This window comes from Paenibacillus sp. UNC451MF, assembly GCF_000686845.1.
Lineage (GTDB): Bacteria > Bacillota > Bacilli > Paenibacillales > NBRC-103111 > Paenibacillus_S.
Genome location: NZ_JMLS01000003.1, coordinates 288,358 through 346,028, shown reverse-complemented (window position 1 = coordinate 346,028; position 57,671 = coordinate 288,358). Strand labels below are relative to the sequence as shown.

At 44.5% G+C, this 57,671-nt stretch carries 38 protein-coding genes and 1 other annotated feature (2 of these 39 only partly in view); of the genes, 8 read left to right on the top strand and 30 right to left on the bottom strand.

The window, feature by feature from the left end:
* From BP97_RS0106985 to BP97_RS0106960, 5 genes are all read right to left on the bottom strand, one after another.
* Positions 1–47, bottom strand: the beginning of a protein-coding gene (locus tag BP97_RS0106985; RefSeq protein WP_028548452.1) for an RNA polymerase sigma-70 factor. Its footprint begins 835 nt before the window's first position; only the first 47 of its 882 coding nucleotides appear in the window; the start codon lies at positions 45–47; its stop codon lies off the left edge, out of view.
* A gap of 36 nt (positions 48–83) precedes the next feature.
* Positions 84–1,382 (bottom strand): phytoene desaturase family protein, encoded by a 1,299-nt coding sequence (locus BP97_RS0106980; RefSeq protein ID WP_028548451.1) that lies wholly within the window; start codon positions 1,380–1,382, stop codon positions 84–86.
* Between the two features lie 103 nt (positions 1,383–1,485).
* On the bottom strand, positions 1,486–1,998 hold the full coding sequence (locus tag BP97_RS0106975; protein WP_028548450.1) for a GNAT family N-acetyltransferase: 513 nt from the start codon (positions 1,996–1,998) through the stop codon (positions 1,486–1,488).
* Positions 1,999–2,611: 613 nt separating this feature from the next.
* The gene (locus BP97_RS0106965; protein WP_028548448.1) at positions 2,612–3,370 is read right to left on the bottom strand and encodes an SDR family oxidoreductase; all 759 of its coding nucleotides are present in this window, start codon (positions 3,368–3,370) and stop codon (positions 2,612–2,614) included.
* On the bottom strand, positions 3,367–3,969 hold the full coding sequence (locus BP97_RS0106960; protein WP_028548447.1) for a CcdC protein domain-containing protein: 603 nt from the start codon (positions 3,967–3,969) through the stop codon (positions 3,367–3,369). Before BP97_RS0106960 ends, BP97_RS0106965 begins: the two co-directional genes overlap by 4 nt.
* A gap of 200 nt (positions 3,970–4,169) precedes the next feature.
* On the opposite strand from BP97_RS0106960, the gene BP97_RS35545 reads away from it, so the two are divergent.
* Entirely contained in the window at positions 4,170–5,339 is a 1,170-nt protein-coding gene (locus BP97_RS35545; protein ID WP_051620424.1) for a sensor histidine kinase, read from the top strand.
* 2 nt (positions 5,340–5,341) lie between these two features.
* Positions 5,342–6,013, top strand: a complete 672-nt coding sequence (locus BP97_RS39560; RefSeq protein ID WP_081823967.1) for a response regulator — start codon at positions 5,342–5,344, stop codon at positions 6,011–6,013.
* Here BP97_RS39560 and BP97_RS0106950 read toward each other — a convergent pair.
* The 5 genes from BP97_RS0106950 to BP97_RS0106930 form a co-directional block, all read right to left on the bottom strand.
* Entirely contained in the window at positions 5,901–11,309 is a 5,409-nt protein-coding gene (locus tag BP97_RS0106950; protein ID WP_028548446.1) for an OmpL47-type beta-barrel domain-containing protein, read from the bottom strand. The two genes, BP97_RS39560 and BP97_RS0106950, sit on opposite strands and share 113 nt — an antisense overlap.
* A gap of 33 nt (positions 11,310–11,342) precedes the next feature.
* Entirely contained in the window at positions 11,343–12,362 is a 1,020-nt protein-coding gene (locus BP97_RS0106945) for an FAD-dependent oxidoreductase (RefSeq protein ID WP_028548445.1), read from the bottom strand.
* Positions 12,359–15,457: an FAD-dependent oxidoreductase gene (locus BP97_RS0106940; protein ID WP_028548444.1), complete on the bottom strand. Its 3,099-nt coding sequence runs from the start codon at positions 15,455–15,457 to the stop codon at positions 12,359–12,361. Before BP97_RS0106940 ends, BP97_RS0106945 begins: the two co-directional genes overlap by 4 nt.
* Positions 15,454–16,707, bottom strand: coding sequence for a response regulator transcription factor (locus BP97_RS0106935; protein ID WP_028548443.1), 1,254 nt, complete (start codon positions 16,705–16,707; stop codon positions 15,454–15,456). The genes BP97_RS0106940 and BP97_RS0106935 overlap by 4 nt, the downstream gene beginning before the upstream one ends.
* A gap of 243 nt (positions 16,708–16,950) precedes the next feature.
* Positions 16,951–18,381: a serine hydrolase domain-containing protein gene (locus tag BP97_RS0106930; protein ID WP_036745595.1), complete on the bottom strand. Its 1,431-nt coding sequence runs from the start codon at positions 18,379–18,381 to the stop codon at positions 16,951–16,953.
* Between the two features lie 313 nt (positions 18,382–18,694).
* Here BP97_RS0106930 and BP97_RS35540 point away from each other — a divergent pair, with 313 nt between their 5' ends.
* Together BP97_RS35540 and BP97_RS0106920 are read left to right on the top strand one after the other, a co-directional pair.
* Positions 18,695–20,470, top strand: a complete 1,776-nt coding sequence (locus BP97_RS35540) for an ABC transporter ATP-binding protein (protein WP_051620423.1) — start codon at positions 18,695–18,697, stop codon at positions 20,468–20,470.
* Between the two features lie 15 nt (positions 20,471–20,485).
* Positions 20,486–22,204 (top strand): ABC transporter ATP-binding protein, encoded by a 1,719-nt coding sequence (locus BP97_RS0106920; protein WP_028548441.1) that lies wholly within the window; start codon positions 20,486–20,488, stop codon positions 22,202–22,204.
* Positions 22,205–22,317: 113 nt separating this feature from the next.
* On the opposite strand, the gene BP97_RS40120 is transcribed toward BP97_RS0106920, so the two are convergent.
* On the bottom strand, positions 22,318–22,485 hold the full coding sequence (locus BP97_RS40120; protein WP_156043157.1) for a hypothetical protein: 168 nt from the start codon (positions 22,483–22,485) through the stop codon (positions 22,318–22,320).
* 96 nt (positions 22,486–22,581) lie between these two features.
* Here BP97_RS40120 and BP97_RS40115 point away from each other — a divergent pair, with 96 nt between their 5' ends.
* Positions 22,582–22,749 (top strand): hypothetical protein, encoded by a 168-nt coding sequence (locus tag BP97_RS40115; RefSeq protein ID WP_156043156.1) that lies wholly within the window; start codon positions 22,582–22,584, stop codon positions 22,747–22,749.
* Positions 22,750–22,809: 60 nt separating this feature from the next.
* Here BP97_RS40115 and BP97_RS0106905 read toward each other — a convergent pair whose 3' ends face one another.
* Positions 22,810–24,762, bottom strand: coding sequence for a heavy metal translocating P-type ATPase (locus tag BP97_RS0106905; protein WP_028548440.1), 1,953 nt, complete (start codon positions 24,760–24,762; stop codon positions 22,810–22,812).
* A gap of 316 nt (positions 24,763–25,078) precedes the next feature.
* Between BP97_RS0106905 and BP97_RS0106900 the strand changes: the two genes are divergently transcribed.
* The 3 genes from BP97_RS0106900 to BP97_RS0106890 are packed head-to-tail and all read left to right on the top strand — an operon-like array spanning position 25,079 to position 28,793.
* Complete coding sequence (locus BP97_RS0106900; RefSeq protein ID WP_028548439.1) at positions 25,079–26,173, top strand: GerAB/ArcD/ProY family transporter; 1,095 nt, start codon at positions 25,079–25,081, stop codon at positions 26,171–26,173.
* Positions 26,170–27,648: a spore germination protein gene (locus BP97_RS0106895; RefSeq protein ID WP_028548438.1), complete on the top strand. Its 1,479-nt coding sequence runs from the start codon at positions 26,170–26,172 to the stop codon at positions 27,646–27,648. The genes BP97_RS0106900 and BP97_RS0106895 overlap by 4 nt, the downstream gene beginning before the upstream one ends.
* The gene (locus tag BP97_RS0106890) at positions 27,645–28,793 is read left to right on the top strand and encodes a Ger(x)C family spore germination protein (RefSeq protein WP_028548437.1); all 1,149 of its coding nucleotides are present in this window, start codon (positions 27,645–27,647) and stop codon (positions 28,791–28,793) included. The genes BP97_RS0106895 and BP97_RS0106890 overlap by 4 nt, the downstream gene beginning before the upstream one ends.
* 96 nt (positions 28,794–28,889) lie before the next feature.
* On the opposite strand, the gene BP97_RS0106885 is transcribed toward BP97_RS0106890, so the two are convergent.
* The 18 genes from BP97_RS0106885 to BP97_RS35530 all read right to left on the bottom strand — a co-directional run.
* Positions 28,890–30,332 (bottom strand): S1C family serine protease, encoded by a 1,443-nt coding sequence (locus BP97_RS0106885; protein WP_028548436.1) that lies wholly within the window; start codon positions 30,330–30,332, stop codon positions 28,890–28,892.
* Positions 30,333–30,675: 343 nt separating this feature from the next.
* Positions 30,676–32,235 carry a lysine--tRNA ligase gene (gene lysS, locus BP97_RS0106880; RefSeq protein WP_028548435.1) on the bottom strand — a complete coding sequence of 520 codons (1,560 nt, stop codon included), beginning with the start codon at positions 32,233–32,235 and terminating at the stop codon, positions 30,676–30,678.
* Between the two features lie 61 nt (positions 32,236–32,296).
* Positions 32,297–32,558: a binding site (T-box leader), on the bottom strand.
* A 221-nt stretch (positions 32,559–32,779) separates the two neighbouring features.
* Positions 32,780–33,526 carry a Cof-type HAD-IIB family hydrolase gene (locus BP97_RS0106870; RefSeq protein ID WP_028548434.1) on the bottom strand — a complete coding sequence of 249 codons (747 nt, stop codon included), beginning with the start codon at positions 33,524–33,526 and terminating at the stop codon, positions 32,780–32,782.
* Positions 33,527–33,568: 42 nt separating this feature from the next.
* A complete protein-coding gene (locus BP97_RS0106865) occupies positions 33,569–34,747 on the bottom strand; it encodes an ROK family transcriptional regulator (protein WP_028548433.1) in 1,179 nt (392 codons plus the stop codon).
* Positions 34,725–35,357, bottom strand: coding sequence for a YdcF family protein (locus BP97_RS35535; RefSeq protein ID WP_051620422.1), 633 nt, complete (start codon positions 35,355–35,357; stop codon positions 34,725–34,727). The genes BP97_RS0106865 and BP97_RS35535 overlap by 23 nt, the downstream gene beginning before the upstream one ends.
* A 106-nt stretch (positions 35,358–35,463) precedes the next feature.
* Positions 35,464–38,664: a phosphodiester glycosidase family protein gene (locus tag BP97_RS0106855; protein WP_028548432.1), complete on the bottom strand. Its 3,201-nt coding sequence runs from the start codon at positions 38,662–38,664 to the stop codon at positions 35,464–35,466.
* A 106-nt stretch (positions 38,665–38,770) separates the two neighbouring features.
* Positions 38,771–40,117, bottom strand: coding sequence for an ABC transporter substrate-binding protein (locus tag BP97_RS0106850; RefSeq protein WP_028548431.1), 1,347 nt, complete (start codon positions 40,115–40,117; stop codon positions 38,771–38,773).
* A 60-nt stretch (positions 40,118–40,177) separates the two neighbouring features.
* Positions 40,178–42,676: a phosphodiester glycosidase family protein gene (locus BP97_RS0106845; RefSeq protein ID WP_028548430.1), complete on the bottom strand. Its 2,499-nt coding sequence runs from the start codon at positions 42,674–42,676 to the stop codon at positions 40,178–40,180.
* Between the two features lie 108 nt (positions 42,677–42,784).
* Positions 42,785–43,891, bottom strand: coding sequence for an SGNH/GDSL hydrolase family protein (locus BP97_RS0106840; RefSeq protein ID WP_028548429.1), 1,107 nt, complete (start codon positions 43,889–43,891; stop codon positions 42,785–42,787).
* A 306-nt stretch (positions 43,892–44,197) separates the two neighbouring features.
* Positions 44,198–45,310 carry an oligogalacturonate lyase family protein gene (locus tag BP97_RS0106835; RefSeq protein WP_028548428.1) on the bottom strand — a complete coding sequence of 371 codons (1,113 nt, stop codon included), beginning with the start codon at positions 45,308–45,310 and terminating at the stop codon, positions 44,198–44,200.
* 33 nt (positions 45,311–45,343) lie between these two features.
* The gene (locus BP97_RS0106830) at positions 45,344–47,098 is read right to left on the bottom strand and encodes a hypothetical protein (protein ID WP_028548427.1); all 1,755 of its coding nucleotides are present in this window, start codon (positions 47,096–47,098) and stop codon (positions 45,344–45,346) included.
* A 105-nt stretch (positions 47,099–47,203) separates the two neighbouring features.
* Entirely contained in the window at positions 47,204–48,763 is a 1,560-nt protein-coding gene (locus BP97_RS0106825) for an extracellular solute-binding protein (RefSeq protein WP_036745593.1), read from the bottom strand.
* 26 nt (positions 48,764–48,789) lie between these two features.
* Positions 48,790–49,686, bottom strand: coding sequence for a carbohydrate ABC transporter permease (locus tag BP97_RS0106820; RefSeq protein WP_036745592.1), 897 nt, complete (start codon positions 49,684–49,686; stop codon positions 48,790–48,792).
* An 11-nt stretch (positions 49,687–49,697) separates the two neighbouring features.
* The gene (locus BP97_RS0106815) at positions 49,698–50,669 is read right to left on the bottom strand and encodes an ABC transporter permease (RefSeq protein WP_081823965.1); all 972 of its coding nucleotides are present in this window, start codon (positions 50,667–50,669) and stop codon (positions 49,698–49,700) included.
* A gap of 156 nt (positions 50,670–50,825) precedes the next feature.
* Positions 50,826–53,114 carry a helix-turn-helix domain-containing protein gene (locus BP97_RS0106805; RefSeq protein ID WP_197035418.1) on the bottom strand — a complete coding sequence of 763 codons (2,289 nt, stop codon included), beginning with the start codon at positions 53,112–53,114 and terminating at the stop codon, positions 50,826–50,828.
* 258 nt (positions 53,115–53,372) lie between these two features.
* A complete protein-coding gene (locus tag BP97_RS0106800) occupies positions 53,373–54,686 on the bottom strand; it encodes an ABC transporter substrate-binding protein (RefSeq protein ID WP_028548421.1) in 1,314 nt (437 codons plus the stop codon).
* A 341-nt stretch (positions 54,687–55,027) separates the two neighbouring features.
* Positions 55,028–57,331 (bottom strand): chondroitinase-B domain-containing protein, encoded by a 2,304-nt coding sequence (locus tag BP97_RS0106795; RefSeq protein ID WP_028548420.1) that lies wholly within the window; start codon positions 57,329–57,331, stop codon positions 55,028–55,030.
* Between the two features lie 69 nt (positions 57,332–57,400).
* Positions 57,401–57,671: the 3' end of a glycoside hydrolase family 97 protein gene (locus BP97_RS35530; RefSeq protein ID WP_051620421.1), read on the bottom strand. The gene runs 1,559 nt beyond the window's last position; only the last 271 of its 1,830 coding nucleotides appear in the window; the start codon falls outside the window, past its right edge — the gene reads right to left on this strand; its stop codon occupies positions 57,401–57,403.

The following is a 57,671-nucleotide window of genomic DNA, read 5'->3' as shown; positions in this document are numbered from 1 at the left end:
ATGTTGTAGGAAGCGTACATGTCTTCCGTGATCAAAGTCTTATCCATGAATATCCTCCTTGATCGACTTATGCTGCATTCTTATTACACGTTGATTACATCTCTAGTTTCCTCAGCTTCTTGGATTAGCATGGAAGCGGCACGTCCCGCACTTGCTGCTACCGCGTCAAGGAGCATTTCACCATGGCTCGCCCAGTCACCAGCAACATAAAGTCCACGAATCTCCGGTACAGCCGGTCCCGGCTTGTGATCTCTTCTTGACTTATGCGGGTAGTCATGCACAACAGTAATGCTCGGTAAAAACTGTTTAGCTGTAACTTCCTGCTGCCAGCCAGGATGAAGTAAATTCATCATGTCCGTGAGTAATTGCTCGTCAGCTTTGGGGTCATGTTCACCGACCGCATTGTATTTTATCATATGCACAATAATCGTTCCATTATCGCTGAGTTTAGCCGCGCGCGAATGATTTGAGAAAAAGATCGGCTGATCGATCCCCATGACGAAATCCCTTCCTACTACAGGTAATCGCTTCAGGGCCAAATCAAGACATGCGGCCGTGATAGGACGAGAGTCCTCCTTCCAGTGGCGCAGGATGGTCTGCTCTGCACCTGGAACCAATCGGAAATTATCGCTCGGCGAGAGCGTGCTAATAACGCGCTCCACTTCCAGCAGCTCCCCGCTTCCCAGATGTACTCCCTGTACGGCACCTCCTGAATGCTTAATTGCACTTACACTTGCGCCCATCTGTATCGTAACGCCACAGTTTGTGGCTATCTTCTGCAGCTGATCGACGATGCTTTGCCAACCACCATCTAAATAAAGCACACCGCTTTTTATCGACAAATGCACCTGATGCAGGACGGTTGCGGCTGTCTGGTAATCGAGGTCACGGCTATAGGTCGAAGTACGGCACAACGTATAGAATAGATGACGTACCATGGGATCAACTATTTCTTGTTCAGCCCATTCTCGAAGACTGACGTCAGCAAGCTCCGCGGCATTGATCTTACCAAGACGCATTAGCAAACGACCCAGCTCCATTTTACCCGAAAAGGAGAACAACTTGGAGGTTAAAAGCTTCAGCGGATCCGATGGGAGCGGTATAAGCTCGTTCTTCCAAATAATCGACCCCGAAGTTGAGGGGATGCCTCCTTCTAACTCGACGCCGAAACGCTGTAGAGCTGCATAAGCAGCCCCACCTCGATAAATCGCATGTCCACCCAGGTTGAGGAGAGCTCCATTCTTTCTAACGGAGATCCCTCGTCCACCCACATTCGATGATTTTTCCAAAAGGATAACCTTCTTGCCTGCTTTCGCTACTTCAATAGCCGCAAGAAGTCCTGATATGCCTCCACCAATCACCGCTGCATCATAATTCCTCATTATAAACAACCTCCTCTTTCGCAAGATACCTATAAGACGAAAAGAGGTTTTCAGCTGTGACAGAAAAGTAGCCAAAAATGAAAACCCGCGCTAAGCGCGGTTTCTAAGGGAATAAAGTATGTATATCTTTCCAACCATACACAAGCTCTTTTAATTTCTTGCCAGCAAATTCTATCTCTAACGTGTCAATTTTCTTACCGCCAAGCCTATCATAAAATAATCGGGAACTATTATTTTCCAACACAATAACAATCATTGATTTCATTCCGAGTTTCTTCAATTCATTTACTACTGATTTTACAAGTAACGTCCCAATCCCTAATCCTTGATATTCTTGTAAAATATAAATCGAGTTTAATTCCCCATCGAATTCCTTATACTTTCCACTTCTTTCTGCTCCCCCGTCCGAAAAACCGACAATCTTTCCTGCATCATTCTCTGCAACAAATACATTTCCTTTAGGGATGACTCCGTTCCATAATTGCTCTCTTTTTTCATAAGATAGCTTTTGTATATAGTCGTCCGGGATTATATTGGTGTAGGTGGTTCTCCAACTATCGACATGCACTTTTGCGATCCCTGGTACATCAGACAACACGGCCTTTCTAATTTTCACAGTAGCACCGGCCTCTCATTACTATTCATTGTCGACTCCTTAGAGACTAAAGGATTTACCATAGAATCCTTGTTGAGTACAATTTTTAAAAATTAGTTTGTTCGTAAACAAACCTTTTTCCATCACCGTACATTTAATCGTTTCGATATTTTGCTCACTGTACATATCCAAAGTGTGGTCAATAAGAATGGTTACATTTTGCTCAGCATTCGTTGTTACATCATAAGTAACTGGCCCACTATCGATAGATGGTGTTGAAATGGTTAGTTGAGTAGGATTATTTAATTTATATCCATTCCAGAGGCACGCCCTCCCAATCCAATTAAAGGTGTTAGCCTTTTCACTACCACAGTTACTTTCCGCGTGAAGATATTTGTTATAAATAAGAAACAAGCAAGATACAAGGATGATTATAACAATCATAAGAGAAACTGTTTTTTTATATGAATGCTATAAGCACCTCCTATTTTTTAGTCGTATTCTTTTTAATTTAACAATTGTTATACTGACAAATCAACCATGTAAAAACTTTAATAAGACAAAAAAACTCCTCGATAAAGAAGGAGTTTAATGGCGTTAATATTTAGTTATATTACATATTTCTTTGATCTGATTAATACGCCATCCAGCCCGCATCCGCTGCAACTACCGTTCCATTGACAAAGCTGGAATCATCTGATGCCAAGAACAAAGCGACCTTAGCGATTTCTTCGGGATCACCTGAACGAGGGTTTAAATTCATTCCGGCCATCGCTCTTTCCATGCCAAAGGGATTAGGCGAATTAATGGTAGTACCAATATTAGTATTCACGCCCCCAGGAGCAATCGCGTTGCAGCGGATACCAAGGGTTGCATATTGAAACCCGACATTTTTCGTGAATCCGACTACAGCATGTTTAGAAGCGGTATAAGCAGCACCCGCTCTGGAGCCTTGCAGCCCACCCGCGGAAGCGATGTTTACTATGACACCCTTTTTTTTCTCCATAAAAATAGGAAGCACCTTCCGTGTAGTTCTCATTGGACCTGTTGTATTAATAGCAAAGATTCGCTCCCACAGTTCATCCGTCAACTCTGCAGCAGGAACAAAATTATCCATGATACCAGCATTGTTAACCAATATATCCAGTATACCGAATTGCTTTACAGTCGTATCCACTAATTGCTGGACATCCTCTTCTTTTGCCACGTTAGCTGCGATAGCAATTCCGGTGCCCCCTTTTGATTCAATCTCTGTTACAACCGTTTGTGCGGCTTCAACACGAAGATCGGAGACAACTACTTTTGCTCCTTCGGCTGCAAAAAGTTCTGCAATGGCCTTTCCCATACCTGAAGCTGCCCCAGTTATTATGGCTACTTTTCCGGAAAGTCTCATAAACAACCTCCATCGTTTTTTAAAGTATTTTCATCCCTATATATTTTTATCCTGGAGCTTCCTGTTCTAATCACATTTTGTGACCTTACAAACTTTTGCTTGCGCAGCAAAATAAGATTGTAAGTAACATAATAGGCGAACATAATTAGCATTAATCCGGAAGTCCAGCCAGAACCTGTACTCAACATGCTACTAGCCAAGTGGTTTCCTGGTGTTGCCGTCCCTAAAGGATCTGTCGAAAAAATCCCAACTATTCGGTAGATTAAACGACCGATGAAAATAACCGTAACAAGGCCCCCTATCCATAGGTTCGGGCGGTAAAACCAATGACCATTGCGCTTCTCAAGTTGAGTTAGTAGAGCTCCAAAATAGGCAAGGATAATGCCTGCGAGAATTCCAATAATATCTGAAATCACACTGCTTATCTGGAATGTTCCTTCCAGAAGAAAGATCAGACCAATGAGAGTAAAAATAACCGTAACTACCTGCATCCTGCCTGGATTCAACTGCTGCCAGCTTAAATTTCGACGAATTCTCATAAAGATTCGGTACATAATGAAGATACCCACAATAACCGTGATTAATAATTGCATTTGCATAAAGTGCCTCCTTGAATTGTTTCGGCTTCATGCATAATGGTACCTTCATCGCGTAAACGGAACGACTAGCTGGAGATAGAACTTCATCTCCCCGTTTCTCTATCTACAGATAGAAATTGAGTCAATATTAGCGATACAGATTGAAATTTTCCAGCCAACAAGGCAAAATGAAGTGGCCTGCATGGTAAAGGGGGATCTCTATGAATTACCAATTCTACGGAAGACCTGTCGCTGGTTCCGCGTTGCTGTTTTTTCTAATGGAAATTAATCGTTTGTTTCATGGTCCCCCTCTTAAGATAGGACTCAATGTTATCCTTTGGTTGACCTATTCGGTTGTCTTATTCATTCCGAAGTCTCGCTGGACAAGATCTCGGATCGTTATTGCCATAAGCATTATTTTGCTGGAAGCTGCATTTGGCGTGATCTGGTTTCAAGAACTAAATCTCGTTTATATCATTGCCATCATTCTATTTGTCGCAGCGATCCGGTTGACCTTTGCCAAAACACAAGCTCCTGAAATTTTGGTCATATTTTTAACCGCGGCGCTCTATGCACGTTTCGGAAATGGCGATATTTTTAATATTATTTCTTTCGTCGTCTTTGCTGCTTTTCTTTATTTTCTTATTCGCAGTCGGAGACAAAGAAATGAAATGTATAAACTGAACAAGAAGCATTTGGTGGAGCTTCAGTATGCCTATGACCAGCTTCATCAAGCATCGGCTACCGCTATGCAGTATGCCGTCTTGGAAGAAAGAACCCGGATTGCTAGAGACATCCACGATGCCGTCGGGCACAGCCTCACATCGTTAATCGTTCAAATACAAGCTCTGCGTTATATGGTGAAAGAAGACCCTGAACGGGCCGGTCGATCATTGGATGGAATGCTTGCGGTAGCCCGTCAGGGACTACAGGATATCCGAACTTCCGTCCACGCTCTCGCTGATAATCGTTCCACTCCGGGAATTACAGCTTTGAAATCGCTGCTAGCACGTATGGAGGCTTCTGCCTCTATTCCATATACATTTCATACGGAATTGAATGATGGAGAAGTGAGTGCGGAAGCATACGAGACATTATTCAGAGTATTGCAGGAAGCTATTACGAACGTAATTCGACATTCTCAAGCTACACAAGTTGAGGTTAGCCTTATTAAGCAGTCAGATAAGCTCGTATTGTCTATTCGAGATAACGGCATTTTGGCTTCAAACAGCCATTTTAAAGAAGGCTACGGTTTACGAGTTATGAAGACACGAATTGAGGAGCAAGGAGGAAGCCTTAACTTTGCGATTGTTGAACCGAGCGGCTTTGAAATTATTGCAACCATTCCACAAAAAGAGTACAGCCAAGATAATAATGAACAGGAGGACTGAATATGCTGCTTAATGAAAAAATCAAAGTGCTGCTTGCTGACGATCAGACTATGATTCGGCAGGGATTCAGCTATATTATTGGTTTGCAAGCCGATATGCAGCTTGTTGGAGAAGCTTCGAACGGTCAAGAAGCGGTCGATTTGACCGCCGAGCTTCGGCCAGATGTCATACTAATGGATATACAAATGCCAGTCATGTCTGGGATTGAGGCCATGCAAGAGATTATGAGACGCTGGCCTGAGACGAAGACCGTCATACTGACTACTTTTGACGATCAAGAGTATATTTATCAAGGCATTCGTGCTGGAGCGGTTGGATACTTACTTAAAGATGCAGAGGTAGAGCAAATGCTGGACGCTATCCGCTCCGCCTTCCGCGGCGAAGCGATATACAAGACCGGGCTTGCAGCCAACGCACTTCTAAGGGTGGCCAATACCGGCTTTACGATCGCAGAAATCGGGAACAAGCCTCCCCTATTGGATTCTTTAACTGAACGCGAGCAGCAGATATTGCAAGAGATGGCCTATGGGCTTCGCAATGATCAAATTGCGCAAAAGCTATTCATAACCGAAGGCACAGTGAAGTCTCACGTGCATCGTATTTTGCAGAAATTCGGCTGTGAAGATCGCACACAAGTGGTAGTCGCTGCACTTCGTAATGGTATGGTGAATTGATATGAAATCCTGAGCAGGCTAAAAACAAAAATCCGCGAATATCGCGGATTATCAATCTCCTCCCCATTTCCACATTACCAGCTTGATCTTGTGAGCGGTACTTAAAATGATCAAGTTGCTCTTGAGCAACTATTATAGGTCCTACATAGCTCAGCCATGTGCTGCCTCCGTCAAGACTATACTCTGTGACTGACATACCGGACAAGTTGTCATAGACACTCAAGCTAACGGTCACAGGGTATACTTGCCAGCCATTATCTGGAGATGGCGAATACGTCACTGTGGTCACTGGAGCAGTCTTGTCGATATTTACAGCAACCGTATGAGCCGATTCCAAATTACCTGCTGCATCAACGCTCCAATAATCAATGTTGTGGGTCCCTTCTGTGTTTATTGATACTGATTGACCGCTTTGTCGTTCACCGCCATTTACAGTGAAATATGTGGCTAAGACCGACGATTCCTGGTCAACTGCGTTCAGAGTGACTACAATGTCGTGTTTGGTCCAACCTTGCGGTGCGTTATCGGTAGTAATAGGAGGTATCTGGTCCATATTGGTCACAACAACCGTCCATGTTTGTTTTCTCCCGTTCTCTGCTTGCACGACAACCTGAACGGGTGATGAGAAATCCATTATCACAGCTGGTGATAGAGTATGTGCGCCTTCTGAGAGATCTATATCGACTTCCAGATGACTTACATCTGTTCCATTGTAAACAGCAGCTGTCACTGTGTGAGCTTGCGGGTCAATGAGTGCATTGCCATTCTGCCCCATTGCATGGAACCCAATAATATCTGCCCGAGTAGAATAAGGACGAAGCTGCTTCAACGAAGAGGTCTTGACCGTGTTGTTCTTCGCGAACACATCCATATAAAACTCCGTCGGAGCGTCCGGTGACTCCACTTTAATGCTAAATTCATAAGGGTACACGTTTCGGTCCACCTGCTGCCATTCACCGTCACCTATACGATAGTGGAGCCTGACCTTTTCTGTTGCATCCGGCATATCGGTTACGAGCGTATACGCATGATAAAAGGACGGATCCACCTGAATCACAAAACCTAGACCGAAATCTCCTGTAGTTACTGGATGGGTAACCGTCTGAGCGATAGGTCGATTAATGCCGGCAGTAGAGTCGATATCTGCAAAGGCCGGCTTTCGCATCTCTGCATGCTCCATGATGATTCCTATAATCCCTTTTGCTGGTATCGTAAGGGTAAGCTTCCCGGAAGATATGATAACCTGAGTTCTGTTGCCGTTAGCATCGACTAACGCAGCGGAACCCTCCAAAGATGCTCCACCTAGCTCCTGCCCGAAGGTAACCGTTGTTGTAATATTGGTAGAATCTTCATTCATGAGAGCTACACCCAGCATTCCGTCCTTACGTGCAGCCAGCCAATCGATCTGGATATCACCTGTATTTACCAAATCCTTCTTTAACCATGGCCACATATTATTTTCGCCAAAGAAACTACCTGGTGCGCTACCAAATTGACGGTTGTTGAAATAGGAATATCCCTGCTGACGAAGAAACGGAAACTGGATCTGACCGTTAGACCAATTCCATGCCTGTGCGAACAGAAAGTCTGTCAAAACACCATAATATACTGGAATATGATGGTAATAGATGTTCGTCAAATCTGGCCCTGTGTACGGATAATTTACTTCCTTCTGATGGACCATATATTGGTTCTGATAGTATCCAGGATAATTAGCCCCTCTTCCTAGAATTGCATTACGGGCTGCCATTTCAAATGTTTCATCCCCGGTCAGCTTAGCTAGTCGCATTAAATCCGGAGCCCAGTTGGACATCGTAATATATCCGGATTCTGTGCCCATGAAGGAGCTGGCCTGCTCGATTCCAAGCCCTACAGGCGAAGGAACCCATGCTGGAGTTGAAGCGTCTTGTAGACCAGCAAGTCCTTGAGGGAAACCAAGGCGGTCAACACTTTCTCCCTTCCACCAGAAGTGTGCATTCGGCATGAAGCTCTTTGACCGAATCTCGTCAGCATCGATGGTCATTTCACCTTGAACAATCGGGTTTACCTTTAATGTCGTAAGCAGTCTACGCGCCGTTTCTTTTGCACCTTCTAGGTACCTTACTTCCCCACTGATCTCATACAAGTCCAGAAGCCCATTCAAGCTAGGATAATAGTTAACGTTAATGAAACTGTTAAAATTGTTTAAGGTTCGGGGAGGTGCTTTAGTAAATACATTCATATACGCGTCTGCTGCAATCATGGCCTGCTCAAGGTAAGTGTGGTCTCCCGTAAAACGATACATCCACAAATCTTCTGACCATGTCGTGGCGTTGCCGGATGATAATCTCTTACCTTGATCCACTCCTACCTCACGCAGTGCAGGAGTGAGTCCCCTTGCCATTTCGTTCAAGCCTCCGAACACACTTGTTCCAAAACCCTCGACCGGCGTCCCAATAGGCAGAGGATTTGGAAATGACAAATTCGAGATAGCTACAGAATTACCTTTCGAAGTAAAATGCATGCTCTCTCGGGTGAGCAGATTTTCCAAAGTGGGCACAACTCGAGATTCGTAGATATCGTTGTCCTCCGTCAATAAATACGACTGCATGACAGCCATCGGACTGCTCTGTGTGGCCACATTTTGCGCTTCCATATTATAGTGCGCCTTCATATTCTCGTCCCAGCCGCCGTAATTATCGTCCATCATCAAATCCTGAACATTCAGAATCGTGTCCGTTAATGAGGCGGCTACATTCTTGCGGTAATCCTTCAATCCCATAATCGTTTGTGTCACATGCCGATACGTGTCAAACCAGTCTTCGAGCCTAACAATCGGCCGATATTTAAAGGTATACGTATCATTTAGCGCCAACTGTGAACCGGGTAGCCCCGGTAGTGGTGCAAACAAGGAGGGCTGGACACCACGGTTTCTCCCCATAATGCCAAGACCAAAGTTCGAATTATTCTCATAAGCCCATCGATCAGAAATTGAGTCTGGATCGACAGCCATAGCATAGGTCACCTTCATACCACCCGCTACTTCCGGTTTATTGGAAAGAGTCATAGAGCTATAGGCACTTGAAGACGTTTGTTCCGGAACGAGAACAGGCTCATCTGGCATTCGCTTACCCATATAACGGAATGGATTCAGCAGGAAATCAACTCGGTCCAGTGATTGTTCGCTTCCGTTGAACATCCCTATGCTGAAGATACCTGCTTGCTTTGCATGAAGACGCAGTGTGACTACTGGCTCCTCAGCACCTGACGGAAGGCTCCATTCCGCTTCCAGCCTGGCAAGGTTATTCTCAGCTATTAGTAATGCCGTATGGGCCCCGCTCATCGTAACGGAAGCAGGAATCATCCAGTTAGGCATCCCGCTTTCAAATGGATTCACCGTGACCGTCCTGACGTCTTGACCATCAACCTCGACTGTCGTATCAAAAATCGGTGTTTGCTGACTCATTCCTATAGGATGGCTGCTATTCCCATAGAGCAGCAAATAACCGAACTCATCCGTTCTTGCCTCAACTTGAACGAAGCTTTCGCCATTCTTGATATAGGTCTGCTTCTGAATCACATTACCATGTGTAGTGGACACTTCATAGAACTTTACTCTTACATGCTCGTTTTCCAGTGTAAATTCCCTCAAAGGAGCGTTATGGGTCCTGGCCCAATCGGGATAAACTAATCGGTCCTTGTATGTATTGCTCGGGTTAGCAATATTTAATATTTCACTGTAAGAATTCGGAGGTACAAAGTTGATATCATTCGATAGAATAATGCCATCGGTCCGTGCAAAGTAGCCTGAGGTATCCAACAACTGCAGAACATTCTCTCCCGCTTGCAGTATGATGGTTCCTCCGTCCTCCCATGCCCAACTGTTGACGCCATGTGTACCAAAGGTTTTCTGAAGTTGAGTTCCGTTGATGTTAACGTTAAAGAAGCGGGTTCCCTGACGCGATGTGAAGTCACGGCTATGAACCCATACCTTATATGTTCCGGCCGAGGATGCTTGAAACCTGGCAACAGCCGGTTGTGCTAAGGATGGATCGAATACCGAGTTGTCCCCTGACTCCAGTCCTTTCAGATTGAGTGAACCGAATGATTCGTTATAGCCCTCTAAGATCCATGATCCGAATTGTTCAAAGCTTGCCGGACGAAGGAATATGACATCTGATGATGAAGAGCCCTCGGATATAGGACGGGATAAAGCCAAATTTCCTTTTAAGACCTCATAATCATTTGTCGGCGTGAAACCGATATCAGCAGAGATTAATATGGCGGCAATTTTAGCATTGGATGCATGTGTATCATTCAGCTTTAATGTTACTTGACCAGCCGGGACATCGATTGTACCTGCATCTTCCCATGCCCAACCGGATTTACCATGAACGCCTAGCGTTTCAAGAGAAGTAAATTCGCCTATGTCCAGCTCGAACCCGCCTGTACTTATTTCATCATCCTCCGTGTATGCCCACACCCTATAGATGCCGGCAGAATCAATATCAATGCTGGCTTCAGCTGGCTGCGTGGAAGATGGATTACCATTGGTCAATCCTTGCAAATATGTTCCTCGTATCGCTGCCCCTGAACCTTGCTGCGTCCAAGTTCCCCTTTTTGCGGCGAACTGCTCGGGTACAACAAAATAACTCGCGAAATAGCCTGGAATATTAACAATATCCGGCATATTAGCATAGGAAGACAAGGGTACTTTTTCCATGGGGGTGCTTAAACTTAGCTTCAATGCTGAATACCCCGAATCCGGAATGAACAAGGGATTAGTTGTTAGCAATATGGCATCTACACGAGGGTAGTAGGCAGAAATGTCCTGTAACGTAATAGTCGTTTGTCCTGCACCCAGCTTTACCCTTCCTCCCAACTCCCACTTCCACCCATTATATTCATGGGCCCCGAACGTATAAGGGAGCATTTTCCCGTTTAAGCCGATAGAAAATTTTCTTTGTCCAGCCGATGCAGTAAAGTCACGGGTATGGGCCCATACATAATAGATATCGGATGCCGATATATCAATAATTGCACTAGCTGGGCTTGTCGCTTTCACATTTCTGTCGCTCCGGCCAACCAATGTGGTATCGCGTAATGATCCGCCAGATGGCGATTGAATACTCCAGGAACCGGCATTTGCTTGGAATTGTTCCGGAACGATAAAATAGTTGTGATGATCTCCCGCTTCATTTGGAATTTCAGGCATATTCGTGTAAACCGTACCCTCTGCCCGAACTACAAGAGCTGGGGGAAACAATGATATAAGTAAGCTCCAAATCACTATCCATATCAACTTTTTATTGCTCAATCCTCACTCACCTCCTGAATCATGTAAACATGCTTATCTGCAAAAGGCGTCTTCGCTTTGCTTCCGATTTTTTTGATGTAGTGATGCCTCCATTGCTCCTTCAACGAGAAATTTTAGCGCAGTCCCTCCTTTATCCCATAATGACGCTTGATCAATTGCACTTATGCCTGATTCAGTCCAACAGCCTATCCCTACAATAGAACCATCCTTCGTACTGAGCCAGCCTCCCGGCCTTTGTTTTATTACACCGTTTTCTTGCTCTGATAAGATAAAAGAAGGGGTTTCCCAATTTTTTTCGCTGACGTGAAGCAGCGGACCAATCCCTACACTTGATCGGTTTTTTACCTCCGACAGAAGTATCTCCAGCACTCCAAGGAAATGAATTTCTCCCCTGTTTTCTGCAACACTGGAGCGAGCAGCCACTTCTATGGATATTTCTTTTTCCCAATAGGAAGGACCAATTCGGATATCAAAATGAGTTTCATCGAAAGTGAAGCTGTATTCCTGTGGCTGATTCCAATTGCCATCACTCAATGCGGTGAGTGTCCAAAAAGAATAAACAGAAGAAGCATCAACAGGCTTTTTGTTCATCAAGCTTCTTACTATTACAGCTTCTTCAGTGCAATCAACGACAGCTCTGCATTTTATGCTCATAAGTCCTTCACGAGTCACAAGCCGCACACCAGCTACAATCATCTCATCTTCTTCTATATCCCATAATAGCTCTATGGGAATAACCTCGAAGAGCACATCAATATTTCGTTCTTGAACAAACACGTCTGCGAGTAGTTGAGTCAGAACCGGCTCAAGCCTTGCGCCATTAAGCCCCCCATAGGCGGACATAAGCTCAACCCATGCTCGATATAGCGGGTAACTTGACGACAATCCCAATGAGTCTTGTATCGGATGACGGGATAACCCGACTTCGTGGACAAGTGAGCTGCTATTTGTCAGTATCGCCACTTTGTACCCCTGTTCAGCTAATGCACATGCGTGGAACATTGCAGCTATTCCGCCTCCCAAAACGGCAGCATCGTATCCGTCTTGTCTCATTGAGCAACGCCTCCTTCCAGCTCCCTAATAGAGAGTAACCGCTCCATTTCATCGAGCCCTTTTGCTGCAGCCAACTTCACAAATGTTCTTGAATCATTCAAATAAGTTTTACACATATCGATACCACTCCCGTCACCGGTCTTTGCCAGGATTAGGGCAACCCAAATAACCATATTCCATCGGATAGATAAAACCGAATTCTCTCCCTTGGACATATAGCCGTTTCCTACCTCAGGGCAACTTAACCACTGCTTCAGACGTTCTCTCAGATCAACCCTTTCTCCGTGATTCAATTCTCTGCAAATCTCGAATAAATATTGAAGAAGCATGGAATTAATTCCTGCGGTATGATCTTCTTCCAATAAGGTTAAAATTTCACTGTAAGCTTCCCGGCAATGAAGCAGCCGAAGCACAATTACCGCTGACACCCACTTCGGAAGCGCCTTAACATGCTGGGGGCGATTGTTCTCTCTTGCTCTTATCATATTGAGCAAAAACGGAATTGCAGCCTTGGAGCCCAGCAATCCGAGGGCGAGAGCTGCCGACCGTTTAATAGCATATATTCGCTTCGATCCTCTCATAATATCGAGCAGAGGCATTTCCGCAGCTTGCCCGAGGAGCCTCATCCACCAGATAGCTCTCCCTTCCTCTTCTGTACCCAAATAAGCAGCCAATTGTATGGCTAGAGCGGTTCTCTCCTCACCTACAAGGCTTTGAATATAAGTAGGAGTAAGCTGCTTAGAGCTTAGTATTCCTTCTTGGAACATCAAATTGGTAGTCGTTGATCTCGTTAAGTCCTCCTCTTTGAGTACCCCACGCTCTATTAATCTTCGCTGAAGCTTCTTAATTGAAAGCTGCCGGGGCTCTAGCAGATCAGCAGCGCTCAAAGCAGCCGCTACCCCCGCTGCTTCACCAATTTTCTGAATATCCCGCTGCATACGTACTCCCATGGATACCTCTCTATCGACAGAAAGTGCACGACTTGCTACAAGCAGGCCATTTACGCCTTGCGGGAGCAAGCTTCGATACGGAATATCGCACCATATAGATCCATTCTTGAACATATCTAGGACCACAAGCCATATCTGTGCAAAATCCGACTCATTACCTAAATCTCTTGCATGGGTATCGTAATGCGAGCAAGTTCTTGCAACGACATCATCAAAATGCGAATCATACAAGTAATCATCTATATGGACCACGTAGTCCCCGACAATATGGCGCCCCTCCCTTACACCTAATTTAGGCGCGACGGAAATCAAATGTCTGCCGACTCCATTGCCTTTAGTCAAAAATCTCAGCAGATGGGCACGACCTTCCCTATAGGCTGAGCTGATATCGTCCACGTTTATCGAATGAACCCAACCCGCGTCAAAATTTCGCAAACTAATCTGCGGCTTGCCTGTCTTAGGATGCTCATCCAGAATACGTGGGGTAAGCGAGTACGAATGGGATACCCCGTCGAAGGGTCTTCCAATAGTGTAAGAAGCACCCGCCGATGCTGCGATGACCCGTACGACTATATGTTCTCTTCTTGCATACACGCGAATGGTGATCGTTTTATCAGTTGAACTTTGCTTCACCCCGTAGTAAATAGCGTTTTCCACGAGAGGCTGTAGGACAAGCTTGACAATTTTGCAATCCAGGAGTCGCTCCTCCACACTGCATTCAAATGAAAACTTGTCCTTATAGCGCAGCTTTTGCATCTCCACATACAGATTGACATGCTTCAGCTCTTTTCGGATATCAACCAGATCCTCTTCCGTTTCCAATGTTAGGCGGAGAAGAGCAGACAAGGATTGCAGCATTTGAGAGGCTTCGTTCTTCCCATTCGTCAGTCTCATGACTTTCCAATTGATGGATTCTAACGTGTTATAAAGAAAGTGAGGGTTGATTTGCGCCTGAAGTGCTATAGCTTGAGCTTTCCGAAGCAGCTCGTATTTTTCCTGAAGCTGAGCCTCGACACTCTGATTTTGGTGAAACGAAGCGGTCAGATTAGATAGAATGTATCCAGTTTCGTTCCACTGACTCGTAGGAGCTTTGCGCAGCATAATAAAAGGATTCTCCTTATTCTCAATCATAAAGAGAATTTGGCGTATCGGGCTGTAGCTTCTTACTGCAATCATAAAGGACAGGACAATGGCTGTGCAGGCACTGACGGTCAGAAGCACCACCATCAGCTTAATGACACGTGATTGCTCGGACTGATACTGTTGTAAGGGGACGATCGATATATATTTCCAATCTTTTACCTGTGAAGGCAGTAACGACACTACTTGATTCTTCCCGTTCAATTTAACAATTCGGGAGGTCATTCCTTCACTTATAAGCCGATGAAGCTCAGGGTCCGTTTCTTCGACTGTAAGATTAAGCTTCTTTGAATCCCGGTTGTACATTACTTTACCTTGAGAATCTACAATATAAATACTTTGCTGCTGATTGGAGCGATCAATCCGTCTGCCGAGATCCTCCAGGTTCATATTGATACTTACAACGCCACCTTTGTTCCTATCCGCTGTGTAAGCAGGTACGCGATTGACGAAACTGAGAAGCGGTTCAGAGGATGGAGCAAGCCCCGTTATCCACAAATGGGGGATATCCCTATTTTGTACGTTAATATGGGGCCACCATCGGTAATATTCATTGTTCTGGCTGCTGCCAGAACCTGCTGTCAACAGAAAATCATTGAATTCGGAATAAATAAAGATAGAATCAATGTAGGTACTCGTCATATTCACCGTTTGCAGCACCTGTTGGATACGGATGATTCTTAATGCCTCGTTATACTCGAGAGGAGAAGATAATCTCTCGGACATCAGCAACACCACATCCGGGTCCGACTTCATCCTAACCGACAGACGTTCCGCATCGGAAAGAATCATATCCACCGAATCTCGTGTCCTTGCCAGCTCATTCTCAGCAGATCGTTCGATCTCCGCTCGCATATTCCCATCATTATGCATGTATACAAACACGCTAATGCCTACAAGCGGCACACTAATCAAAGTCATAATTAATATGAAATTACGTAATAAAATACTGTTAAATTTATAATGCCGGATGTAGCTCCATAGCTTCATATTTGTGTTATTCATAGCTTATCTCTAAACTCAGTGGGAGTTAGTCCTGTCTGCCGTTTAAACAACTGATGAAAATGCTTGATGTCCTTGTACCCCACAAGGTAACCAATCTCATACACCTTATACTTAGGGTTTCTCAAATACTCCATCGCCTTCTTTATTCGAACATCGATTACAAAATCGGAAAAAGTCATCCCTGTCTCCTGCTTGAACAAGCGGCTGAAATAGACCGGATTGAGTCCAACATGGTGAGAAACCTCAGCTAAAGTCACATTCTTCTCGTAGTGTCCGGATATAAACTGTTTAGCATGCTTGATGATCAACCGCTCATGTACTTCAACTTCCTTTGCCGTTTCGTTCTTTTCCTCAAGAACCGAGGAAGCTTTGTGAAACGAGGCAAACAGTGCTTCCAAACTTGAGAATAAATCCAGCTTCTCTAAACAAATGGACAAACCCACTAATGCGGATAAGGAGGTCTGAATGTGCATGAAGTACGTCTCTACCCTTTTCTCAAATACTTCTGAGGACAGATCCTCCAGCGCATTACCAATGATAAGAAAATGGGTTTTATCGGCCTTGACACAGGTAAATTGGATCTGATCCCTCTCTTTAGTAATGGCTAAACTCAGGACTTGACGGTCCTCCAAGTTCCGTTCAGCCGGATGGTTAGGGCTAGATTCTGTGGACCATGCACCTCTCAGGATGCAGCACATCCCTTTCTCCAGATCAACAGGAAGACCTAATTGCTTGAGTTTTACTCCAAGCTCTTCCTTTTCTTTATCTAATGAACTTCCAAATAGAAGGTTGTAGAAGAATTGTTCCATTAGCAGCGGCCGGAGTGTCTTAACATGCTGATGCTGCCGGATAACTTGCTCATGCTCTGCCTTCTCCTCTTCCAGCTCCTTATGTATCTTCCGGAATATGTCTGTTAGTTCGTCCAAATCCGTTGGCTTGAGTAAATAATTGGATACATTGTAATTAATCGCTTCTCGAGCTAGCGTAAATTCCTTAAAACCGCTTAAAAAAACGATTTTAATTTTTAGCTTTTTATCGTGGATGTACTTTGCCAGATCGATCCCGCTGACGAAAGTCATTTTAATGTCGGTAAGAATTACATCCACTTTGTTCTCTTGAAGATAGTGGATTGCCTCTCTTCCATCCGATAGCTTGTCAACTACGTGGAAGCCTAGACTCATCCAATCTACAATATCGCATAAACCTTCTCTTATGTCTTCTTCATCGTCTACAATAATCAGCCTGTACATAATATGTCCTCCCAAGAAATGCACTTCACAATTGTAACCGTTTACAATCAAGTAACAAATATTATAGCCCTTCCTGGGAATGGATTACAAGGAGCTCCCATTTACATATAGGGGGGCAAATGATACTAATAATTCATTTAGTTTACATAATATATTATATGTAAATATAAAAAGACGCTCTTGTAACTTAACCAAGCAGCGTCCTCTCATCAGGCAGCAAGAAGCATTCACTTCTCACTACCTTTATCTGGTAATTTGTTCATTGATATACTCAACTTGATCATTAAAGTAAAAACCTGCGGGTACAATTTGTATACTGAGCAGCCCCTGTTCCCATCCGCACGTTAGAGTAAACTCTTGCGTCATTTCGAACATTGTCGTTTGAATGACAAGAGTTTTCTCATCGACCCAACACCCTGTGCTGAAAGAAGATATTCCGAGGAACGGGTCACTTCCGCTTCTCCACTCCATAATACCGAAAACAAGCTCGCTCTGGTTCTCCTCCCTGTAAAAAGTCAAACTGCCACTACTTTCATGAAAATGAAATTCGCAAGCATCAAATTCAAATTGATTCTTGTCTAGAGATATACGCTTGCCATGTAATTGTGCTGCGACAGGGGAGCACTTATCACCAACCGGCATGATTAGTGATAAATGATTCAGCTGCTCTTGAAGTTCAACATAGCTATTTCCCTCTTCCGGTAGAGTTTCGCTGTTCATTGCAGGATACAACGTTTCCCATAAGCTATCGAGAATTTGCTGTTGTCCATCACGATAGTTCATCGTGTTTGCCGTCGATACGAATACGGCCTCCTTGTGAGGAATAACAACAATGAGCTGACCGCCAGCCCCGAAGGCGCAATAGGAATCATAGCGGGTTCGCCAAAATTGGTAGCCGTATCCTTGTGTTCCGTCGAGAAGAATTCTGGTATTATTAGTATCTTTATGCTTTGAAGTACTGAGTTCCACCCAACCCTCAGGTAAAATTATCCTTCCTTCCCATACTCCTTTTTGTAAATAGAGCTGTCCGAATCTTGCCATATCTTCTGTGGTACATTTAATGCCGCTCCCCCCTTTGTTGATGCCCATGGGGCAGCTCTCCCATTCGATCTCTCCTATGCCGATAGGGTCGAAAAGCCTTGTTCTTAAGTAATCATGGACTGTCATCCCTGTTAATTTTTGCAGTATTGCACATAATGCATGAGTCCCGGTTGTATCATAGGCAAAGCTTGTACCTGGAGGGCGGCTTGGCATAGTGTTAAGGAATGACGCTACCCAATCATTTGTCTGAGTATTCGCAGATTTGGAATGTACCGTTGCCATCTCCAACAAGTGCTTGATTCGCATCATTCCGGTATAAGGGTGGACTTCCCCTGATAGCTTTTCAGGGAAGTACTCGGCCACAGTATCTTCCAAAGACAGCAGACCTTCACCAATCGCAATACCGATAGCCGCGGATGTCACACTTTTGCTTACAGAAAAAGCTTGATGAAGTTGACTCTCATGAAAAGGCTTATAGTATCCCTCGGCAGCAACCTTCCCGTAACGAAGAAGTGCAAAGCTGTGGAGGTGAATCCTCTTCTCTTTTATTGCCTCAATAAAATCAATAATTCCTTTGGAAGAAATTCGAACCCGCTCAGGCTGTACCCTCTCCAGTTCAAGTCTTTCTTTCACCTCAGTAATCCCCCTTTGGAATGTCCTGCCTTCAGATTTTTATCATTATACTACTGATAAAGATAAGAATCTTTAGAACAATCCGCTGAAAACAGGGTAAAATTTCGTTTATTTGTTCTGAAGCGTTCCCCCATCGACATTTTCTTCCTTCTTATTGAGAAAAAACCAATTAATGTACTATATAATACTAAAGATTAATGTAAACGGTCTCAAACAGGCTGTTATAGGGAATTAGTGTTAAATTAGAAGATAGACAACAAAAGGAAACCCGACCATAATAGAAGGATGAAGTTTACAGAAAGAGGGAATTGTATTGGACGAACTGCTGGATAAGACAGAAGCTAAGAAGAACGGGAAATATTATTTTGGCGTTTACATGTGGCTCCTATCCTATATGAAGCCATACGCTTGGCAAATGACGTTATTTATTGTCTGCGGCCTGGTTATTTCCCTCTCGCAGATGGGCATATTTCGTGTCTTGCAGTATATTATCGACAACGTGATTATGGCCAAGGATTTAGAAAAATTCCGATTCATCGTTATTATCCTGATCGGTGTGCTTGTATGTATGTTTGGTGCTATGGCTGCCAACAACCTGCTCTCCCGACTTGTACGTGAGAAAGCATCCCGGGATCTGCAGTACGCGTGTATGAAGCAGCTTCGTCGTCTCGGCTTTACCTATTATGAGAAGCACGGTGTTGGGGAAACTTTGTCCCTGCTGAACACAGATGTCGCTTCTGTGCAAGGGATTTATCAACGGCATTTTCCGAGTCTCGTCAACAATGGCATTATGATGTTCGTAGCATTTGGCTTCGTGATTCATACCAACGCAATTCTTATGCTGTCAACCATGCCCTGTTTTTTCCTTTATTATTTGGTAGGTCCGTTATTACAGAAGAAAACTGCCTATTGGGGAAAAGTCGCAAGAGATCGGCGTACCGAATGGAATCGTAAGATATATGAGAGTATTTCTGGATTGACTGAAATGCGTGCATATCAGCGCGAGGAATGGGAATTAGAACGTTATGATGCTAAGCATGAGCACTTCAACGTCAGCCAAAAAAAGCAGTTTATTTTCCGCGGCGCCCGCGCCCTCTCCAGACAGCTGTCTTCCTTTGCAGGTATGCTCGTCATGTTCATTGCCGGAGCTTATCTTAACCGGAATGGCTCACTAACCGTAGGCGAATTTGTCGCCTTCGTGATGTATTACCAAATGATGAATCAGAATTCTGCCCAAATCGTGCAGATTCTCGTAGATCAGAGCCTTGTACTTCATCAAGGAGAGAAGATTAAAGATTTCATGGCGCTTCATCCCGATGTTGAAGAGTCGCCTGAGCCAGTGGTCTTGCCAAGGGTCCGTGGAGAATTAACCTTTCGAGACGTCCATTTCGGCTATGACAGACGTGAGATTCTTCAAGGCTTTTATCTTAACATTCGTGCAGGCGAGCGGTTTGCATTGGTCGGCCCTACGGGGAATGGCAAATCCACCATCCTTAAACTAATCGGCCGGTTCTATGACCCCACCTATGGCGATATTTACCTGGACGGAGTTCCGTTAAAACAATTATCGTTCTCACAGCTTCGCGATTCGATTGGCTATGTGTTTCAGGAAACTTATTTATTCGGTTCTTCGATTCGTGAGAACATCCGATTTGGCTTCCCCGAAGCAACAGACGATCAGGTCGTGGAAGCGGCGAAGGCCGCGAATGCGCATGACTTCATTATGCAGCTGAAAGACGGCTACGATACTTTGGTCGGTGAACGTGGTGTCAAGCTGTCAGGAGGTCAACGCCAGCGGATCTCTATCGCCAGAATGTTCATTAAGGATCCAAAGATCATTTTACTGGACGAAGCTACTTCCGCTTTAGATAACGTGAGTGAAATTGAGGTTTTGAAAGCGCTTGATACTTTAATGCATGGACGCACGACAATAGCCGTAGCCCATCGCCTATCAACCGTCCGTCATTATGATCGGATTGTCGTCATCAAGGATGGCGTTGCCGCTGAAGCTGGCAGCTATCACGAGCTTGTAAATAACAAAGGCTGGCTCTATGAGCTCGAGACACGAGCAGTTGCCGGGAATCCATAGAGAAAGAGGTAGCCGATGAATACTATCAAATGGATATGGAATTACGTGTACAAAAGTCGGAAAATGATCTTAATCAGCATCGCTGTTCTCGGTTTGCAGCAGTGGGTGCAGCTTATGGCACAGGGCTCCCAGAAATTTTTTATAGATGATATCCTTGTCAACAAAAATTACGACAAGCTTCGCTGGGTCCTTCTCTATTTAACGGCTACAAGCTTGGTTGCCTACAGTCTCAATTGGTTAGGCAATTATTTGACCAGGGTGAATCAGCTGAATCTTCACCGTCTTATGGGAACCAGCTTGATGGCCGTCATACAGCGGAAACCGGTTGCAGAAATGCAAAACCAGCGGACTGCCAAATGGGTGCAATATTTTACTAGCGATATCCAACAAGTTTCCGATTTTGTATCTCGTGACTTAGCGAAAGGTTTCCAACAGGTAGCCGGAACTATATTTCTGATCGGTGTCATTGCTTGGGCCAGCCCGATGATTCTAATCCTCGTTCTCGTCTTCAGTGCGCTCTATATCGGTCTCGGACGTTATTACGGCCCGATTATGAGGAGTCAAACCAAAGAGATGCAAGAGCGTCGCGGCGATCTATTGGTGAAGATTGAGGAAGGCATTTCCTCCACTAGGGAAATTATTGCTTACAATCGTCTGGAATGGGAGGAAAGAAATTTCCGCAGCACGTTCCAGATCTATTACGATAAAGTCATGCAGAACGGAAAATTGGCAAATTCACAGCTCCTGCTGAGTAATACTGTGCAGTGGATGGGAAGACTTGGTGTCCTCATCATAGGAGGTTATGAGGTTATTCAAGGAAACACCACCCTCGGAACCTTCGTAATCGTGTATCAGTATTCCAATCAACTGTTCCAAAATTTTCAGAACGTATTCAATTTCTTCATGAATATGTCCGGTCGATTGGCATTTGTAGATCGTGTCAAAGGACTGTTCGATCAGGAGGAAACAGCGGAAGGAACGAAAAATTTGAATGGTTCGGTGCGAAGCATTCGTTTTGATCAAGTATCCTTCGCCTATTCTGAGGAAGGACGTCAAGTATTAAATCAATTAAACATGGTCCTGGAGACAGGACGTAAGATCGCCATTGTCGGTACTAGCGGAGGCGGCAAATCAACCATAGCTCAGCTGCTGCTTCGGTTCTTCAATCCTACCCAAGGCTGCATTAGAATCAACGGAACCGTCCTCTCCGATATCCGGATGGAGCAATGGATGAGCAGAATATCTGTCGTTTTCCAAGAGCCGTTTCTGCTCCCAGACACTATTCGTAACAATCTGCTGCTGGGCAGAGATCATTTATCCGAAGCCGATCTGATTGAAGCCTGCCGTATTGCGCAGATACACGATTTCATTGACTCTCTGGAGGATGGCTATGATACGGTTATCGGAGAGCGCGGATACACGTTATCAGGCGGCCAGCGACAGCGTATCGCTATCGCAAGAGCCATCATTAATGACCCGGATATATTATTGCTCGACGAAGCAACCTCGGCACTCGATATGGAAACGGAACGGATTATGCAGGAGGAGCTTGACCGGCTGCGCCAGGGCCGCACCACCATCATCATTGCCCATAGACTATCAACCATCCGCAATGCAGACGTTATTTTCGTTATGGATCAAGGAAAGCTCGCAGAACAAGGAACACACGAAGAGCTTATGGTGAACGGAGTCATTTACAGACAGCTTGTAGTTTCTATGGCAGAAGCATCCTGATTCAATTTAAGAAGCATTGTGTGCACATGTGTACGCAATGCTTCTTCATTTTATTACAAGCAAAAAAAAGAACAGACCCTATAGCGCCTGCTCTTTCCTTCTCCCGCACACCCTTATTGAACACCTAAAATCACGCTTTTTAAGCGTTCCAGCTCTTCTCGTTTCGTTCTGGCATTCATTCTGCCATTGACATTCATCTTTCTCCTGCACTCATCTTCTATCGATTGAAGCTCTTTGATCCTGGTTTCTATTTCCTCTAAAACGTCATGAACGGTATTCATTTTATATCCTCCCTAAAAAATGATCTTGATCATTCTCCTAAATAGGTTATAATAATGATAATGATTATCATTAACTTTACTTAAGGAGTCGTGACAATGAGTCTTTTGCTTCCGATTACAACATTCGTTCTTATAGTACTCGGTGCGTTCTGTTTATTTATGTCCATAGAAAATGACCGTGTTATTCGAGCGACCCGAAGAAAGCCTATCCCCATTCTTCCTGCAGCTCCGACTGTATCCTTCAGCAAAAGAACAGATCCATAACCTGACCCCGCTATCTAATAAGCAGGGTCAATTTTTTTGTGCATCATGCCCTTCTAGTTATTAAGATTGGGAACGTAACAAACGAAGGCCATTCAAAATAACGAGTATCGTACTTCCTTCATGTCCGACGACCCCCAAAGGTAACGCAATGCCTTGTAAGAAATTAGCAGCTATTAATACACATATGACCGTTAACGCAAATGTGATATTTTGTTTGACGATAGCAAGTGTCCTTTTTCCTAATGTAATGGTGCTTGCAAGCTTCTCGATATCATCGCTCAATAGTACTATATTCGCTGTCTCAAGAGCTGCGTCACTCCCAGTTGCCCCCATTGCAATACCTACGGTCGCCGTTGCCAGTGCAGGTGCATCATTAACTCCGTCTCCCACCATAGCAACAGACCCATAAGTCTCCCTCAATTCTTTAACCAAGCTCACTTTATTCTCCGGAAGCAGCTCGGCGTATACCTTATCGATTCCCGCTTCTTGAGCAATAGCTTGGGCGGTTTGCCGTTGGTCGCCAGTCAGCATGACGACTTGAATTCCTTGTTTCTTCAGAGCTGCAATGGCTTGCTTCACATTCGGACGAAGTGTATCACGAAGCGCGATGATCCCTACAGCCCCACTGGAATTGTGCATGATCGTTACCGTCTTACCCTCTCTCTCCAATCGGTCAATCGTCTCTGACAAGGAACGGGTCATGAAGCTTGCATCGAGTAAAGCCGGCTTTCCGATTTTCCATGTGTCGCCTTTCCACAAAGCTTGAATCCCCCACCCTGTTCGGGCTGTGAACTCAGCAGGTCGCTTAATCAATAACCCGCGTTCTTGAGCTTCCATCACGATAGCCTTGGCTAACGGATGCTCGGATAAGCTTTCTAGACTTGCCGCGATGTTCAACATCTCATTCTCTGTGTACCCTTGCAGAGGGATCATATCCGTTACAATGGGCCGGCCAGCGGTTAATGTTCCTGTTTTATCGAATGCGATGACTTTAGTACGTGCAAGGTTCTCAAGATGCGCTCCACCTTTAAACAGTACCCCTTTACGTGCACTGTTCGATATTGCGGATAGCATGGCCGGCATGATGGAAGCAACCAATGCACATGGAGAAGCCACAACTAGAAATACCATGGCTTTGTATAACGACTGATTCCAGGACCATTGAAGAACGAGAGGCGGCACGACAATCAGCAGTGCGGACACCCCAATAATAGCTCTGGCGTAAATGCGTTCGAACTTTTCGATAAACCGCTGCGAAGCAGGCTTTTCGCTTTGAGCTTCTTGCACTAGCCTAATAATTTTAGAGAACAATGTCGATTCGCTTGGTTGACTTACTTCGATAAATAAAGCTCCCTGACCGTTCAAGGTTCCTGCAAATACCTCGTCGCCTATTACTTTGTCCACAGGGATGGATTCTCCTGTAATGGATGCTTGATTAACGGAGGAAGCCCCTTCTGTTACAACGCCATCGGAAGGAATCCGTTCTCCAGGCTTGACGACTATGAGATCTCCTATCTTCAAGTCCTCTATGGAAACCGCCACTTCTTCCCCATCTCGATACAATACAGCCATTTCGGGCTTAAGATCCATCAGTGAAGATATATCGCGTCGGCTCCGATCCATCGTATAGCTTTCCAACACGCCGCTAAGCGAGAATATAAAGATAAGCACAGCTCCCTCTGCCCAGTAACCGATGCCTGCTGCGCCTAATGCTGCTACGAGCATCAATAAATTGACATCCAAATCACGTTCAACAAACAGAGTATGCAAGCCTTCCTTAGCCTTAACATAGCCTCCGACAACAAAAGCCATAGAGTAAAGAACAATCGCAGCTGTATGCGACATTCCGTCAATTCCCCAAGCTGCTGCTATGAAAATCCCGCTTGCTAATGCGGCAATTGCCTCTCCGTATCGGCTTAACCAGTTCTGCTCCTGATTAGAGTGTTCAGTTTGCAGTTGCGATACTTCCTGTTCTTTTGCTTCGGTTTTTGCAGATGAATAAGCTGTAATCATTTGAGTCACTCCTTCTCATTGAGAATGAATTCCATTATTACTCCCCTTAAAATGGCACATGCTGCTCCTTTTGAGGGAGCAGCATGTGAATCGAGAAACCTATTCTCGGTTTGGCACTATTCAGTTTTGATCAATCAAAAATTTATTATTTAGAATTATTATAATCTGTAACAAATGAAAAGTAAATGGGTGAATACCCAGCATGCCACTATTCCGCCCACATTCTTTACTAGCTGCATAGCTCATCCCACGAATGGACATTATAAGGAACATATTCCAGCAGACCACAAAGTTAAAAATGAAATGAGAATCAGCTATGGATACGACCAATGGAAAAATTAGCCTTCTTCAGGCTTTTATGATTTTAATGCTTATGAACGGCTTGACCAATCATGTCATCGTAAACCCAATGATCCTGGATGCATCTGGCAGGGATTCGTGGATTTCAGCCATCATGGCGGCAGCATTATTTCTTCCGTGGTGCCTCATATTGTTTTTTATTATGAAGAGGTCCGGACAGCAAAAGCTGCAGCCATGGTTAGCCTCTCAAACCAATACGGTCATTTCATGGATTCTTATTTCACCGGTTATTTTACAGCTGTATATGATCGGAAGCACTACTGTTATTCATACTTCGATTTGGACTGTAACGAACTACTTGCCTGCAACACCTAAGTTCATTTTAACTGGAGCCTTGACCTTCGTATGCTTCTACTCTGCAATTATGGGAGTTCGCGCGATTGCCATCTGCTCTGGTATTCTTCTTCCTGCTGTTATAGCCTTAGGAATATTCGTAGCTATTGCCAATTCTCCTGAGAAAGACTATCGACTATTAAAACCTTTTCTAGAAAACGGATTGCAGCCTGCGATTAACGGTATGGTCTTTGCTGGAGGGGGGTTTGTTGAATTGATCACCATTCTTCTCATGCAGCATCACATAAAGAACAAGATCAAAGTCTGGAAGCTGCTCATATTCGCCGCTCTTATGGTTTATATAACCATTGGCCCCCTTATTGGCGGGATCGTAGAGTTCGGACCCGAAGAAGCAGCCAAACAAATGATCTCCCCCTATGAACAATGGCGTCTGGTGCGCTTGGGAGATTATGTAGAGCATGTCGATTTTTTGTCCGTATTTCAATGGCTTTCGGGAGCATGTATCCGAATCAGTCTGAGCTTGTTTTTGCTTGCGGACATTATTCCTACAAAGAGCTCTAAAGTACGAAATCTGTTCAATTTCATTGTTTCACTTAGTTATGTCGTCACCTCGTTCTTCCCTATCAATCAAAATGAATACTACTTATGGATGTATCACGATTATTTTCCTATGTTTTTGATCGTTACTGTAATCACATCCGTAGTTTGGGGAGGCGTGTCTCTGATCAAAAGATCCAAAAAGGAGGAAGCAACATGAACAAGAATGGATCCCAAGCACCTTTGTGGAATTTGCAAAAGTTAAAGAAGCTGTTCGTGAATTCCTCCGACGTACAGCTTCAGGAGCATCGTTTTGCAGAAATCGAATCATCCGAAATTTTACTTATTTATGCGGAAGGTTTATGCGATTCCAAGCAAATCGGTAAAGATATTCTTCCGGATTTAAAGAAGGTCTACGATTCCAGCGGATTCGGTCAGTATAATTCAGAACAATATTTTGGAACCTTACCGCTGATTCCTCTACCTGACGATTCTTCAGAGGACTTTATTGTCGAATCTGTATTTCAAGGCGATCTGCTTCTTTTTTTCCCTCAAACGAACTCTTTATTCAAAATGAACATTTGCAATTTACCGGGGCGTACCCCTCAAGAATCATCTACCGAGATATCGATAAAGGGGCCGAAAGACGGGTTTACCGAAGAAATTGTAACGAATATTGCCCTTATCCGCAAACGAATACGAAGTAATAGCTTGTGCTATGAAACGACTATTATAGGAAGAAGAACCCGAACCAAAGTGGGCCTGCTCTTTATAGACGATATCATTTCTCCACAAGTACTCGGTGAAATCCGCAAAAGGCTGAAAAAGGTCGATATCGATGGCCTTTACAGTATTGGACAGCTTGAGGAGCTTCTGGGTGACGTAAAGTATTCATTATTTCCATTGATCGATTTTACTGGACGGCCTGATTATGCCGTAGCTGCCCTATTGGCAGGCAGGTTCGTTCTCATTGTCGACGGGAATCCGTTTGCTCTTATTGCGCCAGCTGGCTTTTCGCTGATATTGAAATCACCTGAAGATATTCACTTTAATTTTCAATATGTTTCTTTCGCCAGATTGATTCGCTTAGCCAGCTTTTGGCTATCGGGCTTTCTACCGGGCTTTTGGGTGTCTATTGCGGCGTTTCATCAGGATCAAATTCCGTTTCGATTAATGGCGACGATAGCGGTAGCTCGTTTAGGGCTTCCTTTCACTGCTCAAATAGAGATGCTGCTCTTATTGCTTCTGCTTGAAATATTCCGCGAAGCGGGTGTCAGGCTCCCAAGCTCTATCGGTCAAACGTTGACTGTTGTTGGGGGTCTCATTATTGGGGATGCATCGATTAGAGCGGGACTGGTTTCTCCCTCTGTTGTTGTGGTAGGCGCAATTACCGCCGTTTCAGGGGTTACTTTAGTCAATCAGACCTTAAGCACAGTACTTAGCGTTATCCGGCTGAGCGTATTTATCATCTGTTCCATCTTAGGATTGTACGGGTTGATTCTTAGTATCATTTTGCTTGTCTTTTACATGTCGAAGCTGCAATCCTTTGGTGTTCCTTATTTATCACCCCTCTCCCCTCCTATCCCTAAGGACATATTAAAATCCTTCTTGAGAGGCCCATGGAGTAAGATGAGAAGCAGGCCTCGTGTGCTCAATACGATGGATTCGGATCATCAAGGAGAAGATAAATCATGAATCTCATGAAAATCTTGCTCATATCATTGGCACTCCTGCTGCTTCCGGGCTGTTGGAATTCCAAGGATATACAAAGGATGGCTTATGTCACGGCGCTAGGAATCGATTACAAGGATGGGAAATATATCAGCTATGTGCAAGTGTTAAACTTTTCAAGTGTGGCTAAGGTGGAATCGACTGAACTCGGTAAAAACATTCCGATATGGATTGGTAAAGGAGAAGGCACTACCCTTACCGAATCGTTTAACTCTATCTATGCCACATCGCAGATTCGCGTATTCTGGGGCCATCTCAAATCCATTGTCATATCTGAGAATATGTTAAAGCATGGTGATAAAATAAAAGAAGCCTATGATATGCTTAACCGCTATAGAGAGGTTCGGTACAATATTTTACTTTACGGTACTAAAGAACCTCTTCAGGAGGTGCTACATACGAAATCTATACTTAATTTTTCACCCTTGGATTCTATCCTGGATACACCTACGCAGACCTTTTCACAGCGATCGTATATCGTACCTGTATATGGTTTCAAGCTTTTAGCTCAAATAAATGAACCCGGTGATCCGGCAATGCTACCTTCATTGACGCTTGACAAAGCAAACTGGCATGAAGACACTAAGCCTAAGTCTCTGTTAAAAATTGATGGTGCCTATTTTTTTAATAAGGGTAAAATGACCGGTTGGCTCTCCGAAGGAGATCTTATAGGCTACCGCTGGATTCAAAAAAAATTGGAGCGTTCACCCATCAACATCCCTAACGATAAAAATCCAACAGCAGCCATCGTGTTGCTGCACCCAAGTTCCAAAATCACCTCCGTGTTTCAAGACGGAAAAGCTTTGTTTAATATAACTATAAAAATTCAAGCCTATTTGGACGAATTAAACGCTAATATTCCTGAGAAAACGATGGAAGAACAAGCTGCTAAAGTAATAAAGAACGAAATTCGAAATACTTACAAGAAAGGCTTAGAAAAAAAACTGGATGTGCTCAAATTGGATCAAGCATTATACAGGGATTATCCCCAAAAATGGCACGAGCTTCATCAAAATCAGGATTTCATTTTTGATGAGAAATCGTTGAATAATATCGAAGTTAAAGTGAAACTGCTTCATACGGGAAAATACAAAGGCAGAGTTGATTAATGATTTTAATTAATTACGTTAACAATAAATGATGCTAATTAAATTAACAAAACAAAAAGCCCTTCAGAGGGCTTTTTGCGTTAATCATCATTAGAACTATTTATTTTGAGTTGTAGCAGCATTCTTATCGCCAATGGTTACTGTAATATCTTGCTTGTTTCCATTACGCATAATGGTTACTTTAACTTTATCGCCGACTTTTGTTGCTTGGATAAGTTTGGTGAGATCATCCGAGGTTGCAACCTCTGTTCCATTTACGGCAATAATAGCATCATAAGGTCTCAAACCCGCTTCGAAGCCTGGTGTTTTGGGTTGTACGTCCGCAATTAGAGCCCCTTTCGTGCTGCTGAGATTAAAATCAGAAAGCATATCTTGTGTAATGTTTTGCACGCTAACGCCTAGATATGGAGCTGGTTCCTTTGGAATCTCGACATTATTTTTCAAATTCTCAAGCACGGAACTAATGGTACTTGTAGGAATAGCGAAACCGATACCTTGAGCTTCAGAGCTAACCGCTGTATTAATCCCGATAACCTCACCGTTCATGTTCAACAATGGACCGCCGGAATTACCTGGGTTGATTGCTGTATCCGTTTGGAACAAATGCTTATATTCGCGTGTTCCTTTTTCATCCGGAATGCTGATCGGACGCTCTTTAGCACTAATTACTCCTGATGTTACCGTGTAGTCAAAATCATAAGGGTTACCAATAGCGACAACGGAATCACCTACTCGGGTTGTATTCGAATCGCCAATTGGCAGTGTAGCGAACTCTTTGTCCCCTTCAATCTTAAGCACGGCTAAGTCAAGATCATAGCTGTTCCCAAGCAGCTTCGCCTTGAACGGCGTATCGTAGCCTTGTACGGTCACCTCAATTTCGTCTGCGCCGTCGATGACATGTTCATTCGTTAATATATAGCCCGAAGATTGAAATATAAAGCCGGACCCCATTCCGCTGGACTGAAGCTCTCCATCTTTCGAATCGGATTGGTTGCCACTGCCATTGCCATTGCTCCCCCCTCCCCCATTATTACCGAAGAACTGCCGGAACAATGGATCGTTATACATGGAGTTGCTACGGGAGTTGTTCACCTTTACTTTCGTTTGAATCTTAACTACGGCTGGGCTTGCTGTTTTGGCAATATCAGCTACACTGCCGCCGGTCGTAGTATTGTTATAGGAAGCGGTTTGAGCTGTACCGTTCGCGGCTGCGGATGATGCCGATCCGCCTGACGCCGTAACGTTACTGTGCGTGAAAAGGTTATATTTGTCTGCTGCGAACATAAGGCTTCCTACGACAAGTGCTCCAGCCATAAAGGCGGCAAAGGTGCTTCTCAAAGAATTACGCTTCTTCATCTCATAGTTATCCGGAGAATTGAGCGATACTTTACCGGAATATTTAAAAAATGCACCGTTGCGTCTAAACTTCCGTTCTTCAATTGGCTCTTGCGATGATTCTATCGTGTGCGTTTCAGGCTGCTCTAATTCGTGTTGTAGTTTATATTCATTATTGTCGTTATTGTAATTGTTGTTCTCCATATTGAAAACCTCCCATTTATAATGTTAAGTTGGATTCTTGCAGTAGCTGTTGGCTATGAATTAATAATAGAATCCGTACCTTAAGCGCACTTTAAAATAATATAAATGGGAGTTAAAAGCCTACAAACCCGCGCCAGTGTTAAGAGAAAGCCCGATTCATTGGGCTGGTTTTGTATCGTTTGACTTCCTATGCATTCTTCATTTTAATCTTGAATTAATAATTTACACCATTAAGCACATTATTTATTTACATAATATATATTATGTCTAGTTCTACGCTTCTTTTCGAGCTTTCATTGTATTCTTGTCGTTTTCAGGAAATACTATATACCAGTCTGCACAATCAACGGTACCCATCCAACAAATTTAATAACCTATTCACCCCTAACGTTTGAATCAATAAAGGGATGCGAGGGCCTTCATGATGATTGAGAACTAGTTTATAGATCATATAAAACAAACGTTTTTGATTAGTCTTCATAATTTTTTTATCCGCATCGTGACAAATGGTATAAATTTGTTCCATCAGTTCTTCATCATTCATGCGTTCTATTTTCAGCAAATTGCAAAATGCTATAATCCATTCACGTTCGGCTGTACTTAACGTTTCGTAAAAAGCAGTATCTCTGTTTGTATTCACGGTTATTAGCTTTTGGGGAAACCAATGTTTGATCCAGTATTCCGCTCGTGTGGTTAGTGTTTCAAGCTGTTCATCAGAGTAGTCTTCACGGTTCCGAGCTAGGATCTCTTTTACTAATTTGAAATCGAAGTTGACTAATGGCAATAAACTTGCTATCTGACTGAATTTAGGAGTTTTCATCCCTTTGTCCGACATAATGGAAAGATCCATAGCTTCTTTTATTTCATTGGTGAGAGTTTGGGCCAAGTAAGCTTCCCGGTATCTTTCATATTCCGTATAGTTCCGAAGTACATCTTCATCCATCCCGATATGAAAAGCAGCATTAGGATGATATTTTGCAAACAAGAATTTAATAATCTCAGGTGAATATACGTTCAGTAGATCATCAGGTGTATAATGGTTCCCAGAAGAACTGGACATTTTAGCATGGCTGCCTTTAATGCTGATAAACTCATAAGGCACATATAATGGCGGCGAATTGCCGAAAATTTTTTCCGATATCATTTTGGATACATTATAGCTCCCCGTTTCTGACGAATGGTCTCGTCCGCCAGGTTCAAACAGGACATCCTCCATACTCCAGCGCATGGGCCAATCCACTTTCCATTGCAATTTTATATTCGTTGCATAGGGTATTGTAAGTTGTGCTTGATGAGCGCATTTACAGGAGTAGGTCAGCGTCTCCATTTGTTCATCAAAAGATTGAATCGTGGTCGTGTCCTTTCGACAAACCTCACAATATACTTGAATAGGATAAAATGAAGCTCTTTCTTCTTCCTTGGCGTCACCTGTTTTAAAAGCCATTATTAAATCGTAAATTTCTTTCCTGTTTTTTAACGCATGCAAGATGGCAGGAATGTATCTTCTGGATTGATATTCCTTGCTCTGATAAATAAACTCGGGTTTTATATCAAATGCAGTCAAAGCTTGTTCAAACTCTTTCTCAAAATGTTCTGCATAGGAAGCATGGCAGTCGAATGGGCATGGAACTTCTGAGTAAGGCATTCCAATATATTTCTCAAAGGAGGGATCTACATTACGAGGAACCTTCCGGAATCGATCGAAGTCATCCCATGAAAAAATAAAACGTACGTTTTTTCCGGATTTCATAAGCGCTTTTGTTACAAAATAAGTCGTTACAATTTCTCTGAAATTCCCGATGTGTACCGAACCTGACGGGCTGATCCCTGATGAACATACAAATGTATGACGTTCAGGATGGTTTTGAATGAGCTGGCATGCTATTTGTTCTGCCCAATGCATAAAATATCACCTCAAATTTGATTTTTAAAAATAAAAAAGCCCTCGTCATCAAGATTTTCATCTTAAGGACGAGGGCTATATTAGCGTCGTGGTACCACCTTAGTTTGTTAACATGTTGCCATGTTCACCTTTCGGGTACGGCCATTACGCTTATACCCTATCTCTGTAACGGGAGAGCCCGTCATAACATCCTTGAGCGCTTTGCTCAATTCCATATGAAGCTCCGAGACTTTTTTCGTTAAGAGCATCGTTACTCCATTTCACCATTCTGGAGCTCTCTGGGAACTATGCTTCCTAATTACTCTTCTCTTCATTGCTTTTGCTGTATCTGCTATTTTATGTAATATTAGTCTGAAAAAATGAATATGTCAAACCCAAACTTTCGATGAGTCTCTATACAATTTCAGAAGAGAGATTTAAATTGTTTACATATTTATTGTTATGTAAACTTATGTTCTACGAAGAAACGCCAAATGAACAATTGCTTTGCAGCTCTAGTCTTCATTTGACGTTTTCCAATTTCACCCAAGTTATTAAAAATCGATTAGACCGCTAAATCAAAAATATATTTTTGAATCGCTTTGGCCACGCCGTCCTGTTCATTCGTATCGGTGATAGCATTCGCTTCCCTCTTTAACTCATCATCCGCATTGCCCATTGCAACACCTAGACCTGCTGCCCTAATTAATCGAAGGTCATTCATATTATCGCCAATCGCCATAACTTGATCCATTCCTATACCGAGTTGATCGCACACCATTTGAACTCCGGATTCCTTCGATATGCCTAGTGGCGATATTTCAATATTCACCGCGGCGGAACGAGTAATTTCCAAAGTCCCCCATCCTGCTATAATGCTGCGCAGCTCCTGGATTTTGTCGAGATCATCATGACGAATACCGAATTTCATCCAATCACGATCAAACATTTGCTCTGTCCAGTTTCGCTTGCTTGTTAAGCTCTCCACACTATAACCCCAGTAATGGGCATTCCACTCAACAGCCAGCTGGTGAAGTTGGAGAAGATGCTCCCTGTCTATGTATTGACGCTTCCATAATACATCAGGACTCTCCCATACCTCCGCGCCGTTAACAAGAACCATCGGAGACTGGAGCTCCAGCTCCTCCCAGAACGACTTCGTTGTCTGCGTGCCGCGGCCCGTTGCGAAAATAACCTTTACTCCTGCTTGCTCCGCCTTGTGAATCCACGTGCGTGTCACTTCTGTAATAACCTTGTCTTCCGTCAGTGTCGTACCATCCAAATCTAGAGCTAATAAGCGATACTGCGGCATTATGGCTCCCTCTCTTTCCAATTCAATTAGTGACTGGCAATACTACAGAGATAAGCTTTCCAATGGCACATCAAAAAAATGATTCACGACTAGTCCGCCGGCAGATGTAGATTCGTTAGGGGTTTGCCGTAGATATACCAGCTTAACTCCTCGACATGATTCCGGAATCGTTGAATAAATCCGCTTTTCTAACGGTGCAATAAGTCGTTGTCCCAATACGTCTATAAGCTTACCAGTTAAAAGAACATGATCCGGGTTGAAAAAAGTAATCACATTGCTGATCGCCAAACCGATAGCAGGCTCAATACGATGTAGCAGCGCTAAAGCACGATCATCTTCGGCATCAAGCAGCTCAGCGAAGCTTTCTGGAGTAAGACCTGCGTTGCGCTTTAATCCGCTTACCGAAGCAAGTGTTGTTAGACAACCTCTCGCACCGCAGTGACAAACCGGCGTATCATCCGGAGAAAACGCTTTATAATGGCCGAATTCTCCAGCAACATGAGACGAACCAGTACATAGCTGTTTATTCAAAACAAGCGCTCCGCCGATCCCATAATCTAATTTGATCGTAACATTGTTGGTGGATTCCGCTAAATGCCCTTTTAAGTTCTCAACAATGGCGAGGAGATTGGCGTCATTCTCCAAATAAATAGGCAGATTGTAGCGGGCTTCCAGCCTCTCTTTAAGCGGAAACTTCCTCCAACGAAGTCCAGGCGAATAGATAACGACGCCCTGTTTGGAATCGACCAGGCCTTGAATACTACAGCCGATCCCTTTGAGCTGCTGTGGCTTCGATACCCATTTCATCAGCTCATCGACTATTTGTGTTATGTAATGAAGTGGATGCTCTACATCGTCGTAGGAATGAACCTGCTCTTTGATTTCGTGAATTGTATTGTGTTGAAAATCAATCAGGGTACCTCTGACGTACTTAATGGCCAATTCGATACCAATGGCATACATATCCCCCGTTTTCACAACTAAAGGGATAGGCTTCCTTCCGCTGTTGCCGGCTATTGGATCTGTCTCCAACAGGTAATCGTCATCAAGCAACCGGTTTACGATATTGGTAATGGTTTGTTGGGTAAGACCTGTTTTATCGGCAAGCTCAACACGAGATATAGGTCCCTCCGTATAAATCAAACGCAGCACTTTTTGCTGGTTTATCGATTTGAGTAGTTTATTGCTAGTCGTTCTTTCAGGCTTCACGGGAAGCAGCACCTTTCTTGCCTCCCATCATCTGGGGAGACTTCATATTCACCGCCTTCTCCAACCAGGGGAGTGTAAGGCGAAATGCCCGGATTTCCTGAAAAGTCAATCTCCACTGATACAGTAGAATGCTTTTCCAATTCCGCTCTGCATACAGTGAAGCCGTTAATCCAAGCGTCTTCATTATATACCTCATTCGCCTCAAATGAAAAGAATTGGAAACTAACAAAAACGTGCTCAATCCGTTCTCTTGCAGTACCAGATTACAGTTCACCAGATTTTGTACAGTGTTCCGGGAACGGGATTCCAGCAGCATCCTGTTCCCTGGTACACCTTGAGCGAGTAAATAGTCACGCATAATTTCAGCTTCCGTCAGATTGGATTTAACGGCTCCTCCAGATAAAATGATGAGGCGGTAATCATACTTCCTAAATAAATGCAATGCAGTGTCCAACCGTTCCTTCAGTAGAGGATGGATTTGATTGCCGTCGCATCGATAGCCCAGAACAATCAAAGCATCTGCATTTGCTTTTTTTCTCTGGCAGCTATGCATCCATACGAAGTACGTTAAAGGTACAGCGGCAATGATGCTCAGCGATACAATTAGTGCTAGTTCCCACATTCTGCTGTTCCTTTCCAAAAATAAAATAGCTCCAAATGATTATAAATCAATTTGATTAAATATATAATACGATATTACAACCTATCTTACAATCCCAAGTTTCAATCTACTGGTCCTTTCCGTTTCCATTTCCTTCATTTAGTTTCACTTGCTTTACTACAGGTAACGATACATTTCCGCTCGAATCTAGGGCTTGAACGACCACTTCATAGAATCCGTGCTTTAAACCTGTGGCTTGAACAGTGTAAACTCCCGGCGGAGCAAACAACTCCGCTTCCCTTCCATCCTTATGTCCGTTATTTCCACCTTTAGGCGAAATGAACACCTTCATTCCTGCATAATCCAAATCCAGTGGAGGGGTGAAGCTTACTTGCACATCGTGTCCTTTACCATAGACATTTACGGTCACGGGGACCCCCGGTGAAAGCTGGTCCTTACCTGAATACATTTGCAAAGCATTGCTGCGTCTCGTATTTCCAGCAGCATCAAAGGCTTCAATCTCAAAGGAATATGGAGTATAGCTTATCAGACCATCCACCGAATACGTGCATTGTTCTGTACACATGACTGCTTGAATCGTATCGATCATTGTCCCATTGCGGTAAATACGATAACCTTGGACACCTACATTATCGTTCGCTGTCTGCCAGCGGAGGCTTGCAGAATGGTAGGTGATGTCGGTAACTGTAAGACCAGCCCCCGAACTCCAGCTTGGCGGTATGGTATCTGGAGCCTTCACCCGGAATGACCATTCCGCAGCGGGGATTGCATAAGTCCCAGCCTTATCCGCCGCTTCGATCTTAATATGGTGCTCTCCTTCAGATAAATCCCCTCCCAGTGTTACCTGAATCAAATCATTTGCAGCATCATACATCGTAGAGACCGCAGTTCCATCGATAGTTGCGATAATGGAAGAAGGGTCAACTCCCGTCCCTGAATCCGTGACTTTTACACGAATAACAGGCCGTAATCCTGTTACCTCTGTGCCTGGTGCCGGTGTCTGAACACCAAATTCAGGTCCTACTACATCCTCACCTAAATCCATGTATTCAGCTCTAAGTTCATCCAGATAGACTGCGCCTTTGTTCTTATTAGCTGCATCCGATTCGCTAACTACGATGTAACGTACTTTTAGCGGATAGATGGTATTCTCGGGAACTGATGCCGTCACATATTTCCAGCCGGTCCAATTCAATGCTCCAGGCTCCGTTAGGTCAAAAATACGATTCGTTGCATTCCCGTCGGTAACTCCTAATCTTAAATAGTGCTGATTGGAATCTCCGTATACCCACAAGCCGATCCGATATGGCTTTCCTTCCACTTCTCTGCCGATATCACCGTTATCGTCCAACAAATTCACATAAGCATTAGAAGTTCCGCCTTTTCCAGTGAAGTCGTAAGTCAGCTTCAATGACTTAGTCCCAACGCGAACTGGATTTGGTCGAGCAACGGCTGTTATCGTGACAGAACCTGTTACGGCGTTAGCCTCTTTGGTCTGCATCTTGTCTGTATTCTCGAATGGCTCCAGCAGTTGGGGCGGCTTACCAACCTGAACAACTGCCTCCGCTATCACATTGCCGAACGCAGCACGGATTTTTCCGTCTGCAGTGCCATCTACTGCATGCAGTTTGCCATCAGGAGTCGCTGTACCGATATTGCCCTCCACGGACCAGATTAGGCGATCCGGTGATATCCAGATCCGCTGTCCTTGCGCATTCTTTGCCACAGGCTCGAAGGAAACTACGGCTCCCGGCTCCACCACTGCCGTGTTCGGTTCAAGTGTAAGCTGATTAATGTTGTCTGTGACCGTTACATCCAATTGTTGAACTACCGTTCCGCTTTGAACCGTTATTTGGCCTGTTCCGGTGGTCATCGAAGCCGTGAAGGTTCCGTTCGCAGTTATCGTCCCTATGGAGCTTTGGGCTGTCCATTGAAGATCTGCTCGTGACACAGGAACTCCGTTTCCGTATGCATCCTGACCTTTAACCTGGAACTCTACCCTGCTCCCTGCAACGACTTGTAGAGGGGTATCTGGGTTAACGACTAATCGATCCAAAGGAGCCATAGGTGCTGTTGATACAATAGCTATAGCATTGCCTACGGCCCGATCGTGACCATCAGATGGACGGTTCATTAGACTTGGATGTTCATCTCCAGGCTGCCTGACATAATAGGTCGTCGAGCCGCCTCCGTCCAGATTGATGGCGTTCTCCATCCCGAGGCTCTGCAAGTAATATGCGCCTTCCGCCATCGTTATTCCATCGGAATGTCCTGGTTGTCTTCCATCAACGGCAAGGAGATACAACTTCCCTTGCTTTGTAGCTACCATCGTTCTTGGATGTCTATCGCTTGTGTTAGTATCTGAGGGATCCAGCACCGTAGGTGATACGACACCGTTTTTGAGCAGTACGTAGCCTAGTGTTGAGTTGCCTGAGATCACTTGCTCTGCTGCCCCAAAGCCTTTGCTTAGTGCTATGTCCAGACGAAGTCTCGTGCCTACTGCCAGCTTTTGGCGAATCCAATCCGCTTTAGAACCGGTAGCCGATAGTACAAAGGTTCCCGACTCAATTGGTGTATCTGCGGTTTCCATAATCGATTCGACGACACCGCTCACCGGCTGACCAGGTATTAATTTATTAGCTGGATCATCGGCTCGAATAACTACTTCCACCCCACCTTCCGGTGTCCGTGTCGAAGTACCGAATCTCCAATTATAAAGAAATGCATGATTGGTATGCGTTGCGACACGAGTCCGGTTAATCATCGTCAATGTCAGTGACTCCCCATTGTCCTTCGTCAGCTTGGATGTCATCGTCACATTCTCTTCCAGTTTAACCGTATGATCCTGCATTATGGCCATAGCAATCTTGCTGGTCGATGGAGAGCTCACCAATTCTCTGTTAGAGATCATTAACCCTGAAGGCACACCTACCGTACTAAAAAAGTCACCATTCGTACCGCCAACTGGCCGCTCCCCTTGCGCCTCCAGCTCCTTCAACATGTTACTTACCGTTTCGGCACCTGAGACCTCTCCATGCGAGGAAACCGCTTCCACCTTAACATAAGGATTGGCAGGGTCTATTTCCAGCAGATGAATCGATTCCCTCAGTCCATTTCCTACTAATGTGCGACTTGTATGTACGACGCCTGGTGATACTGCAAATTGCTTCTCGTCTACAGTTTGCCATTGAACCGACTCGGCATGTACACTAGCTTGGTCCAACCATCCATAGGATGGAGTCGTTAATACAGCAGTTGTAATAAGACTGATTAAGATATTTTTCCATTTGATCGGGTTTCGTTTCATAAGAAAAGAATCTCCCTTCGATTTCCTCAGAATATGGGTTTATTCTCTACATGAAGCCGACCCTTATGGATCGGCTCCTTCGTTATCTTTGGGTATGCCTATGCTGCTATTTTTTTCGTGCTTGTTCGTCTTGAATGTACTTGGTCGCTTTCTCGTTGGCTTCCCTAAGAACCGTATTGATGTCTTTTTTATCAAAGATCATGCCGGTTAATGCTTCGCGCAAATACTTGTAGTTCTCGTTGTCATATTCGGTGTTGATCGGAGCGGTCGCCGGTTTGACTTTAAAGATCCCTTCCAGATTCTTGCCTTTGTAAATGTCGGTATTGGATGCAAATTGCTTTTTCAATTCAGGATTATTTAATATCGTTAAATTATTTCCTTTGTTCATTTCTTTCTGCGATTCTTCACTAATCATCGTCAAAATAACGCGGTAAGCGGCCTCTTTATTTTTACTGGTTGGAGGCACCATAAGAGACTGGAACTCGATTTCTCTTCCTTCTCCTGGCCTATCATCGAAGACCGGATGACCGACAACATCCCAATTAAATCCACTTCCTCCTTCGTTTAGTTGTGGTAAACGACTTGTGATGGCTGCAAGCCAAGATGGGAACATAGCGAGCTTTTGATCTTTTATGAAATAGTCAACACCGTATTGGAATTTCTTCTTCGGATCAATGTAACCTGGAATTTCATACATCCGTTTTAGCAGATCGAACGTCTTCTTATAGCCTTCCGAATCGAAGATGGGTGCACCCTTCTCATTTACGGTTCCTAAGCCATAGCCTCTGGAGAACGTACGTTCCGACCCCGGATCGAAGCCCAAATATTGAATTCCGTTTTCTTCACGGGTCAGCTTTTTGGATAACTCAATGATCTGATCCCATTTCATGCCGTCCGTCGGATACGGAACTCCGAAACGATCGAAAATATCTTTATTATAAATTAGAACACCATAATTCAGCGTATACGGGATTCCATAGAGCTCTCCTTTTTTCCCGTAGGACTTGATAGCGTTAATGGCCTGCGGCTCAAATTTGCTTAGATCAACCTGGTATTTTTTAACAAAGTCCGTCATGTCACTGGCTACACCTAGTGGAAGTAAATCATTCATATAAAAATGGGTCGTGGCAATCAAATCGGGAACTTCACCGGCTGCGATCATGTCAACCAGCTTCGTGCCCTTGATTAGCTCAATATTGATATTGGGATGCTTCTTCTTGACGGTTCCGAACAGAGCTTCGACATCGTTGGGGGTATTGATTGCTGCAAAGTGAGAATACAATTTGATCGTTACAGGCTCGGTAACTGTAAGCTCTTCTGCCTTAACGGACTCCGGTTTTGCCGGATCTTTTCCTTGTTGGGGCTGTGCTGTTTTGTTAGAGCATCCGGTTGCAGCAATAGCAGCGGAAAGCGTCAACAGGAGGGCCATGGATAAACGTTTTTTTATTTTCATCGTCGATCTCACCTTTTTTTATAATTTCGAAATCATTAACCCAGTTAATATTCAATGATATTACACAGTAATTTCAAAACTCCAAGTCGCCGCTGGCAAAGCTGCATTACGAGCCTTATCGGCTGCCTCTACAACGATACGATAGGTGCCCGCTTCTAATTCATTGGATGGCTTGCATTCCAGCAGTCCTGTGTCCGCGTGATACGTATGGGAAATGACGGAATGATTCAACCATACACGGATGGATGAAGGGTCTACACCACTCTTAGCATCAGTTACCGTTACACGAATGTCTGGGTGCTTCTGTGATATGATGGCTTGATCTGTTGGACTCATGTCTGTGAATTCCGGCCCTTCAACATCTTCATGAAAATCTACGTACTCAGCTCTAAAATCGTCCAGATAGAGGACCCCTTTGGTTTTATTCGCGTCGTTCGTTTCCACAAGGGTTAACGTATGTACGCGAAGTGGGTATCTTGTCATTATTGGAACATCGACGTAGACATATTTCCACCCTCTCCAATTCAATCCTCCAGGGTCCGTAAAATTCAATGTGCGTTTAATTCCATCTGCATCTTCAAAGCCCATCCGCAGCCAATGACAGCCGCCATCTCCATTGACCCACAACCCAAATCGATATGGCTTCCCTCCAATTTCTAGTCCTGCAGCTCCTAGATCATCCTTAAAAGTAATGTGAGCTCGAGAGCTTCCCGACATGCCAGTAAAATCATAGGACCATTTGCCGGAAAAAGTTCCAAACTTGACAGGTGAGGGTCTTGCAGCCTTAGTAAGCGTTACGGACTCCTGCACGGTATTCACCTCAGCTACACCTAGTCCATCCAGCTTCTCGAAATCTGCAATGATGAAATGCGGTTTGCCGACGTGTACACTGGCAAAAGCTTTAATATGTCCCCATGACGCCCTCACTCTACCTTCTATTCCCTCATTGGCGGCAAACAACTGACCCGATGGATCGATTCGTCCTATTTCGTTTTCAGTAGACCATGTAAGAAGCTCACTAGATACGAAGATATCCTGACCTTGCCCATCGTAAGCTTTTACTTTGAATTGAAGAATACCACCTGGCTCCACTTCTGCAGCTGAAGGAATCAATTCTAAACGTTCCAGCTCATTTGTAATGCATACCTGTGCGGATTGAACGATCGCTCCATAATGAGCTATAATTTGACCTGCTGCGGTTTGTGAGCCTGCTGTCCATTCACCCCTTTCATTGATCGATCCGATATCCCCTTGTACGGACCACTGAACTTCTTCCGGCTTCACAGTTAATGCATTCCAATATCGATCGTGACCTTTTACCTCAAATGATACTTTGCTTCCAGCCAATGCTCTTACAATAGCAGGTGAAATAATAAGTGAATCCAGTTCACAGCGAGGAGCCTTGGAGATAATAGCTAGCCCATTGCCTACTTCTCGCTCAAATCCGTCAGATGGTTGATTAACCAGCGTTGCAAACTCGTCACCTGGGTGACAAATATAGCAGGTTGTAGAACCCCCTCCATCCAGATTGATGGCATCCTCCATCCCGAGACTTTGTAAATAGCTGGCTTCCTCCGCTAATGTCATTCCTTCGGAAAAACCAGGCTGTCGGCCATCGATAGCAGCTATGTACAGCTTGCCTTGTTTGGTTGCTACGATAGTTCTCGGATGCCGATCACTATTCAGTCTAATACTTGTATCGTACAAGTGATTCGGGATGATCCCATTCTTTAAAAGCATGTATGCCAAGGTTGAGTTACCGGAGATGACCTGCCGGGCATTTTGAATTCCTCTATCGTACTCCACTTGCAATGTAACAATGGCTCCCAGCGCTATGTTCTTTTGAAATTGCTCGGCTTTGTTGCCTGTGAGTGATAGAACCCAAGTCCCTTGATCAATTGGTGAATCCGATGTCTCCTGAATGGATTTAACCGTCCCCTGAATTGGATGTCCCAGATATAGACTTGCAACAGATTTGTGGGTAGTCAGGGTAACCTCGATGCCCCCATTCGGAGTACGTGTTGATCGACCGTATCTCCAGTTATAGACGCAAGCATGGTCCATATACTTCAATGTCCTTGCACGATTGATAATATCAACTTCCATTATGTATCCGTTTTCACATTGTAAAATACCCTTCATGCTCACTGAATGTTCGAGCCTGACCGTACCATCTTGCATTACAGCCAACATAACCTTGGTCGTCTGAGGGGATGTAATGATTTCACCTTCCACAAGCTGCAAACCCGATGGAACGCCAACATAACTGAAGAAGTCACCGTTAAAACCAGCTACACATTTTTTCCCTTGCAATTCGAGTTCATGAAGCAAATTCCCGACCGTCTCCAAGCGAATTACTTTCCCCTGGGAAGATACTGGCTCCAGATGAACTAGCTCATGAGTCGGATCCACTTCCACCATATGAATCCTATTCGTCAAGTCACCCTTGTTCATTTGATGGTGAAGATACTTGACGCCTACCGCTATCCTCTCCTCTTCCGATTTAAATAGCTGCCAAGCCAGTTGTTCGTCCTGCTCCATCCTCGTACTTTGAGACATAACAAGCCTCCTATCCGAATGGTGGTTCGTTTTGAATTAATTATCAATCAATTTGATTAATTATTATATTACGACAACTGGCGGTATTGTTCAATCTAATTTTCAGAATTATTTGCCTTTAAAACCAATTATTTTTTGAAGCATTGGCACTATTCGGTTGGCCATCATCGTAAAACCAAGATCATTCGGATGAACGCCGTCTACTGTGCACTCATCATAACGTTTGCCAAGCAAACCTGAACCGTCACCAAAAAAGATGAGAGAGTCCCCCTCTCGGTTCATTTTTTCCACCAAATGTTTAGCAAAATCGCGTCTAAAGATACGCTCCCGAGTAATGGACGGGTCAAATTGCTCCTTAGCATAAGGAATCCTGGAAAGTACAAGTATCGGAACTTCCGCCTGTTTCTCACGGTATAGACGAATAAAGGGTTCTAAGGTCTCACAATATCGATCCGTAGTGCAATTAGCCTCATAGTCCATGATGAAGACGTCGACATTGCTGATTTCACGAATAACTTTTGCGAGCTGAGGCTCTCCCTTGCCATTGCCTGAAAAACCCAAGTTGATCACTTCACGCCTCAAGCGGCGGCCTGCCTGTTGAGTGTAAGCTAACCCCGGGCGTCCCGCGCAACCTCCCTGAGTAATCGAGGTTCCATAAAAAACAAGCCGACCATGAACATCATACGATGAATCGTATTCGACACGTGCTTCTGGAGGCAATCCTACAGCAACTTCCACGACACTTTGATATAAAGGAAAGTTCAGCGTTACGGTACGTACCTTTTCTCCATCAGGACCTTCAAATAACACACATTCATAGGAAGTGCTCTGCAGCTTCATCCGACTGGTCCCTGCATAACGTTCTCGTCCGGGCTCACCAATATATGCATCGAATCCGTTCTGCCCAGTGGCAGGCATATGATCCATGGATGAGGTACCTCCGAGCTGTACTCGGACTGCTATTCTCTTGGCATTCGTTCGAAATCGAATTTGTCCTCCAGCTGTACAGTTGGCAAGCTTGTCCACTGCTGAGGGAAGCCCCTCTCTCGGTTGCAGTGGCAAGCGACGGTAGACTCCCTCCTCTTGAAGCCATGGGAACCCGACCACTCGGAAGGGGGAAGCAAGCGGCGAGAACCATTGCCATTCACCCTGCAGCTCCTTGATCACCATATTGGAATCCAGCTTTTGTGGCTGTGTGTTATGATTCGAGGACATTTTTGTACACTCTCCTTTTCATAGTTCGGATAATGCCAGTATCATGGAAACGCTAATAATTTCCTATCATACTACATCCTTCCTGCGTTGACATCAGCTCCTTTTATATTTAATCAAATTGATTTATTATTAGTCTAATTTATAAATGTTTATTTCATGTTTTCGCAGTTTAAAGGTTTTGTAAACTTACCCAACTAAAAATGATATCTTCCGACGCACTCCTGACCTTCAGGTCATTTAATAAGAAAAACCGTCAGGCCCACTCAGCCTGACGGTCGTATTGATTTATATCATAAAATTATTACTCTAAAGATTAACCCGATAAATGCAGGGCTTGCCTTCCCTATCGGATGTGAAGATAACAAACGAGCCATCTGGTGAAAAAGCGGGATGCGGATGGGCATCCTGGGTATTCCCGTAGCTTGCCCAGCTCGTGCCATGCGAACACAACCGTTGCTCCGTCCTCTCCTTTACATCAACGAGATAAATGAAGTGTTCTTCTTTCAACTGCCCGTCACCGACTATTCGGGTGTTATCTCGATTGGATATGAAATGGCAATACTTCGAGCATTCCATCCATTCGTCCTCTTGCAGGGTTATCGGATCCATGAACCTTATACTTTCCCGCAGTCCGTTATCGTGATGACGGTATACAAAAGCGAATCGGGAACCGTCAGCAAGCCAGTACTCGTGTGTAATCAGCTCTTCGTGTGACTGTGGCTTCGCACAGCGCATATTAGAGCCATCGGATTGAATCAGCCACAATCTTGCATCGATCCGGTTCCACGGGCCTTCATGACAGAACAAGATCGTCGACGGGTCACCAGGCCGAAGCTGCGGATGTCCCAGCCAGCAATGGGGCTCCTCGTGGACAACATGACTGGCTTGCCTCTCGATATCAACATAGACAATTCGACAATGCGGCTTATTAGCCCATTGCGGTTCGAAGGTCGACCAGTCGCCTCGACTCGGCACAACGTCCTCTTCCTTCAGCTCGACCAACACTAAATAGCGGTCGTCAGAGCTCAGTCCTGGATTCGCATTCGGTATCCAGCCGTCAGGTGTTTCATAGAAGGGCTCCTCAGCCCCAGTCATCATATCCATTCGAACGATCTGCTTATTCCGGCAGAAGATCAAGTAGCGGTCGTCACTGGTCAGCGAGCAGCTGAAATCATGGACTCCTGTCCCTTCAGTCAATTGAACTGCAATTCCGCTTTCGAGATCCATCTTGTACAAGTTCCGGTGACCTTCCCTATCACTGGCATAGATCAAATAGCGATTGTCATTCGTGATCATTTTATAATAAAAGTAGGGATGATGGTGGATATACTCTGGAGCTGTAAGTCGAGTTACCGTCCTGCCCGTGTAACAATCCTCAAAGGTGTGAAACGTATGGTTCACTACTGTGCCCTTGCTCATAGACATCAACTCTCCAATCCCTTATGTAGCCATTTATTGTAGCATTTGCTGCTTCTCTGCCGGCTTCAAAGGCAAAGTCAGATGCAGCAAGCTTCCCCCAATAGTTTCATAGGTGGCATAGACTTGTGGATCGCCACTGCCAGCAAATACATCACGTGCTTCCCCTTCAACGCCCATTTCAGGGCCTAAGCGCACAGCTGAAGCTTTAAGCGGCGCAGTTTCCTCGCTGCTGAGCCGGAAGGCCAACACAAGTAGAGCTTCCTGCATACTGCGAAAATCAAACCGCTTCTTCTTGCCTGCGTAGACGATATAGTCAACGTACCATTTCTCCCCGTCCCTTACGGTTTCCCAATGCGGCTTCTCGCCGTCAAATGAAGCGAACAAGACAGCTGCATGCATAGCTTGCGCTGCCCCGTCTAACTTGACGTTCACCGCTTCCTTATCCTCCGTAAGGCGAGCTTCTACTCCGTCCAGGCTGCCTCCGATTTCGAAACGCAATCTTAGATCGGCTGCTTCCAAGGTACCGTCTATTAAGTCGAGTCCGATATGAGTATCGCCTCCATTCGTGCAGAAGCCGATTCCGAACAGGATGTCCGCACCATCCTGCCGCGAGGTGAATACAGCTGAAGAATAATCATACCCATCGTGCAAAAAACGCAGGTGAACATAGGTGAAGCTATCGCCGTTCTGTGCATAGGCCAGCAGGTTGCGTCGCTGATTCCACATAACATCCTTGCTGAACGTACCGAGACTAATCCGCTCGTCTTTGTAGGTAGTAGCAATATTGATCGCCTTACCTTGCGGGTCTTTATGAATAACCTGAGAGTATTCGCCTCCGTTTGTATCCACGAATGCGGACCTGTACGCCGGCGGGCATTCGATATGATTGCCGTACCAATCCAGGCTGTAAACGAAAGGGTCCTCAGCCTGAAGTGAGAACGTATCATCGCCGCACGCCATCTGCAGGAAGGATCTCACGGAATCCGTCATTACCGTGCTATAGCTGCGGCTGTGCGGTCCAGACCACTGGGCGGTCGGCACATGGTAATGCTCTGCAATCATACGCCAAGCTACATCCAGCATATCGGCACTAAGACGTTTGGCTTCCGGCAGCTTCGTCGACGTATGGATGCTGGACAGCTCCTGAATGGCAACGACCGTATAGGTAGGGCTGTTGAACTCTTGGAACGTACCTAGCTCATGAGTATACTCGCTAAATTTGCGAAGCCGCTCCAGTCCATAGTCGACATATCGATCAACTCCATACACTTCCCCTGCAATTAGCGTGACGAATGCCCCCATGATTGCAATATTAGTGTAGCTAGGTCCGACGTTACGCTTCATAATTGCGTCACATGCGCAAAAGACTGCGAGCCGTATCTGCTCACGCAAATCCTCCGAGAGCCGATTACCGTGTCGTTGCTCAGCTAATACAAGCCGTTTGCCGCAAAAATCGGCCCAGTTCCAGTCAGGAGGCGCCATCATCGTCAATGGCTCCTCTAGGAACCAAGACCAGATCCCAAAAGTCGAATTCTCACGGTTCTGGTCCTGAAGACTGATCCCTTTACGCAAAATGTCCGAAGCCCGCTCCTTATAGGCACCCTCTTCACTGTCGAGCAAACCTAAAGCGTAAATAAATGCGGCCAGTGTCGGGTGTGTGAACGTCACCTCTTTGAGTGTGGTATGGTAACCCGGAGTACTAAACGGCCTTCTCACCATGTGCAGCTCAGGATTATAATCTTTGTGCCATTTCTTGAGCTCATTCATCAGCAATTGTCGATGATCCATAGTCACTTACTCCACTCCTTTTACCTTTGCATAGTAAATGCACAAGAGCGTCCTTTCCCTCCATCTAGACTAGAACTAATAGGATTAGGACGCTCCTGCTCTTAATCAGTTTGCTTTCACATTTTTCTGATACCATTCCTGTGCTAGCTTATCCACGTTATCTCCGCCAAGTCGCTTCCATTCTTTGCGAAGCTGCTCCATTCCCCATTGTGGAGTGTACTGGGAACCGCCTGTAATGACTTTGGTTTCGATTTCCTCGGACAACGGAGAGAATGAAGTCTGAATCTCCGTTAATTCAGGAAAAGTCGGGTTGAACGGAATATCTCTGCGGAATTTATTCTTCATCGCCGTGTTGAGCGATTCGCCTTGGAGCTTGGCGTATTCTTGGGAAATGGCATCCTGCGCGGCCATAACGGCAAAGTCCTCAGGCTTTGGACTGTATTGATCCACTACGGCATATTCAGGAGCATAGGCGATTTCCTTTTTATTCTTGTCTGCATCGATAGCTTGCGGCACCCCGTTAACCAGCTTATAATGAACTCCTTCTTGCCCGAAGCGCACGTCAAACCAGTTTTTATCTATCATCCAATCCAGCAGCTTCACCGCTGCTCTCGGATCCTTCAAATCTTTGTTGAACACAATCAGCTTGTTGGCAGGCGGCTCTTGGAACAGACCGAATTTGCCGTACTTAGTACTCACGGGCTCGAAAGGCACCAGCTTAGCTTCAGGAACATTCTGTTTCAGCTCGCGATACTCCGACGGGATATTCCAGCTTGAGAAATAGATGCCCGCTTTCCCTGTCACGAACAACTGCCGCTCCTTCTGAAAATTTTTATCCGTAATGTACTCTTTATCTACAAGTCCCTCGTCAAAGAACAGCTTCAAAGTCGTTAATACATCTGCATATCGAGCGGTAAAGTTGCCTTTAACGATGCTCCCATTCTCCAAGTACCACATGCCGCCTTGAGCAGCAAACAATGCTTGAATGATGCCTGTATAGTTATAGTTGAATGCGCCGCCCAAAGTGTCCTGCTTTCCGTTACCGTCGGGATCCTTCTCCTTGAATGCTCTCATGACGGTTATCATCTCATCCATCGTTGTGGGCATCTTTAGGCCCAGCTTATCCAGCCAGTCCTGTCTGATCCACATGGCGTGGTTAGCGATGGCGTCGATTCCGCGTGCACTGGTCACCATGTAGGTTTTACCATCGAACATCGTATATGGCTTCAATTCCGGATGCGCTTTCAAATAACTTTTATACGAAGTGCTGTATTTCTCAATAAAATCATCAATCGGCTGGATGGCTCCCTGATCCTTTAAAGTGGACATATAGTTCCTATCGAACTCCCACATCAGATCCGGCGCTTCACCGGCAGCAATTAGTGTATTCAGCTTTTGCGTTGATTGCGTTCGCAAAATGGGTACCCATTTGACGTTAATCCCTGACTTCTCGTTAATGTATTTCGTCACCCTATTGCTCTCATAGGTTCCTTCATCGCTGGCTACCTGCCCCCGATCGAGAATTGAGATGCTAACCTCCAATTTACCGGAATCGCTATTCTTCGCATCGCCGTTCTGACTCTTCTCACCATCGGAACAAGCTGCAATCATGCATGTGGTTAAAGTAACTCCTAGAACTACGGCTATTGGCTTGCGTTTTATCATCGACTTCTCCGCCTCCTCATATGGGATCAACCTTTCAGAGAACCAATCAAAACACCCTTGACGAAATATTTTTGCAAGAACGGATATACACATAAGATAGGGGTTACCGAGATGATTATCGCTGCTGCCCGAACTCCTTCAGGTGATAGCAAGGTCTGCATCGTTGCTCCCTCTCCGCCGTTCGTTGCATTCGCATTCAGCAAGCTCTGGCTTGTCGTATCGATCATTTGCAGCAGCTTAACCATAAGTGACTGCTTGCCCGAGCTTGTGATGTACATCAGCACACTCATATAAGAATTCCACCAACCCACCGCATAAAACAACGTCAGTGCGGCGATAATCGGAAGCGACAGAGGAAGAATGATTCTCCATATAATAAGTAAATCATTGGCTCCGTCAATAGCTGCCGATTCTTCCAGCTCAGTTGGCAAATTTTCGAAAAATGTTTTCATAACAAAAAAGTTGTACGTGCTTAGCAGTCCCGGCAGCCATAACGCCCAGTAAGAATTCATGATGCCTAGGGACTTGATCAAAATATAGTTCGGAATCAAGCCTCCCCCGAACAGCATGGTAAACGTGATGACCATCAAAATGAAATTTCGCCCCTTCAACCTTCTGCGACTGAGCGGATAGGCTGCCATTATCGTCGCAATAAGGTTAAGCGCCGTTCCTACTACCGTGATGAGCACCGTATTTTTCATGGCTACGAGCAGTTGTCCGTCCTCAATGAGATTTTGGAAGGAGGTGAATGTCACATCCTTAGGCCACAGAAATACTTCCCCGGAGCTGATCGCCCTCGAGCCGCTCATGGACGTAGCCAGCACATTGACGAAAGGAAATAAAGTCAATATGGCGAGAAACGCCAGAAATATATACACCAAACCATATATCCATCTTGATGTTAACGCGGAACCTCTGGTCATTCGCTCCCCCCTTACCATAGTCCGTTTTCGCCCAGAGCTTTGATGATTTTGTTAACACTAACGACCAGAATAAGGCCGATCACTGATTGGAACAGCCCCAGTGCCGTCGTATAGCTGTATTGGGAGCCAACGAGCCCCACATTGTACACGTACGTACTAATAACGTTTGATACCTCATAAACAGCTTTGTTTTGTAAAATAAATATGTGCTCAAAGCCAACATCCATCATCTGACCGACTCTTAAAATAAGCAAGATCGCAATCGTGCTGCGAATACCCGGTAAAGTTACATGCCAAATTCGTCTTATCTTGCTCGCACCATCGATTTTTGCCGCCTCGTATAATTGCGGATCGATACCTGCCATCGCAGCCAAGTATAGAATCGTCCCCCAGCCAGCACTCTGCCAAATCCCAGATAAAATGAACACGATCGGCCACCAGAAATTGCTTGCCATGAAGTAAACGGGCTCGATGCCGAGCAGCTTGATTACGGTGTTCACGATTCCTGTTGAAGGCGACAATAGAGCGATGACGATACCACCCAATACGACCCAGGAAATAAAATGAGGAATGTAGAGCAAATTTTGTATGGTTCGTTTATACCACTCAATCCGCACCTCATTCAGTAGTATGGCAAGAACAATGGGAACCGGAAAAGCAAATACAATGCTGTACACGTTGAGCAGCAGCGTGTTTTTCAATACGTTGAAAAAATCCGGACTTGTGAACAATCTCTCAAAGTGCTTGAGCCCAACCCACTTGCTCCCCCAGATGCCGTCGGCAAAACGATAATTTTTGAATGCGATGATTTCTCCGAACATCGGCGCATATTTGAACAGAAGATAATATGCCAAGATGGGCAGCAGCAGCAAATACAAGTACTTATCCCGTTTGATATATTTCCACATCGCCTTCATCCTTCTTGCCAATACGGACTGCGTGACTCCTGTTTGACTTGTGACGTCACCGATTTGCGAATTCATAGTTCCACCTCCCCTCTTTTTTTTGCTTCTGCCGATTCACCGTTATCGTATACGCTGCACGTGTTGTTTGAATATATTCCGTTTTTAGGTTCTGCACTTTTTTTAAGCTGGGGTTTGATTTTGTTCGATACACCGGTTTTAATCCATTCACCTTTTTTAAGCTGAAGGATGTTCCCTGTATTCACCTGGGGTTTGCCCTGTATACTTCTTGAATATTCGAATAAAACTTTGAGCATTGTTATAGCCAACTTGTTCCGCAACCACCTGAATTTTCAGCTTCGGATCCTTCAGCAGCTGTTTCGATTTTTCCATCCGAACTTGTATCAGGTAATCCATGAAATTCATCTCCATCGTTTCTTTGAACATCTTGCTTAGATAAGGAACGCTTAATTTGAAATCGGAAGCGATCAGGTTGAGTGACAAATTGCTATCCATGTAATTTTGCTCCAAATAAGCAATGATCTGATGAACCGTATCGCTTGGACTCCTGTTCTCCCTTTTCTCCTCTGTTCGTACGATCAGCTCATGAAGAAACAGAGAAATATAGCTTCGGATTTCGTCTACATTGGCACATGAATCTATGCGATGATAAATATTCTCCTTCGGATCGAGAAATTGCTTGATGTCGAGCCCTTTGTCCGAAATCGCTTTGATGGACTTCATAATCAATTGGATGCACATTTGCTTGATCATTTCCGGCGGCGCATTGCTCTTGATGGTCTCAACAAACAGCTTTTCGAGCTGGCTTTCCAGCTTCACTTTATCCGTATCACGGATCAAACCGACAACCGTATCGCTCATCGCCCAAACCCTGTAAAATTTATCGTTGTGGTTACCTGCAATATCATCAATGGAAATAACCGTGTTATCACCCATAATCAGCTTGTATTTCACCGCATTCTGCGCTTCCCGATACGACTCATGAATCCCTTCAAGATCGAGATAGGAACCCCCGACGCCGATGGTTACGGTTTGTTTAAAATGCGCGGCAACATAGTTTCTCACTAGATCAGCTATTTGAAGCGCCTGAATCTGATTATGCTTCGGATCGTCTTCCTCGAAGCTCATGATGACGGCGACAATTCCGTCGCTTACCTCCACTGACACCCCTTTACAGACGCCGGCTACCAGTTCATCCGCCACGTTACTGATTGCATAGGTGAACAAGTATACATCGCGTGGAGAAGCAACATGCTGCTTGCGGTCCAGCTCTATCACTAGTACGACGAAGCGGGCTTCGAAGAAATCAATGCCCAAAATGTCAAAATAATTTTTCATCCTGTTATAGCTAGTTTTGTCCGCCATGAGCAAGCTCATAATTAAGCGCCATTTCAAGGCAGGCAAGCTTTCATGCATTTGTTTTTGCAAAGACTCATTGTCAGACATCATTTGCTTGAAAAATTTCTCCAAATACGTCAAATCGTCGGGACGATCCAGCTTCCTTTCTGTAAATGACCGAAAAAACCTCTCCAAAGGACGGAACGTGTAGCTGCTTACCGCATAAACAAGCGCGAGGGCTACTAGAAACATCCCGGAAGCGATGAACAAAAGCACATTGCGAACGAATTCCAGCGGTCGATTCATGACCAGGTTCGGAACTACGCTTATGTATTTCCAGCCATTATAGCTTGACGTTACAAAGAAGGTTGTAAAGCTCCCGTTATGGGTTTCCATCATCGTATAGCCGCTTCCTTGCAGTTTGTCCAGATCGGGAGCGCCCTCGATGCTGCTCAAAGGCTTGTAGAGCTGACTCTTATTCTTAGAGGAAATAATCATGCCCTGGTCATTGATGACCATGGTTTGCCCAAGCCGCTGGTTGTCGACATCTTCCATCAAGTTTGCTATTGTACGCTCGTCGATGTTCACAATGATGGCACCTTTGCGGAATTGCGGATTACTGATCAACGGGAATTGACGAACGAGAGTGATTACGTTTTTATCCAGCTGCAATCCGGAGCTGACCGTTGTTATTTTGCGAGCATCCAGCCACTGGTGGTAGCGCTGCATCTTGTTAAAAGCAGTCAACCAATTCATATCGTAGAAATCCACTTCGTCGGAAAACGTACTGTCCGTCAACAAGCTCTTGTTCTGAAGCGAGTAAAGGTAGAAGGATGAAATATTGCTGTTAGCGTTCATTAACACCTTGAACTTCGTATTGAGTACATTAAAGTGGTTAAACCGCAGATCGTCGTTCGTATACCTTCCGTTTAAGAAGAAGGCCACCTCAGGCTCCTGAATGAAGTTAATCGTATTGGTATCGATTTCCCGCAAAATCATTTCGATTTTCTGTTGAACCAGGTTCAGTAAAGCAATATTCGAATTCTTAAGCTGCTCTTCCAGACTACCTTTGGAGCTAAGATACGATAACCAGGCAGTAGTAGAAATAATCATTAAAAACACAAGGCCATAAATGACCTTAAATCTTGCAGATAAGGTTCCTTTCAACAGCTCCATCTCCCCTGTTACTGTCGGATTAGCGGTACACCCCAATCATATTGAAAGCGGATTCAATCTTAGTTGCAATAATTCGGCATTTCGTACCTGCTTTTACAAAGCATACCATATGCACACTACAACCGACGACATGACTTAAAGAAAAAACTATAACTTAGTAAAACCTTTACCATCCAAACACCTGATAGAGGTTCAGATGCTAAAAAAACCAACCAGAAACATTCTGATTGGTTTTTTTTATAAAATAATTTACTTCTTCATTAATTGTTCGATGTTTTTATTGACCGCCTCTTCCGCTTGACGAAGCGCTGTATTGATATCTACATTATTTTGCGTAACAGCCGTCACTGCATCACCCATCGGCTTGCCCACTGCACTGCTGTCGAGTACATGGAATTTCGGCAGCGGAGCCATTTTATTTTTGAATATAGCATCCAGGTTTTTGCCTTTCAAGCTTTGATAATTCTCACCCAAATGCTTGCGAATCTCCTTATTTGTTTGAACAGGGATTCTTCCTGTCTTGGCAACTTCCGTTTGAACCTCTGGAGATGTAGTCAGGAATTTAATAATTTCGAAAGCTTCGTCCTTATATTTTGTTTGGGAAGAAACCATAAGAATATGAGCGTCCACTTTGGCCCCTACACCCGGCTTATCCTGGAAGGTTGGTGTGGAAACGATATCCCAATTCCCGGGACTACCAGCTTTTGCGGCCTCTTCCATTTTTGTAACGACATCCGTCCACCAGAAAGAATACATGGCCAAATTCCGGTCTTTAGTAAAGGCATCCATCGCCTTCATTTTTGGATCTATATTAGGAATAGAGTTAATATCCTGCAGCAAGGTCAGAACCTTACGATAACCGTCACTGTTCACCATGGCTTTGTTAGTAGCCGGATCAATCTTCTGCAAGCTCAATTGGCTTCCGAGTGTGTCCCAGCTTCCCGGGTTCAAGCCTTGGTAATTAACTCCTCCATCACTGCGGGTAAGCTTGCGAGCTAGCTCGGTAGCTTCGTTCCAGGTCATACCATCCTTGGGATAAGGAACACCAAATCGATCAAAAATATCTTTGTTATAAAATAACGCCGTTGTTCCCATGTAAAATGGAAGTGCTACCAACTTACCATCACGGAACCCTTTCAAAGCGTCGATTACGACAGGTTCGAAGGCAGACAAGTCAACATTGTTCTGTTTAATCCGATCGTCTATTTCCAAGAGCATTCCGGTATCCGTAAGATTCGGTATGAAGTAAAAGCCAGACAATAAAATATCTGGTATCGTGCCTGCGGCAATCCGATCCGTAATTTCATTTCCTTTAGCCTTCTCGCTTCGTTCCAACGTTACACTAGGATACTTGGCTTTGACCGGTCCGGCAATAAGCTTTTCAAAATCATCCGGGGACATAGGCACTTCCGTAAATACACTGAGTGTAATTGGATTGGTCCCGATTTTACTTTTTGCTTGCTCAGGCTGTACAGGTGCTGCCTCTTCTTGTTTGGCACATCCCGCTCCAATCCCCATTGTTAGCATTAATGCCAACGTACTTGCAACCCATTTCTTGTTCATGTGAATCACTGTCCCCTCATTTTTATAAAACTCTTTATTCGCAACTCACTTTTTGCCTACAACAAATTAAGCGTTTACATTTTGAATGAAAACACTTTGATTTTTGACAAGCAATATCCTGAAAAATAAACCCACATCTTACTTGACTTAACCATCTCCTCATATTTGCAACCCTGTATGTTGGCGCTTTCATTATTCTACATTATTTTTCTTATAATCTAGATGTCTATAGTTAACTAAAATTTGTATTAAACTAACCTTTAGAGCCTAAGTGTAAAAAGAAAACCCCGGAACAAGAAACTTCCGAGGCTTGTGACTATTATAAATTCAAAAGAAAGCTACTAAGAAATTGGTTCACCCAACCCGTTATACCACTGAACATGATTCAATCGAATCGCATTGTTATGCGAATTGTTGTGACCGATAATCCGCACGTAGCGGGCAGATGTCCTCGAGAATTGCAGCTTCTCCTGTTCTCCGTCGCTTACACCGGTTAATAGCTCGATCCAGTCCACTCCATCCATTGAGGATTCAATAGAGAACGAGTACTTCACTTCATTTCCCATGGGTAACAAAACCACGGCTCCCCCTACCTCTTGGATCTGTCCCAGATCGTATCGAATCCATTCTCCATCACCATAGGAAATCCATTGCAGCGAAGAATCCTCGTTTAATGTATTTCCTGGAATTTTACCGTGTGAATGCCCTTGAGGTGGCATCGTCATATTTTTCTCAAAACGGCTTGCCGCAACTTTGAACAGCTGAGCTATTTGATGGAGTACATGTTCATTGTTAAAAGAAGCCGTATCCTCTTTGTAATCAGACAATGCAATAACCCCTTGTTCATTCTGATACAAGCTTTTCCTGAAAAGCTCAGCCGCCTCGTCAGCACGAAGATACAGATTATTTTGCCGCTCAATAGGAATAAATGGAACGATGCTCTCTATCCCTTCTTGCATGACCATACAGCTCCCAGCACGAAGGGTCAGTATTCGATTATCGTCTCGGATTTGAATTTCATTCTCTTTAGTCTGGGTTGATGCAAGCCCTAATCTCTCAGCTAAACTCCGAATAGGAACATAATATACGCCATCGCGTTCAAAAGGGCAAACCTCACGCTGATTGACATCCAGCTTCATGCGCCAATTGCCCACGAAGATATCACTGCTTCCCGCTCGCAGTATCCACAAGTGCTTCTCAGCGTCCCAAGGAACCGTCTCCAGCGTGGCAAACTGATCGCGAGCCTGAAATAGAGGAATACCCTCGTTTCTTTTATGAATCACCCATTGCGGCCCTACATCAAATTCGTTCAAAAGACCTTGAAAGGATAATGGGACTGCTTCAGCACAATACTTGAAATCTCCATCCTTCAAAGTCTCTAAAGATAGCTCGGAATGAACGAATCCTTCGGGCAGTATTTCTTCATTATTATGTAGGCTCACTTTATTGTCAGCATACCGGTTCGATGCAAATTCAATATTCATCACACTCGGATCTTGCTGAGCAAAAGTAAGGGACTCTCCACGATCCTTGACGATTACATTGTCGGTGATAACGTTACGCTCCGGAAGCAAAATACGCTGCTTGGAAGGCCAGGCTGATTTATATCCGATGCCCATATCCAGATCAAGACCGTGGTTATAGATCAGTTGATTGTGTGTAATGACATTATGCTTGGACCAGTTGTACACAGGGACACGTCCTAAAGGGGTTCCTTGACGAAGCACCGGCTTCCATTCATCTGTTAAAGGCTCGTCGATATACTCCCCTGACATCACACTAAGCGCGAAGCCTTGAAGATTGGATAAATAATTGCCCCGCACCACATTATCTTCTCCTGTTACGCGGATTCCTTTCGTTCCTCCTACCGAGCCGCCCAGAAAGAAGTTCCCTTCCACGACCGTATTATGCCCGCTTCGGATAACGAGTCCTCCGATAGAGTCCTTAAATGTATTGTTCCGGATGACATCATGATTGGATTTGATCGAGATAACCTCTTCACACTCGCCATCGGCTCGCTCGAATAAATTATTCTCAATAATGACATGTTCTCCACCTGCGCTTCCCGGCTCTCCGTCGCTTCCGATTCCCATCACCTGAATGATTTCCAAACCATTTATGCCATAAGCCGGGATATCTACAAAATAGTTCGTATGAATCCTATTATGGTTTGAATATTTCATGCTTCTCATCAACTGTCCCGCATACAGCTTTCCTTTGAAGTAACAATGATCCACTTCATGATGGGAACCATCAATAGTGACCCAAAATGTTTTAATGTCTGCTGTGACCGGGTGGCAATCAATAATGGCTGAGTTCGTCAAGCGGCAATGCTTGGAATCAGGAAGAAACCGAATGATCGTAATGCTGCCGTTGATTCCTGGCTGTATCCCCTCCTTGAAGAACAATCCATCAACAACCAGATGTTCTCCGAAAAAAGTAAGCGTTGATGCTCCTGTAAGAACTACTTCTCCAGGGGTTTCTGCTTTTAGTGTGATAGGATCGGTTAAGGTTCCTGAGATGTCGAGATCCAGTTGAAGATCGGTCCAAACCCCATTATTTAAAATTAGAGTGTCACCAGGTAGTGCTTCTTTAATCGCCGAATAAAGGCTTTCCTTGGTATTTATTATGAGTTGACGACTCACAAACAGGCCTCCCTTGAAAGATAATGGTCATAAAAAAGTCCTGGCTGGCATACCAGGACCGAGTACAGCCTAATTTTTCGTTAAACGGATTACAGCGCCTCCATTAACTCTTAATGCCAAATGCAGTGAATCCGCTTTTGTTAATGTTTCCGTTCGAACCGTAATGTCCGTAGAATGCTTGAAACGGTAATGATCTAGAGGACCGAATACTTCTTCATAAATTTCTGCATGGTAGGAGACATCCTCTTCAAGGAATCGAAGATCTACATGGCTGGTTCTTCCTCCAGCAGCACAAATAGCTCCAATGTACCAATCGTCGCCGTTTCGTCTTGCCATCGTG

Excerpts from the sequence above, each read along its gene's own strand:
- BP97_RS0106980 (WP_028548451.1), bottom strand. The coding sequence starts at position 1,382 with ATGAGGAATTATGATGCAGCGGTGATTGGTGGAGGCATATCAGGACTT.
- BP97_RS0106965 (WP_028548448.1), bottom strand. The coding sequence starts at position 3,370 with ATGAGACTTTCCGGAAAAGTAGCCATAATAACTGGGGCAGCTTCAGGT.
- BP97_RS0106960 (WP_028548447.1), bottom strand. The coding sequence starts at position 3,969 with ATGCAAATGCAATTATTAATCACGGTTATTGTGGGTATCTTCATTATG.
- BP97_RS35545 (WP_051620424.1), top strand. The coding sequence starts at position 4,170 with ATGAATTACCAATTCTACGGAAGACCTGTCGCTGGTTCCGCGTTGCTG.
- BP97_RS39560 (WP_081823967.1), top strand. The coding sequence starts at position 5,342 with ATGCTGCTTAATGAAAAAATCAAAGTGCTGCTTGCTGACGATCAGACT.
- BP97_RS0106945 (WP_028548445.1), bottom strand. The coding sequence starts at position 12,362 with ATGAGACAAGACGGATACGATGCTGCCGTTTTGGGAGGCGGAATAGCT.
- BP97_RS0106940 (WP_028548444.1), bottom strand. The coding sequence starts at position 15,457 with ATGAATAACACAAATATGAAGCTATGGAGCTACATCCGGCATTATAAA.
- BP97_RS0106935 (WP_028548443.1), bottom strand. The coding sequence starts at position 16,707 with ATGTACAGGCTGATTATTGTAGACGATGAAGAAGACATAAGAGAAGGT.
- BP97_RS0106920 (WP_028548441.1), top strand. The coding sequence starts at position 20,486 with ATGAATACTATCAAATGGATATGGAATTACGTGTACAAAAGTCGGAAA.
- BP97_RS40120 (WP_156043157.1), bottom strand. The coding sequence starts at position 22,485 with ATGAATACCGTTCATGACGTTTTAGAGGAAATAGAAACCAGGATCAAA.
- BP97_RS40115 (WP_156043156.1), top strand. The coding sequence starts at position 22,582 with ATGAGTCTTTTGCTTCCGATTACAACATTCGTTCTTATAGTACTCGGT.
- BP97_RS0106905 (WP_028548440.1), bottom strand. The coding sequence starts at position 24,762 with ATGATTACAGCTTATTCATCTGCAAAAACCGAAGCAAAAGAACAGGAA.
- BP97_RS0106900 (WP_028548439.1), top strand. The coding sequence starts at position 25,079 with ATGGATACGACCAATGGAAAAATTAGCCTTCTTCAGGCTTTTATGATT.
- BP97_RS0106895 (WP_028548438.1), top strand. The coding sequence starts at position 26,170 with ATGAACAAGAATGGATCCCAAGCACCTTTGTGGAATTTGCAAAAGTTA.
- BP97_RS0106890 (WP_028548437.1), top strand. The coding sequence starts at position 27,645 with ATGAATCTCATGAAAATCTTGCTCATATCATTGGCACTCCTGCTGCTT.
- BP97_RS0106885 (WP_028548436.1), bottom strand. The coding sequence starts at position 30,332 with ATGGAGAACAACAATTACAATAACGACAATAATGAATATAAACTACAA.
- lysS (WP_028548435.1), bottom strand. The coding sequence starts at position 32,235 with ATGCATTGGGCAGAACAAATAGCATGCCAGCTCATTCAAAACCATCCT.
- BP97_RS0106870 (WP_028548434.1), bottom strand. The coding sequence starts at position 33,526 with ATGCCGCAGTATCGCTTATTAGCTCTAGATTTGGATGGTACGACACTG.
- BP97_RS35535 (WP_051620422.1), bottom strand. The coding sequence starts at position 35,357 with ATGTGGGAACTAGCACTAATTGTATCGCTGAGCATCATTGCCGCTGTA.
- BP97_RS0106855 (WP_028548432.1), bottom strand. The coding sequence starts at position 38,664 with ATGAAACGAAACCCGATCAAATGGAAAAATATCTTAATCAGTCTTATT.
- BP97_RS0106850 (WP_028548431.1), bottom strand. The coding sequence starts at position 40,117 with ATGAAAATAAAAAAACGTTTATCCATGGCCCTCCTGTTGACGCTTTCC.
- BP97_RS0106845 (WP_028548430.1), bottom strand. The coding sequence starts at position 42,676 with ATGTCTCAAAGTACGAGGATGGAGCAGGACGAACAACTGGCTTGGCAG.
- BP97_RS0106840 (WP_028548429.1), bottom strand. The coding sequence starts at position 43,891 with ATGTCCTCGAATCATAACACACAGCCACAAAAGCTGGATTCCAATATG.
- BP97_RS0106835 (WP_028548428.1), bottom strand. The coding sequence starts at position 45,310 with ATGAGCAAGGGCACAGTAGTGAACCATACGTTTCACACCTTTGAGGAT.
- BP97_RS0106830 (WP_028548427.1), bottom strand. The coding sequence starts at position 47,098 with ATGGATCATCGACAATTGCTGATGAATGAGCTCAAGAAATGGCACAAA.
- BP97_RS0106825 (WP_036745593.1), bottom strand. The coding sequence starts at position 48,763 with ATGATAAAACGCAAGCCAATAGCCGTAGTTCTAGGAGTTACTTTAACC.
- BP97_RS0106820 (WP_036745592.1), bottom strand. The coding sequence starts at position 49,686 with ATGACCAGAGGTTCCGCGTTAACATCAAGATGGATATATGGTTTGGTG.
- BP97_RS0106815 (WP_081823965.1), bottom strand. The coding sequence starts at position 50,669 with ATGAATTCGCAAATCGGTGACGTCACAAGTCAAACAGGAGTCACGCAG.
- BP97_RS0106800 (WP_028548421.1), bottom strand. The coding sequence starts at position 54,686 with ATGAACAAGAAATGGGTTGCAAGTACGTTGGCATTAATGCTAACAATG.